Annotated in this window: 54 protein-coding genes (1 of these 54 running past the window's edge); 39 read left to right on the top strand and 15 right to left on the bottom strand. The window is 71.0% G+C overall.

What is annotated here, in order from left to right; translation table 11 throughout:
- The 7 genes from F6X51_RS12550 to F6X51_RS12520 all read left to right on the top strand — a co-directional run.
- Positions 1-267 carry the 3' portion of an FtsB family cell division protein gene (locus F6X51_RS12550; RefSeq protein WP_150964009.1) on the top strand. It extends 45 nt beyond the left edge of the window, so 267 of the gene's 312 nt are visible here — the last part of the coding sequence; its start codon lies off the left edge, out of view; its stop codon occupies positions 265-267.
- A gap of 240 nt (positions 268-507) precedes the next feature.
- Complete coding sequence (gene pdhA, locus F6X51_RS12545; protein WP_150964008.1) at positions 508-1,626, top strand: pyruvate dehydrogenase (acetyl-transferring) E1 component subunit alpha; 1,119 nt, start codon at positions 508-510, stop codon at positions 1,624-1,626.
- A 65-nt stretch (positions 1,627-1,691) separates the two neighbouring features.
- Positions 1,692-3,143, top strand: a complete 1,452-nt coding sequence (locus tag F6X51_RS12540) for a pyruvate dehydrogenase complex E1 component subunit beta (RefSeq protein WP_150964007.1) — start codon at positions 1,692-1,694, stop codon at positions 3,141-3,143.
- A gap of 1 nt (position 3,144) precedes the next feature.
- The gene (locus F6X51_RS12535) at positions 3,145-3,432 is read left to right on the top strand and encodes a DUF5076 domain-containing protein (protein ID WP_150964006.1); all 288 of its coding nucleotides are present in this window, start codon (positions 3,145-3,147) and stop codon (positions 3,430-3,432) included.
- Between the two features lie 49 nt (positions 3,433-3,481).
- Entirely contained in the window at positions 3,482-4,960 is a 1,479-nt protein-coding gene (locus F6X51_RS12530) for a pyruvate dehydrogenase complex dihydrolipoamide acetyltransferase (protein WP_150964005.1), read from the top strand.
- A 193-nt stretch (positions 4,961-5,153) separates the two neighbouring features.
- Positions 5,154-6,593: a dihydrolipoyl dehydrogenase gene (gene lpdA / locus F6X51_RS12525; protein WP_150964004.1), complete on the top strand. Its 1,440-nt coding sequence runs from the start codon at positions 5,154-5,156 to the stop codon at positions 6,591-6,593.
- 192 nt (positions 6,594-6,785) lie between these two features.
- Positions 6,786-7,019 carry a hypothetical protein gene (locus F6X51_RS12520; protein ID WP_150964003.1) on the top strand — a complete coding sequence of 78 codons (234 nt, stop codon included), beginning with the start codon at positions 6,786-6,788 and terminating at the stop codon, positions 7,017-7,019.
- Positions 7,020-7,162: 143 nt separating this feature from the next.
- Here the strand turns inward: F6X51_RS12520 and map are convergent, their stop codons facing one another.
- The gene (map, locus tag F6X51_RS12515) at positions 7,163-7,915 is read right to left on the bottom strand and encodes a type I methionyl aminopeptidase (protein WP_150964120.1); all 753 of its coding nucleotides are present in this window, start codon (positions 7,913-7,915) and stop codon (positions 7,163-7,165) included.
- Between the two features lie 147 nt (positions 7,916-8,062).
- Complete coding sequence (gene dinB / locus F6X51_RS12510; RefSeq protein WP_150964002.1) at positions 8,063-9,169, bottom strand: DNA polymerase IV; 1,107 nt, start codon at positions 9,167-9,169, stop codon at positions 8,063-8,065.
- 205 nt (positions 9,170-9,374) lie between these two features.
- Between dinB and F6X51_RS12505 the strand changes: the two genes are divergently transcribed.
- From F6X51_RS12505 to F6X51_RS12490, 4 genes are all read left to right on the top strand, one after another.
- A complete protein-coding gene (locus F6X51_RS12505; protein WP_150964001.1) occupies positions 9,375-10,538 on the top strand; it encodes a dimethylmenaquinone methyltransferase in 1,164 nt (387 codons plus the stop codon).
- 237 nt (positions 10,539-10,775) lie between these two features.
- Positions 10,776-11,033 carry a DUF6489 family protein gene (locus F6X51_RS12500; protein ID WP_150964000.1) on the top strand — a complete coding sequence of 86 codons (258 nt, stop codon included), beginning with the start codon at positions 10,776-10,778 and terminating at the stop codon, positions 11,031-11,033.
- A 334-nt stretch (positions 11,034-11,367) separates the two neighbouring features.
- A complete protein-coding gene (locus F6X51_RS12495; protein ID WP_150963999.1) occupies positions 11,368-11,622 on the top strand; it encodes a DUF6894 family protein in 255 nt (84 codons plus the stop codon).
- Between the two features lie 160 nt (positions 11,623-11,782).
- On the top strand, positions 11,783-12,121 hold the full coding sequence (locus F6X51_RS12490) for a hypothetical protein (RefSeq protein WP_150963998.1): 339 nt from the start codon (positions 11,783-11,785) through the stop codon (positions 12,119-12,121).
- A 28-nt stretch (positions 12,122-12,149) separates the two neighbouring features.
- On the opposite strand, the gene F6X51_RS12485 is transcribed toward F6X51_RS12490, so the two are convergent.
- Positions 12,150-12,824, bottom strand: coding sequence for a DJ-1/PfpI family protein (locus F6X51_RS12485; RefSeq protein ID WP_150963997.1), 675 nt, complete (start codon positions 12,822-12,824; stop codon positions 12,150-12,152).
- 67 nt (positions 12,825-12,891) lie between these two features.
- On the opposite strand from F6X51_RS12485, the gene F6X51_RS12480 reads away from it, so the two are divergent.
- Positions 12,892-13,911: a GlxA family transcriptional regulator gene (locus F6X51_RS12480; RefSeq protein ID WP_150963996.1), complete on the top strand. Its 1,020-nt coding sequence runs from the start codon at positions 12,892-12,894 to the stop codon at positions 13,909-13,911.
- Between the two features lie 126 nt (positions 13,912-14,037).
- The gene (locus F6X51_RS12475) at positions 14,038-14,892 is read left to right on the top strand and encodes a trypsin-like serine peptidase (RefSeq protein ID WP_150963995.1); all 855 of its coding nucleotides are present in this window, start codon (positions 14,038-14,040) and stop codon (positions 14,890-14,892) included.
- Positions 14,893-14,950: 58 nt separating this feature from the next.
- Here the strand turns inward: F6X51_RS12475 and F6X51_RS12470 are convergent, their stop codons facing one another.
- Positions 14,951-15,334 carry a hypothetical protein gene (locus F6X51_RS12470; RefSeq protein WP_150963994.1) on the bottom strand — a complete coding sequence of 128 codons (384 nt, stop codon included), beginning with the start codon at positions 15,332-15,334 and terminating at the stop codon, positions 14,951-14,953.
- A gap of 304 nt (positions 15,335-15,638) precedes the next feature.
- Here F6X51_RS12470 and F6X51_RS12465 point away from each other — a divergent pair, with 304 nt between their 5' ends.
- On the top strand, positions 15,639-16,310 hold the full coding sequence (locus F6X51_RS12465; RefSeq protein ID WP_150963993.1) for a cell wall hydrolase: 672 nt from the start codon (positions 15,639-15,641) through the stop codon (positions 16,308-16,310).
- Between the two features lie 54 nt (positions 16,311-16,364).
- Here F6X51_RS12465 and F6X51_RS12460 read toward each other — a convergent pair whose 3' ends face one another.
- Both F6X51_RS12460 and F6X51_RS12455 read right to left on the bottom strand, forming a co-directional pair.
- The gene (locus F6X51_RS12460) at positions 16,365-16,598 is read right to left on the bottom strand and encodes a hypothetical protein (protein WP_150963992.1); all 234 of its coding nucleotides are present in this window, start codon (positions 16,596-16,598) and stop codon (positions 16,365-16,367) included.
- Positions 16,599-16,836: 238 nt separating this feature from the next.
- A complete protein-coding gene (locus F6X51_RS12455) occupies positions 16,837-17,337 on the bottom strand; it encodes a PRC-barrel domain-containing protein (RefSeq protein WP_246696772.1) in 501 nt (166 codons plus the stop codon).
- Between the two features lie 233 nt (positions 17,338-17,570).
- Here F6X51_RS12455 and F6X51_RS12450 point away from each other — a divergent pair, with 233 nt between their 5' ends.
- The 3 genes from F6X51_RS12450 to F6X51_RS12440 all read left to right on the top strand — a co-directional run bounded on the left by F6X51_RS12450 (position 17,571) and on the right by F6X51_RS12440 (position 19,479).
- On the top strand, positions 17,571-17,861 hold the full coding sequence (locus F6X51_RS12450) for a GlsB/YeaQ/YmgE family stress response membrane protein (RefSeq protein ID WP_150963990.1): 291 nt from the start codon (positions 17,571-17,573) through the stop codon (positions 17,859-17,861).
- A 156-nt stretch (positions 17,862-18,017) separates the two neighbouring features.
- A complete protein-coding gene (gene lipA / locus F6X51_RS12445) occupies positions 18,018-19,007 on the top strand; it encodes a lipoyl synthase (RefSeq protein WP_150963989.1) in 990 nt (329 codons plus the stop codon).
- A gap of 13 nt (positions 19,008-19,020) precedes the next feature.
- Positions 19,021-19,479 carry a type II toxin-antitoxin system RatA family toxin gene (locus F6X51_RS12440; RefSeq protein WP_150963988.1) on the top strand — a complete coding sequence of 153 codons (459 nt, stop codon included), beginning with the start codon at positions 19,021-19,023 and terminating at the stop codon, positions 19,477-19,479.
- On the opposite strand, the gene F6X51_RS12435 is transcribed toward F6X51_RS12440, so the two are convergent.
- The 3 genes from F6X51_RS12435 to F6X51_RS12425 all read right to left on the bottom strand — a co-directional run bounded on the left by F6X51_RS12435 (position 19,464) and on the right by F6X51_RS12425 (position 22,618).
- Positions 19,464-20,699, bottom strand: coding sequence for an FAD-dependent oxidoreductase (locus F6X51_RS12435; RefSeq protein ID WP_150963987.1), 1,236 nt, complete (start codon positions 20,697-20,699; stop codon positions 19,464-19,466). The two genes, F6X51_RS12440 and F6X51_RS12435, sit on opposite strands and share 16 nt — an antisense overlap.
- A 119-nt stretch (positions 20,700-20,818) precedes the next feature.
- Entirely contained in the window at positions 20,819-21,319 is a 501-nt protein-coding gene (locus F6X51_RS12430) for a CinA family protein (RefSeq protein ID WP_150963986.1), read from the bottom strand.
- A gap of 9 nt (positions 21,320-21,328) precedes the next feature.
- Positions 21,329-22,618: a bifunctional 2-C-methyl-D-erythritol 4-phosphate cytidylyltransferase/2-C-methyl-D-erythritol 2,4-cyclodiphosphate synthase gene (locus F6X51_RS12425; protein ID WP_150963985.1), complete on the bottom strand. Its 1,290-nt coding sequence runs from the start codon at positions 22,616-22,618 to the stop codon at positions 21,329-21,331.
- Between the two features lie 221 nt (positions 22,619-22,839).
- Here F6X51_RS12425 and dusB point away from each other — a divergent pair, with 221 nt between their 5' ends.
- Genes dusB through ntrC form a run of 3 tightly spaced genes read left to right on the top strand, consistent with a single transcriptional unit; the run spans position 22,840 to position 26,518 of the window.
- On the top strand, positions 22,840-23,895 hold the full coding sequence (dusB, locus tag F6X51_RS12420) for a tRNA dihydrouridine synthase DusB (protein WP_150963984.1): 1,056 nt from the start codon (positions 22,840-22,842) through the stop codon (positions 23,893-23,895).
- Positions 23,892-25,046 (top strand): two-component system sensor histidine kinase NtrB, encoded by a 1,155-nt coding sequence (locus F6X51_RS12415; protein ID WP_150963983.1) that lies wholly within the window; start codon positions 23,892-23,894, stop codon positions 25,044-25,046. Before dusB ends, F6X51_RS12415 begins: the two co-directional genes overlap by 4 nt.
- 5 nt (positions 25,047-25,051) lie before the next feature.
- Positions 25,052-26,518: a nitrogen regulation protein NR(I) gene (gene ntrC / locus F6X51_RS12410; RefSeq protein ID WP_150963982.1), complete on the top strand. Its 1,467-nt coding sequence runs from the start codon at positions 25,052-25,054 to the stop codon at positions 26,516-26,518.
- A 12-nt stretch (positions 26,519-26,530) separates the two neighbouring features.
- On the opposite strand, the gene F6X51_RS12405 is transcribed toward ntrC, so the two are convergent.
- Entirely contained in the window at positions 26,531-27,109 is a 579-nt protein-coding gene (locus F6X51_RS12405; RefSeq protein ID WP_150963981.1) for a PAS domain-containing protein, read from the bottom strand.
- A 481-nt stretch (positions 27,110-27,590) separates the two neighbouring features.
- On the opposite strand from F6X51_RS12405, the gene F6X51_RS12400 reads away from it, so the two are divergent.
- The 14 genes from F6X51_RS12400 (at position 27,591) to F6X51_RS12335 (ending at position 44,300) form a co-directional block, all read left to right on the top strand.
- A complete protein-coding gene (locus F6X51_RS12400) occupies positions 27,591-28,229 on the top strand; it encodes a ParA family protein (RefSeq protein WP_150963980.1) in 639 nt (212 codons plus the stop codon).
- Positions 28,213-28,602, top strand: coding sequence for a ribbon-helix-helix domain-containing protein (locus tag F6X51_RS12395; protein ID WP_150963979.1), 390 nt, complete (start codon positions 28,213-28,215; stop codon positions 28,600-28,602). The genes F6X51_RS12400 and F6X51_RS12395 overlap by 17 nt, the downstream gene beginning before the upstream one ends.
- Positions 28,603-29,003: 401 nt before the next feature.
- A complete protein-coding gene (locus F6X51_RS12390) occupies positions 29,004-30,290 on the top strand; it encodes a septal ring lytic transglycosylase RlpA family protein (protein WP_150963978.1) in 1,287 nt (428 codons plus the stop codon).
- Between the two features lie 182 nt (positions 30,291-30,472).
- The gene (locus F6X51_RS28580) at positions 30,473-31,675 is read left to right on the top strand and encodes a D-alanyl-D-alanine carboxypeptidase family protein (protein ID WP_150963977.1); all 1,203 of its coding nucleotides are present in this window, start codon (positions 30,473-30,475) and stop codon (positions 31,673-31,675) included.
- Positions 31,672-32,361 carry a dTMP kinase gene (gene tmk, locus F6X51_RS28575; RefSeq protein WP_246696771.1) on the top strand — a complete coding sequence of 230 codons (690 nt, stop codon included), beginning with the start codon at positions 31,672-31,674 and terminating at the stop codon, positions 32,359-32,361. The genes F6X51_RS28580 and tmk overlap by 4 nt, the downstream gene beginning before the upstream one ends.
- On the top strand, positions 32,351-33,412 hold the full coding sequence (locus F6X51_RS12375; protein ID WP_150963975.1) for a DNA polymerase III subunit delta': 1,062 nt from the start codon (positions 32,351-32,353) through the stop codon (positions 33,410-33,412). Before tmk ends, F6X51_RS12375 begins: the two co-directional genes overlap by 11 nt.
- A gap of 169 nt (positions 33,413-33,581) precedes the next feature.
- Positions 33,582-35,147, top strand: coding sequence for a methionine--tRNA ligase (gene metG / locus F6X51_RS12370; protein WP_150963974.1), 1,566 nt, complete (start codon positions 33,582-33,584; stop codon positions 35,145-35,147).
- 145 nt (positions 35,148-35,292) lie between these two features.
- Positions 35,293-36,096 (top strand): TatD family hydrolase, encoded by an 804-nt coding sequence (locus F6X51_RS12365; protein WP_150963973.1) that lies wholly within the window; start codon positions 35,293-35,295, stop codon positions 36,094-36,096.
- 43 nt (positions 36,097-36,139) lie between these two features.
- Entirely contained in the window at positions 36,140-36,943 is an 804-nt protein-coding gene (locus F6X51_RS12360; RefSeq protein WP_150963972.1) for an MBL fold metallo-hydrolase, read from the top strand.
- 314 nt (positions 36,944-37,257) lie between these two features.
- Complete coding sequence (locus F6X51_RS12355; protein WP_150963971.1) at positions 37,258-39,648, top strand: sensor histidine kinase NtrY-like; 2,391 nt, start codon at positions 37,258-37,260, stop codon at positions 39,646-39,648.
- Positions 39,645-41,015: a nitrogen assimilation response regulator NtrX gene (gene ntrX, locus F6X51_RS12350; RefSeq protein ID WP_150963970.1), complete on the top strand. Its 1,371-nt coding sequence runs from the start codon at positions 39,645-39,647 to the stop codon at positions 41,013-41,015. The genes F6X51_RS12355 and ntrX overlap by 4 nt, the downstream gene beginning before the upstream one ends.
- Positions 41,016-41,215: 200 nt before the next feature.
- Complete coding sequence (gene hfq, locus F6X51_RS12345) at positions 41,216-41,470, top strand: RNA chaperone Hfq (protein WP_009866358.1); 255 nt, start codon at positions 41,216-41,218, stop codon at positions 41,468-41,470.
- 113 nt (positions 41,471-41,583) lie between these two features.
- Positions 41,584-43,008: a GTPase HflX gene (gene hflX / locus F6X51_RS12340; protein ID WP_150963969.1), complete on the top strand. Its 1,425-nt coding sequence runs from the start codon at positions 41,584-41,586 to the stop codon at positions 43,006-43,008.
- On the top strand, positions 43,005-44,300 hold the full coding sequence (locus tag F6X51_RS12335; protein ID WP_246696769.1) for an adenylate/guanylate cyclase domain-containing protein: 1,296 nt from the start codon (positions 43,005-43,007) through the stop codon (positions 44,298-44,300). Before hflX ends, F6X51_RS12335 begins: the two co-directional genes overlap by 4 nt.
- 75 nt (positions 44,301-44,375) lie before the next feature.
- Here F6X51_RS12335 and F6X51_RS12330 read toward each other — a convergent pair whose 3' ends face one another.
- The 3 genes from F6X51_RS12330 to F6X51_RS12320 form a co-directional block, all read right to left on the bottom strand.
- Positions 44,376-45,941, bottom strand: a complete 1,566-nt coding sequence (locus tag F6X51_RS12330; RefSeq protein WP_407658519.1) for a SulP family inorganic anion transporter — start codon at positions 45,939-45,941, stop codon at positions 44,376-44,378.
- Positions 45,942-45,949: 8 nt separating this feature from the next.
- Positions 45,950-46,660, bottom strand: coding sequence for a carbonic anhydrase (locus tag F6X51_RS12325; RefSeq protein WP_150963968.1), 711 nt, complete (start codon positions 46,658-46,660; stop codon positions 45,950-45,952).
- 226 nt (positions 46,661-46,886) lie between these two features.
- Positions 46,887-47,174 carry a hypothetical protein gene (locus F6X51_RS12320; RefSeq protein ID WP_150963967.1) on the bottom strand — a complete coding sequence of 96 codons (288 nt, stop codon included), beginning with the start codon at positions 47,172-47,174 and terminating at the stop codon, positions 46,887-46,889.
- Between the two features lie 372 nt (positions 47,175-47,546).
- Here F6X51_RS12320 and F6X51_RS12315 point away from each other — a divergent pair, with 372 nt between their 5' ends.
- From F6X51_RS12315 to F6X51_RS12295, 5 genes are all read left to right on the top strand, one after another.
- Complete coding sequence (locus tag F6X51_RS12315; RefSeq protein ID WP_150963966.1) at positions 47,547-48,707, top strand: sensor histidine kinase; 1,161 nt, start codon at positions 47,547-47,549, stop codon at positions 48,705-48,707.
- A 105-nt stretch (positions 48,708-48,812) separates the two neighbouring features.
- Positions 48,813-49,943 (top strand): efflux RND transporter periplasmic adaptor subunit, encoded by a 1,131-nt coding sequence (locus F6X51_RS12310; protein ID WP_150964117.1) that lies wholly within the window; start codon positions 48,813-48,815, stop codon positions 49,941-49,943.
- Position 49,944: 1 nt separating this feature from the next.
- Entirely contained in the window at positions 49,945-53,145 is a 3,201-nt protein-coding gene (locus F6X51_RS12305; RefSeq protein ID WP_150963965.1) for an efflux RND transporter permease subunit, read from the top strand.
- Positions 53,146-53,248: 103 nt separating this feature from the next.
- Entirely contained in the window at positions 53,249-53,701 is a 453-nt protein-coding gene (locus F6X51_RS12300) for a hypothetical protein (protein WP_150963964.1), read from the top strand.
- 300 nt (positions 53,702-54,001) lie between these two features.
- Positions 54,002-54,388, top strand: coding sequence for a group III truncated hemoglobin (locus F6X51_RS12295; protein WP_150963963.1), 387 nt, complete (start codon positions 54,002-54,004; stop codon positions 54,386-54,388).
- On the opposite strand, the gene F6X51_RS29025 is transcribed toward F6X51_RS12295, so the two are convergent.
- Positions 54,277-54,795: a DEAD/DEAH box helicase gene (locus F6X51_RS29025; protein WP_191970095.1), complete on the bottom strand. Its 519-nt coding sequence runs from the start codon at positions 54,793-54,795 to the stop codon at positions 54,277-54,279. The genes F6X51_RS12295 and F6X51_RS29025 overlap by 112 nt on opposite strands.
- 63 nt (positions 54,796-54,858) lie before the next feature.
- On the bottom strand, positions 54,859-55,617 hold the full coding sequence (cobF, locus tag F6X51_RS12285) for a precorrin-6A synthase (deacetylating) (RefSeq protein ID WP_150963962.1): 759 nt from the start codon (positions 55,615-55,617) through the stop codon (positions 54,859-54,861).
- Positions 55,618-55,757 lie beyond the last annotated feature (140 nt).

The raw sequence follows: 55,757 nt of genomic DNA, 5'->3' as shown, positions 1-55,757 counted from the left end.
CTGTGGACCGTGTCGGCCCTCGTGGTCGGGTACTTCGTGTACCAGGCCGAGAACGGCAATCGCGGCCTCGAGGCCAAGCGCGCCCTCAAGATCCAGGCCTACGGGCTGAGCCAGGAGCTCGCCACCGCCAAGGCGGAGCGGGCCACCTGGGAGCACCGCGTCGCGCTCCTGCGCAGCGAGCAGATCGACCGCGACCTCCTCGAGGAGCGCGCCCGCGTCGTGCTCGGGCGGGTGCACGCCAACGATGTGGTGATCATCGATCCGTGATCTGCGGGTTCTGGCGATCATCGGCTGCCGGGAAGCGGTCGCGGCCCCCGGCCGACGACCGGTTGTGACGGCCCGCTCCCCCCTCCGCGGCCGCCCGGCGCCCCAAGACCGCTCGGTTCGGCCGGACTTGGCGCCGGGCTGGGCTGACAATGCACTCCTCCTGTCAGAGAACCGGCGCTCGCCTTCCGCCGCGGCGTGCCCTAAACCGTAGCCAAGGGACAGGTTCACGGGAGGTCGCCGATGGATGCCGCGAACGAGGCGGGGCAGCCGAAGCTCGATGCAGCCAAAGCTGCCGCGGGCAAAACCGAGGCGGCCGCAGGCAAACCCGAGGCCGCCGCAGGCAAACCCGAGGCCGCCGCAGCCCACCAGCCCGCGCCGAACGCGCCGCAATTCACCCGCGACGAGGATCTCCACGCCTATCACGAGATGCTGCTGATCCGCCGCTTCGAGGAGAAGGCGGGCCAGCTCTACGGCATGGGCCTGATCGGGGGATTCTGCCACCTCTATATCGGCCAGGAGGCCGTGGTCGTCGGCATGCAGATGGCCTCGGTGGAGGGGGATCAGGTGATCACCGGATACCGGGATCACGGCCACATGCTCGCCTGCGGCATGGACCCGAAGGGCGTCATGGCCGAGCTGACCGGGCGCCGCGGCGGCTACTCGCGCGGCAAGGGCGGCTCGATGCACATGTTCTCCCGCGAGAAGCAGTTCTTCGGCGGCCACGGCATCGTCGGCGCCCAGGTCTCCCTCGGCACCGGCCTCGGCTTCGCCGACGCCTATCGGCGGAACGGCAAGGTCAGCCTCACCTATATGGGCGACGGCGCGGCCAACCAGGGCCAGGTCTACGAGAGCTTCAACATGGCGGCCCTGTGGAAGCTGCCGGTGATCTACGTCATCGAGAACAACCGCTACGCCATGGGCACCTCGGTGGCCCGCGCCTCGGCCCAGACGGACTTCTCGAGGCGCGGCCTCTCCTTCGGCATCCCGGGCGAGCAGGTCGACGGCATGGACGTGCGCACCGTGCGCGAGGCGGCGAGCCGCGCCATCGCGCATGCCCGCTCCGGCGAGGGCCCGTACATCCTCGAGATGCAGACCTACCGCTACCGCGGCCATTCGATGTCCGACCCGGCCAAGTACCGGACCAAGGACGAGGTCTCGAAGATGCGCGAGGAGCACGACCCGATCGAGATGGTGCGCAAGCGCCTGATCGAGCTGCACGGCGTGCCGGAGACCGAGCTCAAGGCCACCGACGCCAAGGTGCGCGAGACCGTCAACGATTCCGCGGAATTCGCCACCCACGATCCCGAGCCCGATCCGTCCGAGCTCTGGACCGACATCCTCCTGGAGGCCCGCGCCTGACGGCGCGACGCCCCGCGAGACGCCCTCCCGGGCCGCCCCCCAGACGCCCACCGACAGAGTAACCCATGGCGACCGACATCCTGATGCCCGCTCTCTCCCCGACCATGGAGGAGGGAAAGCTCGCCAAGTGGCTCAAGAAGGAGGGCGACACGGTCAAATCCGGCGACGTGCTGGCCGAGATCGAGACCGACAAGGCCACCATGGAGGTCGAGGCGATCGACGAGGGCGTGCTCGCCAAGATCCTGATCCAGGAGGGCACCGAGGGCGTCGCCGTCAACACGCCGATCGCCATCATCGCGGAGGAGGGCGAGGACGTCTCGGCCGCCTCCGCCGGCGGCCCCAAGGCCAGGGCGAACGGCGCCGATTCCGGCGGCCAGTCCGCCCCCGCCCCCGACATGCAGGCCGAGGGCCAGGCCGCGAAGCCCGCCCCCAGCGCCAAGACCGGCGACGACGCCCCCCGGGCGCCCGCCGCGCCCGCCACCATCACCAACAAGGCGCCCGCGCCCGTGATGGAGGAGTTCCCGGCCGGCACCGAGATGGTGACCATGACGGTGCGCGAGGCGCTCCGCGACGCCATGGCGGAGGAGATGCGCCGGGACGAGGACGTCTTCGTGATGGGCGAGGAGGTCGCCGAGTACCAGGGGGCCTACAAGATCACGCAGGGGCTGCTGCAGGAATTCGGGGCGCGCCGCGTCGTCGACACCCCCATCACCGAGCACGGCTTCGCCGGCATCGGCGTCGGCGCGGCCTATACGGGCCTGAAGCCGATCGTCGAGTTCATGACCTTCAACTTCGCCATGCAGGCGATCGACCACATCATCAACTCGGCCGCCAAGACCCTCTACATGTCGGGCGGCCAGCTCGGCTGCCCGATCGTGTTCCGGGGCCCGAACGGCGCCGCCGCCCGCGTCGGCGCCCAGCACAGCCACGACTACGCCGCCTGGTACGCGAACGTGCCCGGCCTCAAGGTCATCGCCCCCTACACGGCCTCCGACGCCAAGGGGCTGCTCAAGGCCGCGATCCGCGACCCCAACCCGGTGATCTTCCTCGAGAACGAGATCCTGTACGGCCAGTCCTTCCCGGTGCCGAAGCTCGACGACTTCGTGCTGCCGATCGGCAAGGCCCGCATCCACCGCCAGGGCTCGGACGTCACCATCGTGTCGTTCGCCATCGGCATGACCTACGCGCTCAAGGCCGCCCAGGCGCTCGCCGAGCAGGGCATCGAGGCCGAGGTGATCGACCTGCGCACGATCCGGCCGATGGACACCGACACGGTGGTCGAGTCGGTCAGGAAGACCGGCCGCTGCATCACCGTCGAGGAGGGCTTCCCGCAATCGGGGGTCGGCGCCGAGATCGTGGCGCGCCTGATGGTCGACGCCTTCGACTACCTCGATGCGCCGGTCCTGCGCATCACCGGCAAGGACGTGCCGATGCCCTACGCGGCCAACCTCGAGAAGCTCGCCCTGCCGAACGTCGCCGAGGTGGTCGAGGCGGCGAAAAGCGTCTGCTACCGTTAAGATGCCGAAGGCGTTCCAACCGCTCTCCGTTCCCCCGGACGCCCTCGAGAAGGGCGGCGTCGAGGTCCTGCGGGCGAGCGTCGTCGACGGGGCGGTGAGCGTCGCGCTCCGCCGCTCCTTCGACGACCCCTTCACCTGGGGTGTCCTCCTGATCGACCTCGCCCGCCACGCGGCCCGGGTCTACGCCCTGGAGACCGACCTCTCGGAGGAGGAGGCCTTCGCGCAGATCCGCGCCGGCCTCGAGGCCGAGACCGATCCCCCCGACGGGCCGGACAGCCTCCTCAACTGAACGCTCAAGATTCAACGCCAGGCCACTGGCCGATCAGGATAACCTTGCGATGCCCATCAACGTCCTGATGCCCGCTTTGTCGCCCACGATGGAGAAGGGCAACCTTGCCAAGTGGCTCAAGAAGGAGGGCGACGCGATCAAGTCCGGCGACGTGCTGGCCGAGATCGAGACCGACAAGGCCACCATGGAGGTCGAGGCGATCGACGAGGGCGTGCTCGCCAAGATCCTGGTGCCCGAGGGCACCGCCGACGTGCCGGTCAACGACCTGATCGCCCTCATCGCCGCCGAGGGCGAGGACCCGGGCAGCGTCCAGGCCCCCGCCGGCGGCGGTGCCCAGGCGCCCGCGCCGGCGGCCCAGGCCGAGCCCGCCCCGGCCGGCCAGAACACCACCCCCGGCGGCGGCCACATGAGCTACGAGCGGGTGAACGAGGCCCCGGACGGCGCGACGCCAGCGGCCAAGGCGAGCGGGGCCGAGGCGAACGGGGGCAAGGCGTCCGGGGTCAAGGCGAACGGCGCCGCCCCGGCGGAATCGGGCGGGCGCGTCTTCGCCTCCCCGCTCGCCCGCCGCATCGCCAAGCAGGAGGGCATCGACCTCTCGGCCGTGCCGGGCTCGGGCCCCCACGGCCGGGTGATCGAGCGCGACGTCCGCGCGGCGGTGGCGGGCGGCACCGCCAAGGCGGGTGCGAAGGCAGATGCGAAGGCGGGCGCGCCCGAGGCCGCGGCCCCCGCCGCGGCGCCGGCCCCGTCCGCCCCGGCCCCGAGGGCCGCCGCGGCGGCGCCCGCCGGCCTCAGCCTCGATCAGGTCCGGGGCTTCTACCAGAAGGGCGCCTACGAGGAGGTTCCCCTCGACGGCATGCGCAGGACCATCGCCAAGCGCCTCACCGAGGCGATGCAGGTGGCGCCGCACTTCTACCTCACGGTCGATTGCGAGATCGACGCGCTGATGAAGCTGCGCGAGCAGCTCAACGGCAGCGCCGGCAAGGACAAGGACGGCAAGCCGAGCTTCAAGCTCTCGGTCAACGACTTCATCATCAAGGCGATGGGCCTCGCGCTGATCCGGGTGCCGGCCGCCAACGCCGTCTGGGCCGAGGACCGGGTGCTGCGCTTCAAGCACGCCGAGGTCGGGGTCGCGGTGGCGATCGACGGGGGCCTGTTCACCCCGGTGATCCGCCGGGCCGACGAGAAGACCCTCTCGACCATCTCGAACGAGATGAAGGATTTCGCGGGCCGGGCGCGGGCCAAGAAGCTGAAGCCCGAGGAGTACCAGGGCGGCGTCACCTCGGTCTCGAACCTCGGCATGTTCGGCATCAAGCACTTCACCGCGGTGATCAACCCGCCGCAATCGACCATCCTGGCGGTGGGCGCGGGCGAGAAGCGGGTGGTGGTGAAGGAGAACGCGCCCGCCGTGGTGCAGATGATGACCGCCACCCTCTCCTGCGACCACCGCGTCCTCGACGGGGCGCTCGGCGCCGAGCTGATCGCGGCCTTCAAGAGCCTGATCGAGAACCCGATGGGCATGCTGGTGTGAGGGTGGCCGCGGCTGTCGCGGCACGCGTCGTGGCCGAGCCTCCATCGAGAGCCGTCAGTCTGGGGCGCGCGCGCCCCCGGAATCCAGAATCGCAGGCCGAGATCCAGCCGATGCCGCCGGCGCGTCTGGTGTCCGGGCTCTACTGCCCAGCCCCCCGGAATGACGATCCGGATCACACGCCGAGGATAGCACCATGGCCGACACCTACGACGTCCTCATCATCGGCGCCGGCCCCGGCGGCTACGTCACGGCGATCCGCGCGGCGCAGCTCGGGTTCAAGACCGCGGTGGTCGACCGGGAGCATCTCGGCGGCATCTGCCTGAACTGGGGCTGCATCCCCACCAAGGCCCTGCTGCGCTCGGCCGAGATCTACCACTACATGCAGCACGCGGGCGATTACGGCCTGAGCGCCGGGACGGTCGGCTTCGACACCGCCGCCATCGTCAAGCGCTCGCGCGGCGTCTCGGGCCGGCTCAACGGCGGCGTCGGCATGCTGCTCAAGAAGAACAAGGTCGACGTGATCTGGGGCGAGGCCGCGGTCGATTCCGTCGCCAAGGGCAACCAGCCGGGCCAGGTCACCGTCAAGGAGACCAAGCGCGCCGAGGCCCCGAAGGGCGCCAAGGGGGCGGGCACCTACGCGGCCAAGCACATCATCGTGGCGACCGGCGCCCGCCCCCGGGCGATCCCCGGCATCGAACCCGACAAGAAGCAGATCTGGACCTATTACGAGGCGATGGTGCCGGAGGCGATGCCCAAGAGCCTGCTGGTGATGGGCTCGGGCGCGATCGGGATCGAGTTCGCCTCCTTCTACCGCACCATGGGCGCCGAGGTGACGGTGGTGGAATTGCTGCCCCAGATCCTGCCGGTGGAGGATGCGGAGATCGCGGGCCTCGCCCGCAAGCGCTTCGAGAAGCAGGGGATCAAGATCCTCACCGGCGCCAAGGTGACCAAGGTCGAGAAGGCCGCCGACAGCGTGACCGCCACGATCGAGGGCCAGGACGGGAAGTCCCAGACGATCACCGCCGAGAAGCTGATCTCGGCGGTCGGCGTCGTCGGCAACATCGAGGGGATCGGGCTCGAGAGGCTCGGGGTCACGATCGACCGCGGCATCGTCGTCACCGACGGGCTCGGGCGCACCAACGTGCCGGGCCTCTACGCCATCGGGGACGTCGCCGGGCCGCCCATGCTCGCCCACAAGGCCGAGCACGAGGGCGTCATCTGCATCGAGACCATCAAGGGCCTGCACACCCACCCGATGGACAAGGGCAAGATCCCGGGCTGCACCTATTGCCAGCCGCAGATCGCCAGCGTCGGCCTCACCGAGGCCAAGGCCAAGGAGCAGGGCTTCGCCGTCAAGGTCGGCCGCTTCCCCTTCGCGGGCAACGGCAAGGCCATCGCCCTCGGCGAGCCGGACGGGATGGTCAAGACGATCTTCGACGCCAAGACCGGCCAGCTGCTCGGCGCCCACATGGTCGGGGCCGAGGTGACCGAGCTGATCCAGGGCTACGTCGTCGCCATGACGCTGGAGACCACCGAGGAAGAGCTGATGCACACGGTGTTCCCGCACCCGACGCTCTCCGAGATGATGCACGAGAGCGTGCTCGACGCCTACGGCAAGGTGATTCACAGCTGAGCCCGGACCCGGCCGAGCGCCGCGCCGCACCTCGCGGCCCCGGCGACCGGCGGGTGCGGCCGCACGACGGAAGCCTGGGCGGGCGTCCCGCGCCCGGGAGGGCCGCGCCTTGTCCACAACCCGCTGCATGTTCTTAACCGAACCTTAACCGTCCGGGCGTGTTCTGTGTCCGTTCTCGTTGGGAGCACCCCGATGGCTACGGCTGACACACAGGCCCGTCCGGTGACGGAGACGCCCCCCGGTCCGGTGGAGGAGATCGCCCAGGCGTATCTCAGGACCGCCTCCGGGGATCCGGGGCTCGCCCTGCGCCGGGCGATCGCCGACGCCCTGGCGGACCTGCGCGAGGCCGAGCGCCGGGAGCGCGCGCGGAGCCGCCTGATCTCGCGGGGCTACGTCCGGCGCGCCCTCGCGGGCGCCGAGGCCTGAGGGGCGGGCCTGCGCGCCGGCTCCGCCGGGCCGCGCCGGACGCGCCCGCTCCGGCGCGGCCCATGTCCGGTGATCCGGGGATCGGGGGACCTGCGCCCGGACGGGCTCCCGCGACCTCGCGGGGTCCCTTCCGGCCGGCGTCGCTACCGGCCCGGCATGGTGAGGATCAGGGGGCCGTTGCGCGCGGCGACGACGGTGTGCTCGTACTGCACCGTCGGGGCCCGCGGCTGGCTGTAGAGGGTCCAGGGGTCGTCGCCATCCGCCGCGAAGGTCGCGCCGAGGGACAGGAAGGGCTCGACGGTGAACACCAGCCCGTCCCCCATGATCCGGCGCTCGGAGGCGTCCGGCCAGGTCGCGATCTCGGTCGGCGCCTCGTGCAGCGACAGGCCCACGCCGTGGCTGGCGAGGTTGCGCACCAGCGTGTAGCCGTTCCGGCGCGCGAAGGCGCCGACCGCCTGCCCGATGCCCGCCAGCGGCCTGCCGCTGCCGACCTGGCGCAGGCCCGCCCACATCGCCCGGCGCCCGTCCGTGCAGAGCCGCTCCACCGCGCGCGTCACGGGGGGCACGGCGAACGACGCCCCGGTATCGGCGAAGTAGCCGTCCCGCTCCGCCGAGACGTCGATGTTGACGAGGTCGCCCGGCCGGATCCGGCGGTCGCCCGGGATGCCGTGGGCGATCGCCTCGTTGACGCTGATGCAGGTCGCCCCCGGAAAGCCGTAGGCCAGCTCCGGGGCCGGCCGGGCCCCGGCCGCCTCGAGGAAGGCCCGCCCGACCTGATCGAGCTCGCGCGTGGTCATGCCGGGCTCGACGGCCTTGCCCATCGCCTCCAGCGCGTTGGCGACGATGCGCCCGATCCGCCTCAGCCCCGCCAGGTCGTCCTCGCTCGACACCGTCATGCCGCGTCCCTTCGCCGAGCCGGAGGCGGCTCCCACCGGCCGCTTCTGCCATCTCGAGGGATTACCGGCAAAGCCGCCGCGACGCGGGGCGGGGCTGAGGCGGATCGGGCGCCCGCTGCGGATCGTCCCCCGGGCCGGCGCCGGTCCTCAGATCCCGAGGCCGAGCTGCCGGGGCTCCTCTGCCGGGCCGTGGTGCAGGGCCGAGAGCGAGACGCCGATGAGACGCACGCTCCGGCGCAGCGGGAAGGCGTCGCGCAGGATCGCGAGGCTGACCCGCTCCAGGCCGTCCCGGTCGGCCACGGGGGCGGGGAGGGAGCGGGCCCGGGTGATCTGCTCGAAATCCGAGAACTTCACCTTGAGGGTCACGGTGCGCCCGCGCAGGTCCCGGGCGAGGCAGCCCGCCCAGACCTTGTCGAGGATCGGCCCCAGGCGCTCGGCAAGGGTCTCGTAGGCGGTCGCGTCCTCCGCGAAGGTGGTCTCGGCCCCGATCGACTTGCGGATGCGGTGGGCCCGGACCGGGCGCTCGTCGATGCCCCGCGCCACCGCGTGGTAATAGGCCGCGGCGCTGCCGAAATGCCGGAGGAGCTCCTCCAGCGAACGCGCCTTGAGATCGCGCCCGGTCAGGATGCCGAGGCTCTTCATCTTCGCCTCCGTCACCGGCCCGACCCCGTGGAAGCGGCCGATCGCCAGGTCCTCCACGAAGGCCGGCCCCATCGCGGGGGTGATCACGAAGAGCGCGTCGGGCTTGCGGTAATCGGAGGCGACCTTGGCCAGGAACTTGTTGTAGGAGACCCCCGCCGAGGCCACGAGCCCGGTCCGGGCCCGGATCGCCGCCCGGATCGCCCCTGCCACCGCGGTGGCGCTCGGCAGGCCCTGGCGGTTCTTGGTCACGTCGAGATAGGCCTCGTCGAGGGCCACCGGCTCGATCACCGCGGTGTGCTCGGCCAACACCGCCCGGATCTCCTCCGAGATCGCCCGGTAGACGTCGAAGCGGGGCTTGACGAAGACGAGGTCCGGGCAGAGCCGGCGCGCCGTCACCGCGGGCATGGCCGAGCGCACCCCGAAGGCCCGCGCCTCGTAGCTCGCCGCCGCCACCACGCCCCGCTCCCGCGAGCCCCCGACCGCGATCGGCCGGCCCTGCAACCCAGGGTCGTCGCGCTGCTCGACCGACGCGTAGAACGCGTCCATGTCGATATGGATGACCTTGCGGAGGCCCCCGGCGGGGGCGAGGTCCGGCGACAGGTCCGGGCTCATGACGGGTTCACGGCTGGCGCGGGGTTTTCCAGGACACTTCGTTCATGACTTGTTCCAGATCGAATCTCCGCCCGCGCGGGTCAAGCCCGGGGCGGGCGCCGTCCACCGCCGTCGCGCCGTCCCCTCGTGCCGGGGGCTCGCCCCGCCCGCCCGCCTGCCCCATAAGACCGTCTCGCGCCAGCGCTCCGAGGACGGGATTCGCCCCTTGAACGTCACCCAGCTCACCCACCACGACCTCGACGGCTACGGCGCCTCGACCCTCGTCGGCGCCGTCCTCGACGTCGCGCGGATCGTGCACATCCCCCGCTACTCCGACGTCGGCCCCGTCGTCGAAGCCGAGCTGAAGCGCCTCGACAAGGCGCCCGCGCCCGAGCTCCTGATCATGACCGATCTCGGCCTCGAGGCCGTCGCGGTGAAGTTCATCCGCAGCTTCGCGGCCCTGAACCGCCGCCGCCAGGAGGACGCGCGCCACCGCCTCGTCGTCCTCGACCACCACGCCTCCTCGATCGACCAGCTGCGCGACCAGGGCCTTGAGCCCGTCGCCGATCCCGAGATTCCGACCCTCAGGCGCTTCGAACTCGGGGATCCGAACATCGCGATCCTGATCGACGAGGGCCGCTGCGCCACCCGCATGGCCTACGAGCACCGGAACCTCTACGCGACCCGCCCCGTCCCGGCCGAGGCCGACGCCGAGCTGCAGGCCCTCGTCGCGGCGGTCGACGCCCTCGACCTCTGGAAGAAGGAGCGGCCCGCCTTCGCGGGGGGCCTCGCCCTCGACGAGGTGTTCTGGGACAATGTCGGCACCCTCGTTCCCGTGGGCCATCCCTGGCACGACCGCTTCGTCGGGATGCTGCTGCGGGCCGTCGCGGGGCTCCTGCGCGAGGGGGCGACCCCTGCCCGCGTCGAGGCTCAGGTCGGCGCCATCCGGGTCGGCATCGTCGACACTTTCATGGCGGACGATCCCGCGGACGATCCGGCCCTGACGACCCGCATGCGGATCGCGCGGGCGCTCGCCCGCTCGGACGCGCTGTTCCACCGGCTCTCGGACGGAACGCTCCTGTCCTTCGGCCTCGATTCCGGCACCTTCCAACGGGTCTCGGACCTGATCATGGTGAGCGGCCGGGCGCGCCGCGTCGTCAACGTGCAGCGCGTCGGCACGCTCTCCTTCCGCTCGAACGACGAGACGGCGCTGGAGGGCGCGCGCCGGTTCCGTGGCGGCGGCCACAAGGACGCCGCGGGCGGAAAGCTTACCGGCGGCTCGGCCTTCTCCCTCGCCGACGCGGTCGCGCAGGTCGAGCCGATCCTGAACCCGCCGCCGCCCGATCCGGCCACGAGCCCCTTCGCGGCCCTGAAGAACTGGAAGGGGTAGGGCGCTCCCCGCCGGGGCGGGGGCGCTCCGGCGGCACCCGCGCGCCATCGGGGAGCCGCCCGCCCTTGCCGCGAGCCTTGACGGCCGCCCTTGCCGCGAGCCTTGACGGCCGCCCTTGCCGCGAGCCTTGACGGCCGCCCGAGCGTTCGCCAGCACGGATGCGTTGCGAAAAAAACGGCTCCGGCCCCGGGCGGCGGGCGCTCGCGGGGCCATCGCGGGCCGAGGAGGCTACGAGCCATGAAGGTCACGGTTGAGATCGATTGTACGCCGGTCGAGGCGCGCCAGTTCTTCGGGCTGCCGGACGTGCAGCCGATGCAGAGCGCCGTGATGGCGGAAGTCGAGCGGCGCATGCTGGCCGAGATGGACCGGTTCTCGCCAGAGACCCTGATGAAGAGCTGGCTCTCGTTCACGCCTCAGAGCGCCGAGCAGGCGTCGGAACTCTTCATGAATTTGTTCCGCCAGGGCTTCGGTGCGGCCAAACCGCCCTCGAAATGAGGGGCCGACGGCTCCGTCGCCCGATGGTGCCGGGGTGGATCGCGGTCCGAACCGGTGGAATTTTGTACTTTAGTACAAGCCGGGGCCGGGCGCGGCCGCCCGCGGCACGGAAGTGCTCACGCTAAACGGTTGCGGCCCATCCATAATCCCGCTGGAAGAATGTGTTGCAGCAAAATTCCAACATTTTTGGCTAGCTGGATCGGTACCTTCCCGTACGCGGCATAGTTGTTGATTTATGTTTCCTGCCTGACTACCTAGCCGTCTAGCTGCTTGATGCTGGGGCGATCGCAGCTGTTGTCTGTCTCCACTATGATTGGCCTCAGGATATTACGCGATGGCGCGATACTTCTTCGATGTTCATGACCCCCGACTGACGGTCTGCGATTCCGAGGGCGTCGAGTGCGCGGATCGGGCGGCAATCTCCGGCGAGGCGTTGCGGGCCCTGTGCGAGATCGCGGCCGATCAGCCTCAGCGCTACCTCGATCAGAAGCTCCGCGTCGTCGTGCGCGACAGCGCCGACCGCGTCGTCCTGACCGCGGCACTCGGGCTCTCGGCGGCCTGGCATGCCGAGGCGCAGGCCGCGGCCTGATCAGGGCCGGTCGGGGACGCCCGGTTTCGGCACGCCGGATCTTGGGCCCGGCCGTGGGCCTCGAAGCGCGAGCATCTTTTTCGCCGTTCCCATGTGACAGGCCGTGCGGGGGCGCTTAGATCGTCCGGATCGACGTTCTCACTCGCCGGAAGACCGACGCTTGGCCGAGCCCGTTCCGAACGATTGGGCCTCCGTGTTCCTGAGGCTCGTGGTCTCGCTGTTCCTGGGCCTGCCGCTCGGGGGCGTCCTGTTCGCCGCGACGGGCCTCGGCTTGGCCCTCTACGCGGGCGATCCCATCCTGCATGAGCCCGTCGCCCTCGCCCTGCGCACCGGTCTGGCGGTGTTCGCCTTCACGGTGCTCGGCGGCTTCGCCTGGACGCCGGAGACGGGCTATCACAGCCTGCATGGCTGGTACGCGGCCGGGGTGGTGCTCGCCTACGTGCTCCTGAGCAAGCCCTGGCGGCGGTCGCGCGCCGCCACCGCGCCGCGGGCCGGGTAGCGCTCCTCCGCATCCCTCGCGTGAGGCCTCACCCGGCGATCTCGGCCAGGATCGCCTCGCGCGCCCGGCGGCTCGGGGCGAGTCGCGCGCGGGCCGCCGCGAGCACCGCGGCGGAAGCCTGCTCCGGCCGGCCCGAGCCGAAGGGGGGAGCCGGCGCGTATTCGAGGGTCAGCCCGACCGTCTGGGCCTCGACCGGCCCGACGAGTTCCGCGGCCAGGGTCAGGGCGAAATCGATTCCCGCCGTCACCCCGCCGCCGGTGACGAGATTGCCGTCCCGGACCACGCGTTCCGCCACGGGGATCGCCCCGAAGGCGGCCAGCAGGTCGTGGGCCGCCCAATGCGTGGTGGCGCGGCGCCCCCGCAGAAGCCCGGCCGCCCCGAGCACCAGGGCCCCCGTGCAGACCGAGGTGACGAAGCGCGCGCCCGCGGCCTGATCGCGCAGGAAGGTGAGGGCGGGGGCATCGGTCAGAAGCGCGTTCACCCCGACGCCGCCGGGCACGCAGATCACGTCGAGCGCCGGGCAATCCCCGTAGGTGATCGTTGGCGTCAGGAGAAGGCCGGTCGAGGCGCGCACGGGGGCGAGGAGGCTCTCGGTCACGAGGTGCAGGCGGGTGCCCGGGAGCGACGCGAACACCTCGTAGGGGCCCGTCAGGTCGAGTTGCTGGACGTCGGGGAAGAGGAGGAAGCCGATCTCGAGGGTCATGAGGAATTGCCTCGCGTCTGCCGTGCACATCGACAACGGCACTCTACCCGTGCAGGATTCGGCCGACATGCCAGCAACCCCTCGCTTTCTGCCAAATGCGCCTCGCCGGATCGAGATCCTGATCTTTCCGGGCGTGCAACTCCTCGATGTCACGGGGCCTTTGCAGGTCTTCGCGACCGCCAACGACCTCTCGGGCCTCGCGGAGCCGATGAGGCCCTACGCCCCGCAGGTCGTCGCCTCGGGTGGCGGGAGCATCACGGCCTCGGCCGGACTGGGCCTCGTGGCCGCACCGCTGCCGCCGGCGGAAGCACCCCTCGATACCCTGCTGGTCCCCGGTGGCTCCGGCGTCTCCGCGGCCTGCGGCGAGGCGAGCCTGTGCGGTTGGGTGCGCGGGCGCGCGGGCGCGGCCCGGCGCGTCGTCTCGGTCTGCACCGGCGCCTTCCTGCTGGCGGAGGCCGGCCTCCTCGACGGGCGGCGGGCTGTGACGCACTGGACCCGCTGCGCGGCTCTGGCCGAGCGCTACCCCGCGGTTCGGGTCGAGCCCGACCCGATCTTCCTGCGGGACGGACCCATCTGGACGTCGGCCGGCGTGACCGCGGGCATCGATCTGGCGCTCGCCCTGGTCGAGGCGGATCTCGGGCGCCCCGCCGCGCTCGCCGTGGCGCGGCACCTCGTGGTGTTCCTGAAGCGACCCGGCGGGCAGGCACAATTCTCGGCGGCCCTGGCCCTGCAGGGGCTGGAGCACCGCGCCGAGGATCGCTTCGGCCGGCTTCATGCCTGGATCGCCGAGCATCTGACCGAGGATCTCTCCGTGCCCGCCCTCGCCCGGGAGGCCGGCATGAGCCTGCGCAGCTTCGCCCGGCATTACCGGATGGCGACCGGATTGACGCCCGGGGAGGCCGTCGAGCGCCTGCGGCTCGAGGCGGCCCGGCGCATCCTCTGCGAGACGGGGCTGCCGGTGAAGCGGGTCGCGATCCGCTGCGGGCTCGGTTCAGAGGAAACGCTGCGGCGCACCTTCCTGCGCCATCTCGGGGTCAATCCGCAGGATTACCGCAACCGGTTCTCGGCCGGCGCTGAGGATGCCTGACATGCGCTGGCGGCGACGTCCGGGAGCCCGGCGCGGCGGGCGATCAAACGCACCCACGGGCCGCGCCGAGCCTTGCATCGGGTCCCGTCCGCAGCACATGGTCCGGCAACGTTCAGGGAGACGGCCATGAGGCGAGGGGGCGAGGGGGCCGGAATCCGGATCCGCCGGAGGGCTGCGGGGCGCCTGCTCTCCACGATCCTGGCGCTCGCCGTGCCCGGAGCCGCGCCGCTGCGGGCGGAGGAGATGGCCTTCGACCCGGCCGAATGGCCGTTCACGGCCATCGGCAAGCTCAACGTGGTCACGGGTCCCGGCAGCCGCCAGTTCTGCACCGCGACCCTCATCGGGCCACGCCTCGTGCTGACGGCCGCGCATTGCCTCTGGGACAAGGCCCGCGGGCGCTGGGTCGAGCCGGCCTCGGTCCATTTCGTGGCCGGCTACGCGCAGGGAGCGTATCTCGCCCACGCCATCGGCAGTGCCGTCCGCAAGCCCGCAGACTACGCCTACGCCTACGGCACCAACCGTCCGAACATGTCGGGCGATTGGGCCCTGATCGAGCTCGCGAGCCCGATCTCCATCAAGCCCCTCGCGCTCGAGCACCTCGCCGCCCCCGACGACCCGCGCAAGCTGCGGCTCGACATTCAGCGTGCGGGCTACCGCCGGACCATGTCCCAGAGCATGAGCGCGCAGGACAAGTGCGCCGCGCGCCTCGCCCAGGAGCCGGCCCCTCTCCTGGTCCACGATTGCCGCGCCATCCCGGGCGAGTCCGGCTCGGCGCTGCTCCAGGTCGAGGGGGGCAGCCCGAAGGTCATCGGCGTCCTCGTCGCCGGACCGCGGCCCGGTGCGCCGCCCGGTCCGTCCTTCGCCGTGCCGACGCGCGCCTTCCTGACGGCGGCCGAGGAGATCCTGCGGCGACAGGGTGAGCCGGGCGGCGCCGGACGCGAGGCTGGAAAGGCCGGGGGGGCGCCGACGGCGATCCCCTGAACGCGGCGCCTCAGCCGCCCGCGGGCGCCGCGTTCAGGGGAATTCGGCTTGGCGCAGATCAGGACGCGGGAGAGCACGAAGTCGACGCCCCCGGGGTGGTCACGCTCCTCAGCATGACGCCGGTGCGTCGATTGAGGCGCAGGCTCCCGTCGGGGCGGGTGCAGGCGACGATGCCCGAGCGGCGATCGTCGTGCCGGCCGGTGAAGCGCGCGACCGCATTGTTCGGATCGTTGATCCGGACGAGGCTCCCGCCCCTGGCATCGAGGATGATCGAGACGGCCTTGCCCTCGACCGCATCGAACGCTTCCGGGCCGCCATCCTTGAGCACCGTCGTGGCGTCCGCGGTGATGCGGCGAACGCTCGCCGTCTCGGCCGCGGAGGCGGGCCCGGCGAGCGGCGCGGATGCCAGGAGGACCGCGACCGGAATGGCCCTGGGACGCACGCGCAAGCCCTCGCGATTCGTGAAGCCCGCCGATGCTAGATGGGACCGGGCGGGTAGGTATCATCCCGGTGAGACCCTGACGAACAGGACGGCAACACCTCGGCGCCGGGACGGCGCTGCCGATCCGGAGAAGGGCCGCGGCCTCAGGTGCTTAGGCCCGTCGAGAGGCGCGCGTTCACGATGGCGCCAGCGCCGCTGCGCCAGTCTTGTCTGCGGCTGTCAGGCTATAGCCAATTTGCCATCAAGCTTGGCTTGAGGCATCAAGGGCTCCAACGACGCGAAGCGCGGGAATGAGCGGGGCTGCATGCGGGGCATTACGGGCACCAACTCGATCGCTGTTCTGAGCCTGATCATGGCTCTGCCGAGCCTGGGCGCCTGCGGCCTCCATTCGAATACTGATCTGACGACCGGATCGATTGCGCGCGGCAAGCCCCTCGCCTCCGCCACGCCCGCCGATCGGGAATGCCTCGCCCGCGCCATGTACTTCGAGTCGAAGCGTTCGGACGAGGAGGGCCTGCTGGCGGTGGGCACCGTCGTGATGAACCGCCTGGAGGCGGCGGCCTATCCGGGCCGGATCTGCGAGGTGGTCGGGCAGCCTCGTCAGTTCGCCGCCGGCGTGCTGACGAAGCCGATGCGCGCGCAGGACCTGCCCCGGGTCGAGCAGGTTGCCGATGCGGTCATCGCGGGCGAGCGCCATCCGAAGGTCGGCAGCGCGATGTACTTCCACACCGCCGGCCGCCGCTATCCCTACGGCAACATGCACTACGTGGCGCTCGCGGGCGGCAATGCCTTCTACGAGAAGCGCGGGCGCGACGCCGCTCCGGTGCCGGCGGAGGCGCCGGCTCCGGCGGCCGTGAGCGTCGCCGCGGCGGCCCCGGCCGCGCCCGAGGTCACGGCCGCTCAGACGATCCTCAGCGAGCCCGCCCGCAACATCTGTCAGGTCGCTGCCCTGGGCTCCCCCAACCGCGGCGGCTGAAGGCTGCCGGGCCGTCCCGGTCGCCGGGGCGGCCCTGGCGTCGTGCCCGCGTCCTCACTCGGCGGCAAGGCCGTCCTGCCCGGGATCGGCCGCCTGGCGCTGGCTGTGGCGCCGGGCCGCCTGGGCCATCCGGATCAGTTCGCGCGCCGTGAGGCCGCGCCCCGGCCCCTGGCTCGGCCCGGCATGGTCCGCGATCGGCGCGCGGGCGCAGCCGCTCGTGCCGATGCGCAGGTCCCGGCCCCGCATCACCTGCCGCAGTCGAACCGCCCTCCGCAACGCCGTGACCATTCTCGCTCCCTTGGCAAACCGCCTCCCGGCAAATCACCGGGCGTCACGATTAACCAAGCGTGGCCGTAAAGAACATTCTTGAAGCGGCAGCGCCCCGCCCTAGCCCGGCTGGCAGGAGCCACCCTTCGCTGGGGGCCTGAAGGTTGGCCGGCCGATGGGAACGCCCGTGCGGGCAGGGGACCTGCGCGCACGGGCTGCCGAGCCGTGCCGGTCGGGCGCCGCGCGGGCGCCCGGCGGATCAGGACTTCTTCTTCGCGTACTCGAAGGCCGGCGCGTTCTTCAGCTCGTCCTTCGAGGTGTTGACGAGGGCGCGCAGCTTGTCGTCCTTCTTCGAGAGCGTGATGCTCGCGGGGCTGACGGCGACGTAGCGCTCGCCGATGCCCAGGAAGCCGCCGACGCCGATGATCACGGCGTGGATGGTCTTCCCGTCGAGGATCACGAAATCCTCGATCTCGCCCACCGTCTCGTTGTTGTTGTTCGCCACGTTGAGGCCGATCAGCTTCGAGGTCAGCGTGTCGGCGGGCTGGGTCGTGATGAACTGGACCTTGGCGGTGGCCGAGTCGGCCATCTTCATGCCGCTCTCGCTCACCGCGGCGGCCGACGAGGAGTTCGGGGTCGGGGATGCGGTCGCGGAGGGCGCGGCGGGGGGCGTCGCGGCGGGCTTGGCGCCTTCCTGGGCCTGGGCGAGGCCGGGGATTCCGGCGAGGAGCGCGACGGCGAGGAGCGAACGGATGGTCACGGGCAGTCTCTCTGAAAAGTCGGGAAGCGCCGGACTTCCGGCGCCCGATTGCCGCCTGTAACGGCAGCGGCTTGCGCAGAGTTCCGTCTTTTCTGCCTATTTCATGGGCAATTTTCAGAAGGGGGCTGGGGCGGCCGAGTGGCGGCGCGCGGGGCGGGTCTGGACTCGCGGCGCGGCTTCGGACCATCCTCCCGCTGTCGCGGGCACAGGGACCGCGTGGCAAGGAGCAGGGCATGGACGGTCAGGTCTACGGTGCGCTCGGGCAGCCCGGTGTCGGCCTGCTCATGGCGATCGTCATCGGGGCGCTGGCGGGCTGGCTCGCGGAGAAGTTCACCTCCTCGGATATGGGGCTCTTCTCCAACATCGTGATGGGCATCCTCGGCGGCCTGCTCGGCAATTTCCTGGCCGCCAAGCTCGACATCCCGGTCTTCGGCTTCTGGCGCAACCTCGTCTCGGCAACGGTCGGGGCCGTGATCATCATCACGGTCTATCGGGCGATCCGGGGGCGCAGCATGCGCTACTGACCGGATCTCTCCGCGGCCGGCACCCGTGCCGGGTGACGCGGGGCCGGCTCTGTGTCGCGACGCGCCGTCACGCCGGTTTGCGGCGGGCGGGCGGAGGGCTTAAGTCAGGCTCCTGATGTGGTCCGCCCCGCGCGGGCACTTTTTCCGCGGTGTGGCATGGCCGTCGTCCTCGACATCCTGAAGAACGATCCCCGAACGGCGCTCCCGGTCCGCCAGCGGCATCCCGAGAAGGCGCACCGGCCGGATCAGCCGGTCCAGGCGAAGAAGCCGGACTGGATCCGCGTCAAGGCGCCGGGCTCGCCGGCCTGGGCCGAGACCCGCGCGATCGTGCGCGAGCACGGCCTGGTCACGGTCTGCGAGGAGGCGGGCTGCCCCAATATCGGCGAGTGCTGGGAGAAGCGGCACGCCACCTTCATGATCATGGGCGACACCTGCACGCGGGCCTGCGCGTTCTGCAATGTGCGCACCGGCCTGCCGCTGGCCCTCGATGCGGACGAGCCCGAGAAGATCGCCGACTCGGTGGCCAAGCTCGGCCTGCACCACGTGGTCATCACCTCTGTCGACCGGGACGATCTCGCGGATGGCGGCGCGCGGCATTTCGCCCGCACCATCGCGGCGATCCGGCGGGCGAGCCCCGGCACCACGGTGGAGATCCTGACCCCGGACTTCCTGCGCAAGGAGGGGGCCCTCGAGGTCGTGGTCGCGGCCAAGCCCGACGTCTTCAACCACAATCTCGAGACGGTGGCGGGCAACTACCTCACGGTGCGCCCGGGCGCCCGCTACTTCCACTCGGTGCGCCTGCTCCAGCGGGTCAAGGAGCTCGACCCGACGATCTTCACCAAATCCGGCATCATGGTGGGGCTCGGCGAGGAGCGGAACGCGGTGGTGCAGCTCATGGACGACCTGCGCTCGGCCGATGTCGACTTCCTCACCATCGGCCAGTACCTGCAGCCGACGAAGAAGCACCACGAGGTGGTGCGCTTCATCCCCCCCGACGAGTTCAAGGGCTACGAGACCACCGCCTACGCGAAGGGGTTCCTCCTCGTCTCGGCCACGCCGCTCACCCGCTCCTCGCACCATGCGGGTGAGGATTTCGCCCGGCTGAAGGCGGCGCGCCTCGCCCGCCTCGACCCCGCTCACGCCTGAGACCGAAGCGCCGATGCCCTCATTCCGGATCACCCGCGCGGTGCGTCACAGCCCCGAGCAGATGTACGACCTCGTGGCCGACGTGGAGCGATATCCCGAATTCCTGCCGCTCTGCGAATCGCTCCGCGTGCTGCGTCGGCAGGAGGGTCCGGGGGAGAACACGCAGGTCCTCGTCGCCGAGATGGGCGTCGGCTACAAGGCGATCCGCGAACGCTTCACCACCCGCGTCAGCCTCGACCGGCCGGGCCTGCGCATCACCGCCGAGTATATCGACGGGCCCTTCCGCCACCTCGAGAACCGCTGGGCCTTCAAGCCGGGCCCGAATGGCGGCTGCAGCGTCGAGTTCTTCATCACCTACGAGTTCAAGAGCTTCGCCCTCGGTCTCCTGATGGGCAAGATGTTCGACCGCGCCTTCCGCAAGTTCACGGACGCGTTCGAGAGCCGCGCCGACCGGGTCTACGGCGTCGCCTGAGGGGCTTCGGCCACCCGCACGTGCTCGGGCCGGAAGCCGAGGCCGACGAGCCGGGCCGGCAGGCGCTGGAGGCGGGGGAAGCGATCGAGCAGGCGCAGGGCGAGCGGCGGTTTCAGGGGCGCCGTCGCGCTGGGATCGAGGACGCGGGCGATGACCCGGTTCTGCAGGAGGCGCTGCAGCCCCTGCGTCCGGCGGGTCGGCGGGAGGCGCCGGGCCTGAAGCCGGGCGAGGTCGGCCTCCACGAGGCGGCCCTCCCGCAGGGGGAGTGCCAGGAGGTTTGCGGTGGCCACCGCATCCTGGATCGCGAGGTTGATGCCGACGCCGCCGAGCGGCGACATGGCGTGGGCGGCGTCGCCGATGCAGAGCAGGCCCGGCGCGTGCCAGCGCTTCAGCCGGTCGACCCGCACGGTGAGGAGCTTCACCGCCTCCCAGTCCGCGATCTCGGCCACCCGGTCGCGCAGGAAGGGCGCGAGTTCCGCGACCGCCGCCCGGAAGGCCGGCAGGCCGCGGGCGCGCAGAGCCGCGTCCCCGTCCTTCGGCACCACGAAGGCGCATTGCCAATAATCGCCGCGATCGAGGGTGACGAGGATATGGCCTCGCCCGAAGCGGCCCCCGGTGGCGTCCAGGTCGCCCGGATGGCGGGACAGGCGGAACCAGAGCACGTCCATGGGTGCCCCGTAGGTCTCGCGCGCGAAGCCGGCACGCTCCCGCACCACGGAATGACGCCCGTCCGCACCGATGACGAGGTCGGCGCTGATCTCGAGGATCCCGCGCGGCGTGCGTGCCCGGACCCCGGTGATCCGCGGCGCCGCCTCGGTCAGCTCGGTCGCCTCCGTTTCCATGAGCAGGCGGAAGCCCGGATAGCGACGCCCCCGGTCGGCGAGAAAATCCAGGAAATCCCATTGCGGCATCAGGGCGATGAAGCGGTTCGGGCTTCGCAGGTGGCGGAAATCCGCGACCCGGAACCCCTGCGCGCCGACGAACGCGGTCAGGGTCGCGACCTTGCGGTGGGGCAGGGCCAGGAAAGCGCGGCGCAGGCCGAGTTCGCCCATCACGTCGAGGGTCGACGGATGGATCGTGTCGCCCCGGAAATCGCGCAGGAAATCCGGGTGCTTCTCCAGCACCGCGATCCTCAGGCCGGCCCGGGCGAGGAGCAGCCCCGCCATCATCCCGGCCGGCCCGCCGCCGACGATGCAGGCCTGAACGGACAGCCTCTCCATGGTCCGGCCTCCCGCGGTTCGGGCGACATCCTACACCCGCACGGCGGCGCGTCGGCCCCTTTCGGTGCAGGCGTAGGGCCGACGCGCCGCCGCCCGGCACGAATCGCCGCGCCCGAGGTCTAGCCGCCCGGGAGCGCGCCCTCGAGGAGCCCGAGCGCATCCGCGACCGCACGGGTCCGGATCTCGGCCCGGCCGAGGTCGCCGTAGCGGCGTGCGAGGTGCCGGGTCGGCGCGCCCGTCGCCGCGAGGCCGAAATGCACGAGGCCGACGGGCTTCTCGGCGCTTCCGCCGCCGGGGCCGGCAATGCCCGTGATGGCGATTGCGACGTCGCAGGGCGAGGCCGCGAGCGCCCCCTGCGCCATCGCGCGGGCGACGGGCTCGCTCACGGCGCCGTGGGTCGCGATGAGGTCGGCCGGGACGCCGATGGCCTCGCTCTTCGCCGCGTTCGAGTAGGTGACGAAGCCGCGCTCCAGAACCGAGGACGAGCCCGGCACCGCCGTGATGAGGCTCGCCACGAGGCCGCCGGTGCAGGACTCGGCCGTGGCGATCCTGAGCCCCGCCGCCGCGTAGGCCGCGACCAGGGCCTCGGCGCGGGCGAGGAGGCCGGAATCCGTGATCATGAGGCCGGATCAGCCCTGGCGCATGGCCGTCTCGGCCTGCGCATCGAGGGGCGTGGCGCTCTCTTCCTCGGGCAGCCGCACCGTGGCGGCGGCCTGGGCCGCGAGCCCCTCGGCACGGCCGACGAAGCCGAGCTTCTCCGTCGTCGTCGCCTTGATGGAGACCGACGAGAGCGGCACGCCGGCGATCTCGGCGATGCGTGCCCGGATCGCCTCGCGATGGGCACCGATGCGGGGCGCCTCGGCCAGGACCGTGATGTCGAGATGGTCGATGCGGCCGCCGCGCGCCCGGACCAGGGAGGCGGCATGGGCCAGGAACTGGTCGGAGGCGGCCCCGCGCCACCGCGCGTCGCTCGGCGGAAAATGGGTGCCGATATCGCCGTCCGCGATGGCGCCGAGGAGCGCGTCCGTGAGGGCGTGCAAGGCGACGTCGCCGTCCGAATGGGCCAGCACGCCCCGGTCGGCCGGGATGCGGACGCCGCCGAGCCAGACATGGTCGCCCTCCGTGAAGGCGTGCACGTCGAAGCCTGTGCCGAGGCGGGTCACGTATTGGGTCATGGCGGCGTTCCTGGGAGCGGCCCCCGCGAAGGCGCGGTCGGCCTCCATGAGGTCGGCGGGCTGGGTGATCTTGCGGTTGCGCAGGTCGCCCTCGAAGGTCACCACGGGCAGGCCGGCCCATTCGGCGAGGGCGCCATCATCGGTGAAGCCGTGAAGCTCGGCATCCGCCGCGGCGCGATGCGCCTCCAGCAGGGCCGGAAAGGCGAAGGATTGCGGTGTCTGGACGGCGCGCAGGGCTTCGCGGGCCGGGGTCTCGCGCACGCGGCCGATGCCGGGCGCGGCCTCCTCCACGATCTTGATCGTGTCGCTGACCGCGATGCCCGGCACGGCCGCCCGGTATTCGCGCCCGGCCGCGATGGCGCGGTCGATCAGGCCGAAATCCACGAAGGGCCGCGCCGCGTCGTGGACGAGGACGAGATCCGGGGCGCCCGCTCGCTCCAGGGCCTCGAGGCCGGCCCGCACGGATTGCTGGCGCGTCGCACCGCCCGCGACCGGCTCGGCGAGCTTCAGCCGCACATGGGGGTCGAGATCCTCCAAGCATTCGCGGTAGAAGGCGGCCGCGTCGGGGGCGATCACGGGCTGGATGCGGGCGATGTCGCGATGCGCTCCGAGCGCCGCGAGGGTGCGCGCGAGGACGGCCTGACCGCCGACGCGGCGATATTGCTTGGGCATGCCGCCGCCGATGCGGATGCCGCGACCCGCCGCGACGACCACCGCGGCAACGCTGAACGCGGTGCTGGACATGAGGCTTCTCGAACCCGTGCGCCTCCTGAAATGCCCACAGGGGAGGCGGATGCCGTTATGACGCCGGGCATCGATGCGACGGCGGGGACATCCGGCCGAACCGCTGCGGCACGCCGCCCCGATCCGTCCGGGATCGCCCGTCGTTTAAGCGGGGCACGACGCGAAATCAAATCGCCCGAGCCGCTTGCGTCTGTCCCGGTTTTGTCTATTCCTTGTGCAGAATGTTGAATGATCATTATTTGAGCGTTGTGAGTTCGGGGGCTGCAGGGGGCACCGCGGAGGCTGCGGCTCCGCCGGCGCTGCTCGCGCCGCTCTCCGGCGTCACGGACCTCCACATGCGCCGAATCGCCCGGCGCCTCGGCGCCAGCGCGGTCGTCTCCGAAATGGTGGCGGCGGCCGAGTTCGCCCGCGGTGCGAGCGAGGCGCGCCTGCGCGCCGAGGGATACGGAGTGAATCCGCACATTGTACAGCTCGCGGGCTGCGCCCCCGGGCCCATGGCCGAGGCCGCCCGCCTGTGCGAGGCGGCCGGGGCCGACGTGATCGACATCAACATGGGCTGCCCGGCCAAGACGGTGACCGGCGGAGAAGCGGGCTCGGCGCTGATGCGCGATCCCGATCAGGCCACCCGGATCCTCGCCGCCGTGCGCGGTGCGGTGTCGGTGCCCGTCACCCTGAAGATGCGTCTCGGCTGGGACCATGCCACCCTGAATGCCCCGGATCTGGCGCGCCGGGCGGAGGCCCTCGGGCTCTCGGCCGTGACGGTGCATGGCCGCACCCGGCAGCAATTCTACAAGGGCACGGCCGATTGGCCGGCGATCCGGGCCGTGGTCGCGTCCGTGGCGATCCCGGTGATCGCAAACGGCGATGTGACCGATCTCACGGGAGCGCGGGACTGCCTTGCCGCCTCGGGGGCGGCCGGCGTGATGGTCGGCCGCGCGGCAATCGGCCGGCCCTGGCTCGTCGGACAGATCGCCGATACGCTCGCCGGGCGCCCGCCGCGGGTCCTGAGCGCGGCGGAGAAGGCCGCTGCCGCGGCCGAGCACTACGAGGGGCTGCTCGATCTCTACGGCGTGCGCATGGGCGTGCGGCACGCCCGCAAGCACCTGGCGGCCTATGTCGAGGAGGCCGGGCCCGGCGCCCTGAGCGCGGCGGACCGCATGCGGCTTCTCACCACCGGCGATCCCGTCCTCGCCCTCGCGCTGCTGACGCGCGCCTTTCTCGAACCCGCCCGCGGCCCGGCGGACGGGTCCGCGGCATCGATCGGGGAGGCCGCATGAGCGGAGAGGGCAGCCTGGGCCGCGAGCCCACCGTGCGGGGGAAGGGTGTGCCGACATCCGAGGCCGTGATCAACGCGCTGCCCCTACCGGTACTCACCATCGGGTCGGACGAGCGCATCCTCCAATGCAACCATGCGGCCGAGAGCTTCTTCGACCACTCGGCACGCCTGATGCAGCGCCGCCGCCTGCGCGACATCATTCCGTTCTCCTCGCCGATCATCGCCCTGGTGGCCGAGGTGCGGCGCAGGCGCGCCAGCGTCAGCGAGTACCGGGTCGAGCTGGTCCAGCCCCGCTCCGGCCAGGAGCGCAGCGTCGACGTGTTCGCCACTCCCCTGGGCGATGAGGGCGAAGCGGTGGTGCTGATGCTCCAGGAGCGCACCATCGCCGACAAGATGAACCGCCAGCTCACCCATCGCGGCGCGGCGCGCTCGATGATCGCGCTGGGTGCCATGCTGGCGCACGAGATCAAGAACCCACTCGCGGGGATCCGCGGCGCGGCCCAGCTCCTGGAGCAGTCGGGGGCCGAGGAGGACCGGTTGCTGACGCGGCTGATCTGCGACGAATCCGACCGGATCGTGCGCATCGTCGAGCGCATGGAGCTGTTCGGCGATGAGCGCCCCGTCGAGCGCGGCCCCGTCAACGTCCACGGCGTGCTCGATCAGGTGAAGCGCTCGGCGCAGTCGGGCTTCGCCCGTCACATCCGCTTCGTGGAGAACTACGATCCTTCCCTGCCACCCGTGCTCGGCAACCGGGACCAGCTGATCCAGGTGATCCTCAATCTCGTGAAGAACGCCGCGGAGGCGATCGGGGCGGACACGGTCGACGGCGAGATCACCCTCTCGACCGCCTTCCGCACGGGCCTGCGGCTGCAGATCCCGGGCTCGCGCGAGCGGGTCAGCCTGCCCATCGAGGTGGCGGTGCGGGACAATGGCCCGGGCGTCACCGCCGAGCTCCTGCCCGACCTGTTCGATCCCTTCGTCACCACCAAGAGCCAGGGCTCCGGCCTCGGTCTTGCATTGGTGGCCAAGATCGTCGGCGATCACGGGGGTATCGTCGAGTGCGATCCCGTGCCCCGCCGGACCACCTTCCGCCTTCTCCTCCCCATGTCGAGCGCCCGGGATGGGCGCGAATCGGTCGTGGAGGCCGAGTAAGAGTCATGCCCAACGGCCACATCATCGTCGCGGACGACGACGCAGCGATCCGCACCGTCCTCAATCAGGCCCTCTCGCGGGCGGGCTACGAGGTCCGCTCCACGGGCAATTGCTCGACGCTCTGGCGCTGGGTCGCCCAGGGCGAGGGCGATCTCGTCATCACCGACGTGGTGATGCCCGACGAGAACGTCTTCGACCTCCTCCCCCGCATCAAGCGGGTGAGGCCCGAGCTGCCGATCATCGTGATGAGCGCGCAGAACACCTTCATGACGGCGATCCGCGCCTCCGAGCGCGGCGCCTACGAGTACCTGCCCAAGCCCTTCGACCTGAAGGAACTGATCGCGATCGTCGGCCGGGCGCTGTCGCGGCCCCGGGGCACGGCCCCGGCGGGCGCCGGCCCCGAGAACGAGGACATCCCGCTCGTCGGCCGCTCGCCCGCCATGCAGGAGATCTACCGGGCCCTGGCGCGCCTGATGCCGACCGACCTCACGGTGATGATCACGGGCGAGTCCGGCACCGGCAAGGAGCTGGTGGCGCGCGCGCTCCACGATTACGGGCGCCGGCGCACCGGGCCGTTCGTGCCCGTCAACATGGCGGCGATCCCGCGCGACCTGATCGAGTCCGAGCTCTTCGGCCACGAGAAGGGGGCCTTCACGGGGGCGCTCTCGCGCTCGGCCGGCCGCTTCGAGCAGGCGGAGGGCGGCACCCTCTTCCTCGACGAGATCGGCGACATGCCGATGGAGGCCCAGACCCGGCTCCTGCGCGTGCTGCAGCAGGGCGAGTACACCACCGTCGGCGGCCGCGTCCCGATCAAGACCAATGTCCGGATCATCGCGGCCACCAACAAGGACCTGCGCGTCTCGATCCAGCAGGGAATCTTTCGCGAGGACCTGTTCTTCCGCCTGAACGTGGTGCCCCTGCGCCTGCCCGCCCTGCGGGAGCGCTCCGAGGATGTGCCGGACCTGGTGCGGCACTTCTTCGTCCTCGTGGAGCGCGAGGGCCTCACCCGCAAGACCCTCGACGGCGACGCGATGGAGCGGCTCAAGCGCTATCGCTGGCCCGGGAACGTGCGCGAGCTCGAGAACCTCGTGCGCCGTCTCGCCGCCCTCTATCCGCAGGAGACCATCACCGGCCCGGTGATCGAGGCCGAGCTCGATACCCTGCCGCTCGCCCAATCCTCCGCTGCGCCGGGCTCGAACGGCACCCGGAAGGGCGGAGGCGAGAACGAGACCCTGTCGGGGGCCGTCGAGCGCCACCTCTCGGAGTACTTCTCGGGCTACCGCGACACCCTGCCGCCGCCGGGTCTCTATCACCGGATCCTGCGGGAGATCGAGGGGCCGTTGATCGGAGCGGCGCTCGCGGCCACCCGCGGCAACCAGATCCGCGCCGCCGAACTCCTCGGCGTCAACAGGAACACCCTGCGCAAGAAGGTGCGCGATCTCGACCTGCAGGTGTTCCGCACGGCGCGGTAGGTCGGCCCGGGGTCAGTGCGGGCGCAGGTCCTGCGCGCCGCGCAGGTGCCGCGCCAGCTCGAATCCGATCTCGATCATCAGGCCGTCGACGAGCTTGGACAGGGACGGCCGGTTCAGCCCGTCGACGAGGCTCCGCATCGCGATCGCGTGCTCGGCCATGCGGTTCACCAGGCGCTCGGCCTGCTGAAGGGTCGCGGCCCGGTCCTCCGTGAGATCGATGGCGATGCCGCAGCCGTGGACGGGCCGACCCGAGGTGTCCTGCTCGATGCGTCCGCGCATCATCAGGCTGCGCACGCCCTCCCGGCCGCTCAGCGTCCGGAACTCCGCCTCGAACGGACCGCCCGCATCGCTCGCCGCGTGGAGATGGTTCTCGATCCGGGTGCGGTCGTCGGGATGCATCCGGTCGAGGAAGGCCGCCATGGGCACCCCTTCGGCCGCCCGCTCCGGATCGATCCCGAGGAGTCGCGCGAAGGGAGCCGTCAGGGCGAGCCGCCCCTGCCAGAGGTCGTGCCGCCACGATCCCACGAAGCCTGAGGCTTCCAGGGCCGCCTCGAGGTCGGCGGGCGCGCGCGGGATCGGGGCATCAGCCATGGAAATCCTTCAACGACGCCGGAAGGGCCCTAACCCCCGAGACTGCGGATCGCCGCGGGAATTAATCTGAGGTTGCCTCGTCGCTTGCGGTCGGGGTCGAGATCCAGCACATCTAAGGCATGGGCGGCGCTATGGAAAGGGCATTACTGAGATTGCCCCTCCGGGTGGCAACCTAAGGTAATATTCTGATTCGAACACAAAAGTAGCATCGCCTCCCGCCGGTCGCTCTCAAGATCTTTCCGCAGTTCCGGTCCCGGGATCCGGGGATGCGTGGATCCCGGGCGGCCTTAACCCGGTGTTAACCATGATGGCCGAGACCAGGGATCAGCGCATCCTTGGGTCAAAGGACGACGGGACCGCCGTGTCTTCCCCCTTCGGCCCAGGTTCGCGCGGCGCTGTCGGATCTTCGGCGGCACCCTAACCCTAAGTTGTAATAACCTCACGCTGCGGTTGCAGGCAACGCGAGCCAAGGAAGGCCGGGATGAAAGCCATCACGTTCGTCACGCAGAAGGGGGGCAGCGGTAAGAGCACGCTCTGCATCTCGCTCGCGGTCGCTGCGCAGGAGGCGGGTCATTCCGTCTGCATCCTCGAGATGGACCGGCAGGCGACGATCAGCGATTGGCTCGACCATCGGACCGCGGCGGGCCCCGAGGTGGCGCAGATCGACGCCACGCAGATCGATGCGGTGATGGTCCAGCTGCGCGAGTCGTCCTACGATTACGTCTTCATCGATACGCCCGGCGTCGACTCCACCGGTACGCTCTCGGCAATCCGCGCGGCCGACCTCTGCATCATTCCATGCCGCCCCACGCCCGCGGATCTCCGCGCCTTCAAGCCGACGCTCGCCGCCGTGTACCGGCTGGAGAAGAAGTTCGCCTTCGTGCTGAACCAGACGCCCCCACGCTCCTATCGCATCCGCGATGCCGCCGACGGCCTCGCGGTGCTGGGCATCCTGCCCGACGTCAACATCGTGGCGCGCACGGACCACCAGGACGCCATCGGGGTCGGGCAGGGCGTCACCGAGTTCAACCCGAAGGGACAGGCGGCCACCGAGGTGCGCCGGCTGTGGAGCTGGATCGAGCGGCGGATGCAGGGGGCCAAGCATGTCAAAGCCGCCTAAGCTCAACCTGGCGTCGATCGTCGCGGCGGCGGCGCCCGCGCCCAAGCCCGCGGCGGCCAAGCCCGCGGCGCCCAAGGCCGCGATGCCCAAGGCCGCGGTGCCCAAGCCCGTCCCGGTGCAGGGATCGCCGACGGCCGAGATCGTCCAGCTCGACGTCGCCCCGGCGCCCGCGCCCCGGCCGAGCGCGACCCTGAAGGAGCGCGCCCGCCAGATGTCGGTCTACCTCGAGCCGCCCGTCTACGATCAGTTGCGCGACCTCGCCTACGCGGAGCGCACCAAGATGCACGCCATCATGCTCGAAGCCCTCGACCTGCTGTTCAAGCAGCGCGGCGCGAAGTCGATCGAGCAGCTGAACGAGACCACCTCCCGCTGACGCCGGGCTCACGTGTTGGATCCAAGAAAAATCCATCCGGAGCGGGACCTTGGCAGGAATAGCTCAAGTCTTGTCTCAGGTGTCCCCCTGAGCGGGGCCGAGGACTCTCCTGAGGCGCCCTCCTGCCTTGAAAGGGAATGTCTCGGAAGTAATTTTCTCTTCCGTGGCAATGTGATAGTGTAACAACTTCGGTCATCGACTTAACTGCCGCCTCGGCATTCGCGTCTCGAGAAGACCCGGCGCGCGCCTCCCGTTCAGCCTTCCTTTACGTCGTCCGGACAATTCTGCCGGCCTCCGGGCAGCGCCGCACTTCGCGGTGCCGACCGGCAGGGCGTGTCCGGCCGTGCTCACCGCGCCGGGTTGCGGCCAGTGGCGTATGCGGTGAGCCCCGAGTGGTTGGTATGGCGCGTTCGACGAAGGCCGGGATGCCGCATCTGTGCGCGCTCCCGCTCCGGCGCATCCTCGCGGTCTCGGCGATCGCGCTGGCCACCGCCAATTGCAGCACCAGCCCGCAGAAATTCGCCGCGTCCTCCTCCGGCAACGGCATCGACCCGAAATACGGTGTCAAGGCGAGCCCGCGCCTCTACAACGAGGGCGACGCGATCCCGAAGGGGGGCGGACGCCGCTTCTCGGGCAAGCCCTACGTCGTTGCGGGGCGCACCTACGTGCCCCGCGAGGATGCCCGGGGCTACGTCCGGGAAGGGCTCGCCTCTTGGTACGGCAGCGCCTTCCACGGTCGCCAGACGGCCAACGGCGAGGTCTTCGACCGCCACTCGATCGCCGCCGCCCACCCGACCCTGCCGCTGCCGAGCTACGCACGGGTCACCAACGTGGCCAACGGGCACTCGATGATCGTGCGCGTCAACGATCGCGGTCCCTACCACGCGGACCGGGTGATGGATGTCTCGGAAGCGGTGGCGGAGGCCCTCGAATTCCACCGTCGCGGCACCACCCGGGTGCGCGTCGAGTATGTCGGGAAGGCGTCGGTCGCGAGAAGCGACGACCGCAAGCTGATGGCGACGCTGCGCACCGACGGGCGCCCGGCCGCCGTCGGCGGACGCTCGCCGATCATGCTCGCCGATCTCGGCACCGACGCCGCGGAATCCGCCGAGCCCCTGGCCCGCACACGGGCGCCGCTCGCCTTCAAGCCCCGGGAGGAGACCACCGAGGAGGCACCGGCGGCCCGGCTGCGGCCGGCGCCCGTGCTCGTGGCGAGCGCCGCCGTCGCGGTGCCGCCCGCCCTGCAGCCGACAGCCCCGCGCGGGACGCCGTTCCGCCCCGCGCCGCCGCACGCCCAGGGGCGCATCCCGGCCCTAGCGGCCCAGCCCCTCGCGATCACCCCTGCCATGCCGGTGGCCGGGCTCAATCCGGGGCGTGCCAATCCGACGAAGCTCTCGGCCCCGGCCATGGCCGGCAAGCCGGTTCCGCCGCGGGCCGGACCCGTTCTCCTCGCCTCCCGCGTCCCGCCGGCCCCGGGCAAACCCGCGGGGGCTCCGGCCGCGCGGGCGGCCGAGCCGGTTCGGCTCGCCGGCGCGCGGGCGCCCGCCCCGATCCCGGTTTCCGCCAAGCTGACGATCGCCAAGCTCGCGGCGGCGCCGAATGCAGCCCCGCCCGGCAAGGCGACGAGCCCGGCCTCCCTGCCGGCGAAGTCCCAGCGTCCCCGCTCTCGGCTGGCCGAGATCTACTGATCGCATCGGTCGTCCCTCCCGCTGCCCCGGATCCCCGGAGCCGGCGTTCGGACGAGCCCGATCCCGACGGCGCCCGCGGCGAACTTGCGTTCGATTTGACGGGCAAACCGCTGTAGGGTCTCGCTTTGCGGGGCACAGGGAAGGGACGCCGTCTCGGCGGTCCGAAGGGGTTGAGGGTATCGATGCGTGTGAGATCCATCCGGACGGTCCTCGCGGCTCTGTCCTGTCTCGGCCTGCTCGCGCTCCCCGCCGCCCGGCCCGCCGCGGCTCAGAACTTCCAGACGGCGGCCCCGCACGCGATCCTGATCGATGCGGATTCGGGCTCCGTGCTGTTCGAGAAGGCCGCCGACGAGCTGTTCTCGCCGGCCAGCATGGCCAAGCTGATGACGACCGAGATCGTCTTCGACGCCCTGAAATCGGGCCGCCTCACCATGGAGACGGAGTTCACGGTGACGGAGGACGCCTGGCGCCGGGGCGGGGCGGGGGGCGGCGGCTCCTCGATGTTCGCCCAGGTGAACAGCCGCATCAAGATGTCGGACCTGCTGCGCGGCCTCATCGTGCAATCCGGCAACGACGCGGCCATCACCATCGCGGAGAACATGGCGGGCTCGGAGGAAGCCTTCGCCGGGATGATGAACGCCAAGGCCAAGGAACTCGGCCTGACGAAGTCGGTCTTCCGCAACGCCACGGGCTACTCGGCCCCGGACCAGAAGGTGACCGCCCGCGACCTCGCCAAGCTCGCGATGCACCTCATCGACACCTACCCGGACCTCTACAAGATCTTCGCGGAGCGCGAGTTCACCTGGAACAAGATCAAGCAGCAGAACCGCAATCCGCTGCTCGCCCTCGACATCGGGGCGGATGGCCTCAAGACCGGATACCTCGAGGAATCGGGTTACGGCCTGACCGGCTCGGCCGTCCAGAACGGCCAGCGCCTCGTCATGGTGGTGAGCGGCCTCAAGACCGCCCGCGACCGCGCCGCGGAATCCCGCAAGCTGATGGAATGGGGCTTCCGCGCCTTCGAGCCGCGCCAGGTCTTCAACGCCGGCGAGACCGTGGCGGAGGCCTCGGTCTTCGGCGGCGAGAAGGGCAGCGTGACCCTCGTGGCCAGGAAGCCGGTGCGCCTCCTGCTGCCGCGGGGCTCGGGCGAGCGGATCTCGGCGCGTGCCGTCTACCAGGGGCCGCTCACCGCACCGGTGGAGCAGGGCCGCGAGATCGGCCGCCTGCGCATCATGCGGGGCGACACCGTGGCCCTCGATCAGCCCCTCTACGCGGGCGAGACGGTGGCGGCGGGCACGATCCCGCAGCGCGCGCTCGATGCCGCGCTCGAGGTCGGCACCGGCCTGTTCCGGCGCGCCTTCGGCAAGGCCAGCAACCCCTCGTGAAGGCTGTCCCGCCGGCCGGCGTCTTCATCACGTTCGAGGGCGGGGAGGGGGCGGGCAAGTCGACCCAGGTGGCCCGCCTCGCCCGCCATCTGCGCGAGCGGAGCGGTCGCGAGGTCGTGAGCACCCGGGAACCCGGCGGCTCGGCGCGGGCTGAGGAGATCCGCGAGGCCCTGCTGGCCGGCCTCGCCAAGCCCTACGGCCCGTTCGCCGAGGCGCTGCTGTTCACCGCGGCCCGGATCGACCACCTCGACCGCCTGATCCGCCCGGCGCTGCGGCGCGGCGAGATCGTCCTCTGCGACCGGTTCGCCGACTCCACCCGCGCCTATCAGGGGGCGGCGGGCGGGCTCGATGCCCGGACGGTCCGGGCCCTGGAGCGCGTGGCGGTGGGCGAGACCCGGCCCGACCTCACGCTGATCCTCGATCTGCCCCCCGAGGCGGGCCTCGCCCGGGCGCGTGCGCGGGCGGGGGAGGGCGCCCCCGATCGCTTCGAGGCCGAGGCCCTCGGCTTCCACGCCCGCCTGCGCGCGGGCTTCCGCGCCATCGCGGAGGCCGAGCCAGACCGCTGCGCCCTGATCGACGCCGCCCACGAGCCCGATGCGGTCGAGGCCGAGATCCGCGCCGTCGTGGAGGCCCGTCTGCCGAGCCTGTTCCGGAACGCCACGGAGAGCCGACACGATGCCGCTTGAGCGGGCACCGGACGACGTCGAGCCGGGGGACCTCGCCGAGGTGCCGCGTCCCCGCGAGGAGACCCGGCTCGTCGGGCATGCGGCGGCCGAGGCGGCCTTCTCCGCCGCGATCGGCTCCGGGCGCCTGCACCATGCCTGGCTGATCGGCGGCCCGCAGGGCATCGGCAAGGCGACCCTGGCCTACCGGGTGGCGCGCTGGCTCCTGGCCCATCCCGACCGGCGGGAGGCGCCGGATCGGCTCCATGTCGCGGCGGATCATCCGGCCGCCCGGAAGGTCGCGGCGCTGTCGCATCCCAACCTCGTGGCGCTCCGGCGTCACCGGGTGCCCGGCGCCAAGACCCTGCCCACCAAGATCCCGGTCGATGCGGCCCGCAAGGCCCTCGACCTCTTCGGCTCGACGGCCGGCAATGCGGGCTACCGCATCTGCATCGTCGACAGCGCCGAGGACCTCAACCCGAACAGCGCCAACGCGCTCCTCAAGATGCTGGAGGAGCCCCCCCCGCGCTCGCTCTTCCTCATCGTCAGCCACGCCCCGGGCCGCCTCCTGCCCACGATCCGTTCGCGCTGCCGCGCCCTGACCCTCCGGCCCCTCGGCGACAATGAGGTCGCCGCCGTTGTGGCGGGCTTCCCCGCGCCCTTCGGGACGCCGGACGAAGCCGCGCTCGCGCGGGCGGCCGGCCTCGCGGAAGGCTCGGTGGCGCGAGCCGTGGCGATGCTCGATCCCGCCACCGCGAGCCTCGTCGCCGAGGTCGAGACGCTGCTCGCCCGGCTCGAGCACCCGGATTGGCGCCGGATCCTGACCCTCGCCGACATGCTCGCGGCGCGGGACGCCGATGCCCTGTTCGAGGCGAGCCTCGACACGGTGTTCCGCTTCGTCTCGGCCGAGATCGACCGACGCCGGAGCGAGCCCCCCGCTCGCCTTGCGGCCCTGGTCGAGGTGTGTGACAAGATCGCCCGCGCCGCCCGGGAGACCGCGACCTACAACCTCGACCGCCGGCCCCTCGTCCTGTCCCTGTTCGGGGACCTCGCGGGCGCCGTGCGGGCTGCCTAGCGCCGCCTCGGTCTGGGCGGCGGGGCGTTGGTGGGAAGCGGCATCCGCGTGCGGGCCCGAGCCGGCCGGCTCAGGAACGCTCCAGGGCTTGCGAAACCCTCTGATCCTGTGATCCTGCCCTGCCGGGATCACGGGAGCCCACGATCCGCGTATCCGGGGAACCTCTGACGTGACGGCCCAAAACCCGGCAAAGGGCAGATACAGCCTCACCACCGCGATCTCCTACCCGAACGGTGCCCCCCATATCGGGCATGCCTACGAGGTGATCGCGACCGATGCCATCGCCCGGTTCAAGCGCCTCGACGGCTACGACGTGCTCTTCACCACGGGCACCGACGAGCACGGCCTCAAGATCCAGCAGACGGCGGCGCGGCTCGGCACGACGCCGCGGGCACTGGTCGACGAGATGTCCCAGAAGTTCCGTCTCATGGCGGAGGCGCTGAACTGCAGCCACGACCGCTTCATCCGCACCACCGAGCCTGACCATTTCGCCGCCGCGCAGGCGATCTGGCAACGCATGCGCGACAACGGCGACATCTACCTGTCGAAATATATCGGCTGGTACTCGGTGCGCGACGAGGCCTGGTACGGCGAGGACGAGACCGAGATCGGGCCGGACGGGACGCGCCGCGCGAAGATGACCCAGACCCCGGTCGAGTGGACCGAGGAGGAGAACTACCTCTTCCGGCTCTCCGCCTACGGCGAGAAGCTGCTCGCGCTCTACGAGGCCGAGCCCGACTTCATCGGCCCGGAGACCCGCCGCAACGAGGTCGCGAGCTTCGTGCGCTCGGGGCTCAAGGATCTGTCCGTCAGCCGCACGACCTTCGATTGGGGCGTGCCGGTGCCGGATGCCCCCGGCCACGTGATGTATGTCTGGGTCGATGCCCTGACGAACTACCTCACCGTCTGCGGCTTTCCCGACGCTGGCGACCCGCGCTGGCATCACTGGCCGGTGGACCTCCACGTCATCGGCAAGGACATCGTGCGCTTCCACGCCGTCTACTGGCCGGCCTTCCTGATGTCGGCGGGGCTGCCGCTCCCCCGCCGGGTCTTCGGCCACGGCTTCCTGCTCTCCAAGGGCGAGAAGATGTCGAAGTCGCTCGGCAACGTGGTCGACCCGATGGACCTGATCACGACCTACGGCGTCGATCAGCTCCGCTACTTCGTGCTGCGCGAGGTGCCCTTCGGCGGCGACGGCAATTACAGCCACGAGGCCATCATCGGGCGCATCAACGCGGACCTCGCCAACGACCTCGGCAACCTCGCGCAGCGCTCGCTCTCGATGATCGCCAAGAATTGCGACGGCGCGGTGCCGGCACCTGGTCCGCTCACGGACGCCGACCGCGCCCTGCTGTCCGCCGCCGACGCGCTGCCCGGCAAGGCGCGGGCGGCGATCGACGATCTGGCGCTGCACACGGCGCTCGCCGAGATCTGGGCGGTGGTGAGCAGCGCCAACCGCTACTTCGCGGGCGAGGAGCCCTGGCGCCTGCGCAAGACCGACCCGGAGCGGATGAACACCGTCCTGTACGTGACGATCGAGACCCTGCGGGCGGTCGGCATCCTGGTCCAGCCCTTCGTGCCGACGGCGGGCGCGGCGCTCCTCGACCTCCTCGCCGTCTCGCCGGAGGCGCGGAGCCTCGATCATGTCGGCGAGGCGCATCGCCTCATGCCCGGCACCGCCCTTCCGGCTCCGGCGCCGATCTTCCCGCGCTTCATCGAGCCGGAGGCGGCGTGAGGGCGGCCCCGTCCTCTCCCCTTCGCGGGGGGAGGCCGCCGGGGCTCATCCGAGCCGCGTCCCACGCCGCATCCGTCCTCCACCCGGCCGCGTGTCCGCACCCATGCCGGGTGAGGACGATCCCACCCCTGCTCCCCTGAATTCCATGCTGATCGACAGCCACTGCCATCTCGACTTCCCGGATTTCGCCGCCGACCTGCCGGGCGTCATCGCGCGCGCCAGGGATGCGGGGGTAACCCGGATGCTCACGATCTCGACCCGCGTCGCGAAGGCCGACACCTACCGGGCCATCGCGGAGGCGCATCCCGAAGTCTGGTACACCGTGGGCACCCACCCGCACGGCGCCGCCGAGGAGCCGGAGATACCGGCCGAGGCCATCGCCGCTCTCACCGACCATCCGCGCTGCATCGGCATCGGCGAGGCGGGCCTCGACTATCACTACGACGACGCGGCTCCCGAGGCCGTGCAGGAGCGGGTGCTGCGCGCCCATATCGCGGCGGCGCGCATGACCGGCCTGCCGCTGGTGATCCATGCCCGCGACGCCGATGCCCACATGGAGGCGGTGCTCACCGACGAGATGGGGCGCGGCGCCTTCAAGGCCGTGCTGCACTGCTTCTCGTCGGGCCGGCGCCTGGCCGAAATCGGCGTCGAGCTTGGGCTGTCGGTCTCGTTCTCCGGCATCGTCACCTTCCGCCGCTCGCACGACCTGCGCGAGATCGCGCGCGCCGTGCCCCACGACCGGATCCTGGTCGAGACCGACGCGCCGTTCCTCGCGCCCGAGCCGCATCGCGGGCGCACCAACGAACCGGCCTACACGGCGGATACGGCCCGCGCGCTCGCCGCCACGCTCGGGCTGCCCTTCGGGGATTTCGCCGCCCTGACGAGCGCGAACTTCCACCGCCTCTTCGCCAAGGCGGGCGGGGGGCCTGTGGCGGGAATGGGGGCATGACAGGACGGGGTGCGCTCAGGTACCAACCGGGCGGGAGGTCCGGATGGCGACGCTGACCCTGCATATTCTCGGTTGCGGCTCATCCGGCGGCGTGCCCCGCGTCGCCTACGGCTGGGGCGCCTGCGACCCGAACGAGCCGCGCAACCGCCGGCGCCGCTGCTCGATCCTCGCCGAGCGCCGGGACGGGGAGGGCGCGACCACGCTCCTCGTCGACACCTCGCCGGACCTGCGCGAGCAGCTCATCGATGCGGGCGTCAGCCGCCTCGATGCCGTGCTGTTCACCCACGCGCATGCGGACCACACCCACGGCATCGACGATGTCCGCCCCCTGGTGATCCACATGCGGCGGCGCATCCCGGTCTTTGCCGACGCGCTCACCCGGACGCTCCTCGAGACGCGCTTCGGCTACTGCTTCGTGACGCCGCCGGGGAGCGCCTACCCGCCGATCCTCGACATGCACGACCTCGTGGAGGGCGAACCGGTCGCGATCGAGGGGCCGGGCGGCACGCTGACGGCGCGGCCCTTCGGCATGGAGCACGGCAACGAGGCCGCCCTCGGCTTCCGCTTCGGTCCGACCGCCTACGCGCCCGATGTCAGCCTGATGCCGGAGGCGAGCAAGTCGGCGTTGCGCGGCCTCGATCTCCTGATCATCGACGCCCTGCGCGAGACGCCGCACCCGACCCATTACTCCGTCTCGGACGCCCTCGCGCTGATCGAAGAGGTCGCACCGCAGCGCGCCATCCTGACGAACCTCCACACCGACCTCGACTACGCGACGCTCGCCCGCAAGCTGCCCCCGCACGTGACCCCGGCCTATGACGGCCTGAGCGTGACGACGGATCTCTGAACGGCGCTCCGGTCGACGGCCTCGATCGCGCCGGGCCTGCCGATTCGCGAACCGAGGATCGGGGGGCGCCCGTTCCGGCCTTCCCCTCGGGTCGACGCGCCCCGGACCGCGGGATCGAGGCGCAAGCCGACGCCGTCGCACGGCGAGCCTGTTCAAGCGCACGACGGTGGAGTAGGAGCCGCCAGCACAGGGCCGATTCACGCAATCGATCCGGAGCTTGACCGTATCCGAGCTGACGATTTGCGGTTGTAGATTCCGCCGCTCCAGCCCGATTCGTATTAATTTCGCCACACTGTTGTGGCCCTGCATCAGGGATGCCGTTTCTGCGACGTTCCAGGAAATCGGGCGGCTCTCCGGAAGGCGCCGGCGCTGCCGACGCTCCCTCCGCCGAATCCGGCGGCGGGCCCGATCCGTTCGCGTCGGAGGGGGGCGTCGCCGAGGCGATGAAGCCCGGCCCGCGCGGCCCCGGCTGGATCGGGGCCGCCGTCGTCGCCACGGCGCTGGTCTCGGCGATCGCCACCTTCCTGATCCTGGCCGGCGTGATCCGCGTCACGCCGACGCCGACGATCGGCGTGACGCTGCTCGCCATCAACGTCTTCCTCGTTCTCAGCCTCGTGGTGGTGATCGCCTGGGAGGCGCGGGTCTTCCTGCACGCGCGCCGGGCCAATGCTGCGGTGGCGCGGCTGCACACCCGCATCGTCGGCCTGTTCAGCCTGATCGCGATCCTGCCCACCATCCTGCTCGCCGTGGTGGCCTCGGTGACGATCGACCGCGGCCTCTCCCTCGGCTTCACGGACCGGGTCCGCGACGTGGTGCTGAAATCCGTCGAGGTGGCGGATGCCTACCAGGAGAACCAGTGCCAGAGCCTCGCCCGCGAGATCCGCATCCTCAACGACGATCTCACCCGCGCGCGCCCGAACTTCGATGTGAACCGTGAATGGTTCGAGAACTTCCTCACCACCCGCGCGACGAATCTCGGGCTGCCCGTCGCCCAGATCATGCGGGGGCCGACCGACGTGGTGGCGCGCGCCAAGATCGATATCCTGAAGCAGACGCGCCTGCCCTCGGCCGCGGCGTTCGAGGATGCGGCGAAATCGAACGACCCCATCTGCCTGCTGCCGACGGAGGGCCGGGTCTTCGCCGCCCTCCTGCGCATGCCGGCCTACGACGACGCGGTGCTCCTCGTGCAGCGGGAGGTCAGCCAGCTCGCCATCGAGTTCCCCGGCGTCTCGCGCGCGGCCGCCGCCGAGTACCTGACCTACGATTCCCTGAAGCGCTCGATCCAGGTCACCTTCGCGTCGGTCTTCGTGCTGATCGCCCTCATCGCGCTCCTGTCGGCGGTCTGGTTCGGGCTGAACTTCGCCAACCGCTTCGTCGCCCCGATCCGGCGCCTCATCAACGCGGCCGATCAGGTCGCCTCGGGCAATTTCTACGCGCAGGTGCCCGCCCGGAAGGCCGACGGGGACCTCGCGCATCTCGGCGAGAGCTTCAACAAGATGACGCAGGAGCTCCGCCGCCAGCACGCGGGGCTGACGGCCGCGAGCGACCTGATCGACCGCCGCCGCCGCTTCACCGAGGCCGTGCTGTCCGGCGTCTCGCCGGGGGTCATCGGCGTCGATGCGGGCGGCCTCGTCACCATCGCCAATCCGGGGGCCGAGCGCATGCTGGGCCTCACGGGGGAGGATCTCATCGGCATGCCGCTGACCCAAACGGTCCCCGAGCTGGCGCCGCTCTTCCCCGAGGCCGAGGGACGCCAGCGGGCGCTGCAGCAGCAGATCCAGCTCACCCGTGACGGGCGCGAGCGCACGGTGACGGTGCGGGTCACGAGCGAGCAGACGCAGGGCGCCGCCCGCGGATTCGTCGTCACCCTCGACGACATCACCGACCTCGTCTCGGCCCAGCGCACCTCGGCCTGGGCCGACGTGGCGCGCCGCATCGCCCACGAGATCAAGAACCCGCTGACCCCGATCCAGCTCTCGGCCGAGCGCATCCGGCGCAAGTACGGCAAGGTCATCACCACCGACCGCGACGTGTTCGACCAGTGCACTGCGACGATCGTGCGCCAGGTCGACGAGATCAAGCGCATGGTGGACGAGTTCTCCTCCTTCGCCCGCATGCCCAAGCCCGCCATCGCCGAGCACGACCTGACCGAGATCGCCAAGCAGAACCTCTTCATGATGCGGGTGGCGCATCCCGACCTCGATTTCGCCTTCTCGGCCAGGGGCGTGGAGGGCGGCGAGCGGGTCACCGCCGCCTTCGACATCCGCCTCCTGTCGCAGGTTCTGACGAACATCCTCAAGAATGCCGTCGAGGCGGTCGCCGCGGTGCCGGAGGCGGAGCTCGGCAAGGGTCGCGTCGAGCTGTCCCTGAGCCTCGAGGAGGCCTTCGCGGTCATCGAGGTCACCGATAACGGGAAGGGATTCCCGGCCGAAGGGCGCCAGCGCCTGCTCGAGCCCTATATGACGACCCGCGAGGGCGGCACCGGGCTCGGCCTCGCCATCGTCAGCAAGGTGCTCGAGGAGCATGGCGGCGGGATCGAGCTGAACGACAACCCGGCCGGTCGCGGCGGGCGCGTGCGGATGCGGGTGCCGCGCGTGCTGGCCGGCGACGGGCCGGCGGACCAGACCCCGGGTGGACGCCCTGGCGGACACGAAGAGAAGGGCACCGCGCGGACGGGCCCCCAGATCGCGGAGATGCTGCAATGAGCGCCGATATCCTGATCGTCGACGACGAGGCCGACATCCGCGACCTCGTGGCCGGCATCCTCGACGACGAGGGCCACCGCACCCGCACGGCGGGCAGCTCCGACGACGCGCTGGCGGCGATCGAGGCGCGCCGCCCCCACCTCGTCTTCCTCGACATCTGGCTGCAGGGCTCGCGCCTCGACGGGCTGCAGGTGCTCGACCTCGTCAAGGCGGGCCATCCCGACCTGCCGGTCGTGATGATCTCGGGCCACGGCAACATCGAGACCGCGGTCTCGGCCATCAAGGCGGGGGCCTACGACTTCATCGAGAAGCCCTTCAAGGCCGACCGCCTGATCCTGGTGGCCGAGAGGGCGCTCGAGGCGTCGCGTCTGAAGCGCGAGGTCAAGGACCTCAAGGCGCGCTCGGGGCAGGCGAGCCGCCTCGTGGGCGGATCCGTCGCCGTCAACCAGCTGCGCCAGACGGTGGAGCGCGTGGCGCCCACCAATGCCCGGGTCATGATCTCGGGGGCGCCGGGCTCCGGCAAGGAGCTCTCCGCGCGCACGCTGCACGGCGCCTCGGGACGGGCCAACGGCCCCTTCGTGGTCATCAACGCGGCGACGATCACGCCGGAGAACATGGAAGCCGAGCTCTTCGGGGTCGAGGCGGGGGAGGGGCGGGTCCGCCGCGTCGGCGCGCTGGAGGAGGCGCATGGCGGCTCCCTCTACATCGACGAGGTCGCGGACATGCCGCGCGAGACCCAGAACCGCATCCTGCGGGTTCTGGTCGATCAGAACTTCCAGAGGGTCGGGGGCACCACCCGCGTCCACGTGGACGTGCGCATCATCTCCTCCTCCTCGCGCGACCTCGCCGAGGAGATCGCGGGCGGGCGCTTCCGGGAGGACCTGTTCCACCGCCTCTCGGTGGTGCCGATCCGCGTGCCCTCCCTCTCCGAGCGGCGCGAGGACGTGCCGGAGCTGATCTCGTTCTTCATGGACCAGATCTCGGCCGCCACCGGCTTGCCGCGCCGGCGCATCGCCGAGGATGCGATGGCCGTGCTGCAATCGCACGACTGGCCCGGCAACGTCCGCCAGCTCCGCAACAACGTCGAGCGGCTGATGATCCTGACCCACACCGACCCGGAGCAGGAGGTCACCTCCGAGATGCTGCCCTCCGAGATCGGGGCGCTGGTGCCCACCACCCCGAACGGGGCGGGCGGCGAGAAGCTGATGAGCCTGGCCCTGCGCGAAGCCCGGGAGATCTTCGAGCGGGAGTACCTCGTCGCGCAGATCGCGCGCTTCTCGGGCAACATCTCGCGCACGGCCGAATTCATCGGCATGGAGCGCTCGGCGCTGCACCGCAAGCTGAAGTCCCTCGGCATCGGCCCCTGATACGGCCGCATCGGCTGGGGTAATCCCGGCCGGACGGCGCGTCCCTCTTGCATCGGGACGCGAATTGAACCTGTAATATGTCCGGCCGAGGTTCCGGGCTTCCCGTCCCGGCGCAAGCGGTGGCGCGGGGCAATCGAGGACCGAGCGGTCGGATGTCGCCTCTCCGGGGCGGGCGCCAGGACAACATAAGGATAAGAAGAATGGCGGGCGAGCGCGCACAGAACCTGCAGGACACGTTTCTCAACCATGTCCGCAAGAACAAGATTCCGCTGACGATCTTCCTCGTCAATGGGGTCAAGCTGCAGGGTGTCGTGACTTGGTTCGACAATTTCTGCGTGCTTTTGCGCCGGGACGGGCACTCCCAGCTCGTCTACAAGCACGCGATCTCGACGATCATGCCCGGCCATCCGGTCCAGCTCTTCGAGCCGGACGAGACCGCGCCCGACAAGGCCTGATTCCCTTAACGCCCTCGCGGGGGAATTCCACGGCCGGCAGGGGCCTGCGCCCTTGTCTGTTGCCGACGAAGACCCATTGTCCTGACGATGCAGGACACGGGCGGCACGGCTTCATGAGCGAGACTCTCACCCCGGGCGAAGCCCGGCTCCAGGCGATGGCCGCCCCCGAGGGGGAGATCGCGGCCGCGACCCGGACCCTCGTCGTCGGCCCCTACCTGACCCGCGCCGCCGCGGCCCAGGCGTCCGGGGCGGCCGACCGCCAGACGCCGCGCTCCAGCCCGGCCCGCCTCGACGAGGCGGTCGGCCTCGCCGCGGCGATCGACCTCGACGTGGTCGAAGCCTCAGCCCTGAGCTTGGCCAAGATCCGCCCCTCGACCTATCTCGGCAAGGGGCGCGTCGAGGAGCTCGCCGGTCTGATCAAGGCCGACGAGATCGGCCTCGTGGTGATGGATTGCGCCCTCTCTCCGGTCCAGCAGCGCAATCTCGAGAAGGCGTGGGGCGCCAAGGTCATCGACCGCACCGGCCTGATCCTCGAGATCTTCGGGCGCCGCGCCTCGACGCGCGAGGGCCGGCTTCAGGTCGAGCACGCGCATCTCGCCTATCAGCGCAGCCGCCTCGTCCGGTCCTGGACCCACCTGGAGCGCCAGCGCGGCGGCTTCGGCTTCCTCGGCGGCCCGGGCGAGACCCAGATCGAGGCGGACCGGCGCATGATCCAGGAGCGCATGACCCGGATCGAGCGTGATCTCGACTCCGTGACCCGCACCCGCGGCCTCCACCGGCAGAGCCGCGCGCGCGTGCCGTACCCGATCGTGGCGCTCGTCGGCTACACCAATGCCGGCAAGTCGACCCTGTTCAACGCCCTCACCAAGGCCGAGGTGATGGCGCAGGACATGCTGTTCGCCACCCTCGACCCGACGGCACGCGCCACCAAGCTGCCCCACGGCGAGACCGTGATCCTGTCGGACACGGTCGGCTTCATCTCCGAACTGCCGACGCCCCTGATCGCCGCCTTCCGGGCGACGCTCGAGGACGTGATCGAGGCCGATATCCTGCTGCACGTGCGCGACGTCTCCCACGTCGATACCGAGGCCCAGGCCGAGGATGTGGGCCAGGTCCTCGACGAGCTCGGCATCGAGACGAGCGCCGACCGGATCATCGAGGTCTGGAACAAGGCCGACCTCCTCGACGCGGACGAGCGCACCCGGCTCCTGAACCTCAGCGCCATGGGGCGCGAGGCCGACCGCAACGACCGGGACAGCGCCGCACCGGTCCTGGTCTCGGCGCTGACGGGGGAGGGGCTCGCCGCCCTCATCAGCCGGATCGAGGCGCGCATCGCCCGCAGCCGGTCGACCTTCGCGGTCATCCTGCCGCCGGAGGACGGGGCTTCCCTGAACTGGCTCTACGAGAATGCCGAGGTGCTCGACCGGCGCATGGAGGAGGGCGGCGCGCTCCACCTCGCGATCCGGATCGCGCCCGAGAAGGAGCCGCGCTTCCTCAATCGCTTCGGCGCCGCACGCCGCCTGAGCCGCGTCGGGTGAGGGGGCGCCAGGTCCTCGGGGAGCGGGAGGGCGCGGCGCCGCCGCGCGAGGAGGCCGGCGGCGAGCCTGCGGCGTTGCGCCTGCTCCAGGCGACCTCCAGCGGCCGCATGGTCGCGCTCCAGGTCGTCATCGTCCTCGTCCTGTTCATGACGGCGCAGGTCTACGACGGATCGCTCCACGCGCTCAGCCACTGGTTCATCCTCGCGAGCTACGCCGCGGGGGTGGTCTCCGTCGCCCTGGCCGAGCGCGAGCCCGGGCGGCGCTCGGTGGCCCTCGCCTGGGGCGAGACCGGGCTCAATGCGGGACTCGCCGTCTACGTCATCGTCGAGCACATGCTGGCGGGGGCAGGGGCCGTGGACGACGCCTCGGATGCGGTGAGCCAGCTTCCAGCCTTCCTGCTGCTGCTCCAGACGGGCCTGCGCATGCGGGTGCTCCATACGATGCTGTTTGCCGGGGTCGTGACCGTCGCCTGGGGCGGGGCGATCCTCATCGGCCTCGTGCATCCGGAGGGCTTCCTCGGCCCGCAGATCACCCTGTCCGATCAGGTGCCGGGCCTGCTCACCTTCGCGGCAGCGAGCCTCGTCGTGATCGACGGGGTGCGGCGGCTGCGCAGCGCCGTCACGGCGGCCCTGAGGCTGGAGCACGAGCGGACCCTCCTCGCCCGGTTCGTCCCCGGCAGCGTCGCGGTGGATCTGGCCCGGGAGGGCGGCATCGGCGCGGTGCGCCACCGCCATGCCTGCCTCATGGCCGTCGACATTCGCGGCTTCTCCGCCCTCACCCGTGAGCGGCCGCAGGAGGAGGTGGTGCGCGCGCTCCTCGACGTGCGGGCCCTCGTCCACGCGGCGGTGACCGGCCATGGCGGCATCGTCGACAAGTACGTCGGCGACGGGGTGCTGGCGCAGTTCGTGGTCGGCACCCCGGCCGGGCAGGCCCGGGCCGCCCTCGCCTGCGCCGGCACGATCCACGACCGGCTCGCCGACCTGAACCGGGAGAGGCGCGGATCGCGCCTGCCCGTCCTGCGGGTGATGGTGGCGCTGCATGCGGGCGAAGTCCTCGTCGGCGTCTTCGACGATGGGCTTCGGGCCGAGTTCACGGTGCTCGGACCGGCCATGAACACCCTCGCGCGGATCGAGTCGCGCACGAAGGCCGCGGACCTCGCCCTGGCGGCCTCCGGCGATTTCGTGCGCCTGCTGACGGCCGATCCCCAGATCCGGTTCGCCCCCGTCGAAAGCGGTGAGGCGGCGCCCGGCGTCCCGTCCCTGTTCTCGATCGAGGCCGGGGCGTCGATCTGAGGCCTTGCGGTTCAGCCATAACGAGGGCTGGTGCCGCTCGTGACGGCACCGGCTCCCAGGTCCGCCCGGCCGACGTCAGTGCGCCGGGGCAGGGCTCGCCGGCTTGATGGCCGCGGCCAGGGTCTCGCGCAGCCGCCCCGATCCGCCCACGACCTCGACCCGCGTGCCGGACGCCCTCCGGCGCGCCGCCCAATCCGCGATCATCTCGAGGCAGGTATGGTCGACGTGGTGGAGCCGGTCGACGCCGAGGCGGACCGCCTTCCCCTGCGAGGCCTCCTCCAGCGCCTCGTTGAGGTGGGGCAGCTGCAGGAAGGTGGCCGAGCCCGCCAGCCGGAGCTCCGGCACGCCGGCCGCGGGCGCTGCGTCGCGCTCGATCCGGAGCGGGCCCTTGCGGAGCGCCGGAAGCGCCTGGAGCAGGCTCAGGCCGAGGCCGACCAGCACGCCGGTGAGGAGGTCGGTCACCACCACCATCACCAGGGTCGCGAGCCAGATCGCCGCCGTGACGAGGCCGTACCGCGCCAAGAGATGCCGCGCATGGGCGGGGCTCGCCAGGCGCCAGCCCGTCACCACCAGGATGCCGGCGAGCGAAGCCGTCGGCACCACCACGAGCACCCAGGGCAGCACGAGGAGGAAGACCAGGATCCAGGTGCCGTGCATCACCGCCGAGGCCCGCGTCATGGCGCCCGCCTGGACGTTGGCGGAGGAGCGCACGATGACGCCGGTCATGGGCAGGCCGCCCGCGAGGCCGCAGAGCACGTTGCCGATGCCCTGCGCCCCGAGCTCGCGATTGTACTGCGTGCGCGGGCCATCGTGCATCCGGTCGACCGCGGAGGCCGAGAGCAGGCTCTCGGCGCTGGCGATGACCGCAAGGCTCAGCGCCATCACGATCATGGCCGGTTCGCTGAGCCGCGCCCATTCCGCAGCCCCCGGCAGGGACAGGCTCGACAGGATCGCCTCCGGGACTTCGACCCGCTTGACGCCCAATCCCCCGGCCACGGCCAGGATCGTGCCGGCGAGCACACCGATCAGGGCGCCGGGCACGAGGCGCAGGCGCGCCGGCCGGAACCGCTCCCAGCCGATCATCGCCGCGATCGTGACGAGGCCGACCACGATCGCCCCGGTCCGATCGCCCGACCCCGACACGAAGTTGAAGAAGGCTGCCGGGATCGCCACGAGGTTGTCGAAGCCACCCGCCTGCGGCGCCCCGTCGGCCAGGACATGGATCTGCGCCAGCACGATCAGGACGCCGATGCCGGCCAGCATGCCGTGAACCACCGCGGGCGAGATCGCCCGGAACCATCCCCCGACCCGCAGCGCCCCGGCGGCGAGCTGGAAGACACCCGCGAGCACGAGGACGGGGCCGAGCATGCCGAGCCCGTGCGTCCGCACGAACTCGAACACGATGACCGCGAGGCCCGCGGCCGGGCCGCTCACCTGCAGCGGCGAGCCGGCCAGCATCCCCACCACGATGCCGCCGATGATGCCGGTGATCAGGCCGCGCTCCGGCGGCACGCCGGACGCGATGGCGATGCCCATGCAGAGGGGCAGCGCCACGAGGAAGACCACGAAGGAGGCGGGCAGATCGCGCGCGAGGGACGGGGCCAGGGATGCCGGCAGGGGGAGGGCGGGGAATCGGCGCATGCCCGCGCTCACTCGGCGGCGGCCGGGAACGAGCCCGCGATCTCGGGGGCCGCGACCCGCACGGCGGGGGCCTGGGCGACCGGCATCTCGCCATCGGCCTCCGCGAAGGGCACGAAGCGGCTCCGGGTGCCGCAATAGGCCAGGAGGTTCCCAGTCTCGAGCTCGAAGAACCAGCCGTGCAGGCGCAACTGGCCCTTGGCGAGGCCCGCCGCGACGCTCGGGTGGGTGCGCAGGTGGTTGAGCTGCACCACCACGTTCTCGAGGGCCAGCGCCCGGTGGCGGTCCTTGGGATCCATGCCCTCCGGATAGGCCTCGCAGACGATCTGGTTCGCCGCGTGGCTGTGGCGCAGCCAGGCCGCGACGTTGGGCATGTTCTCCAGGGCCTCGGGGTGCATCAGCCCCTTCATCGCGCCGCAATCGGAATGGCCGCAGACGACGACGTCCCGCACGCCGAGGGCGACGACCGCGTACTCGATGGCCGAGGAGACGCCGCCGTTCTGCTGGGCGAAGGGAGGAACGATGTTGCCGGCGTTGCGGCAGACGAAGAGCTCGCCGGGGCCCATCTGGGTGATGTGCTCCGGCGAGACGCGGGAATCCGCGCAGGCGATGATCAGCGCCTTCGGCTGCTGGCCATCCCGGACGAGCCGCCGGTACATGTCCTGTTGACCCGGGAAGACGTTTCCGCGGAAGTTCGAGATGCCCTGGATGATGTTGTCCACGTCGATCCTCATGTCGTGACGAAGGTCTGCGGCGTGCGGAAGCGTGGCCGGCGGCGCGCGCCGGGCCCGGGCGGTCTGTCCCGCTCGGTTGCTCCCGCAACGATGATGGTGATGGACTGGTCGGTGCCCGACCGGGCGCCCTGTGCACCGCAAAGACGACGTCGGCCTCGCCCGGTCGCGACGGCGCGGGCTCGAATTTCCAGCGGGACGGCCTAGGATTAAACGGTCAGCGGCCCCGTGGCGCGGAGCTGCCGACGGCCCAGTGCGGCTCGACGATCATGCGCGGCGACGCGCGCAAGCCCGCGCCTTCCGACACCATCGGCTGTCCCAGGATCTGGCCGGTGCCGCGGAGCTGCGAGAAGGACGAGCGCGGATCGTGGTAGGGGTCGCTGATGTAGGAACTCATGAACCCGCCGCCCGCGGCCTGCCGGTCGCCGCCGTTGCCGCCCGCCTGCGCGGCGAGCGGCATGCCCGCGAGGGTGGTCATGAGAGTCGCCGCAACGAAGAGTCTCATCGATTATTCCTTTCTCATGGAATGATGATTCGCCGCAGAGCCTCGCTCTGCTTTCACCAGACGGAATATAAATCGAAGATGACCTGCGCGGCGTGCGCTGAGTTACGAGTAAAGCGGGCTCATTTTAATCCGGTTTATCGCCTTGCTACGTGACGCTGCGCACGGGATTGATCGGCGCGACATCCTCGCTTCGGATGAATCGCTCGCTTTGTCGCGGTTCGTCTTCGTCGAGGTCCCTGGGGCGGGTGCTGCGGGGCCGATCCGGACGGCACGGCGGATCCGGAATCGCCGCGCTGCCCTCATCCTGCCGCTCGGATCGCTACACGCTTCGGGCGGCCGTGCCCCGTGGCCGCATCGAGACAAGCCCGACCCATGAACGAGAGCGGCCCCGCCGATCTGACGACGCGCCTGCGCCAGCAGGCCATCCTCTCCGAGTTCGGGGTCGAGGCCCTGCGCGGCGACGAGATCGACCGGTTGCTGCAGCGGGCCACGGAACTCTGCGCAGAGGGCATGAGCGCCGAGTTCTGCAAGGCACTCGAGTACCGGCGCGGAGAGGACAGCCTCCTCGTGCGGGCCGGCATCGGCTGGGGGCCGGATGTCATCGGCAAGGCCCGCATCGGGGCGGATCTCGCCTCGCCGGCGGGTTTCGCCCTGAAGACGGGCCGCCCCGTGATCTCGAACCATCTCGAGAACGAGACCCGCTTCCGCACGCCCCAGCTCATGGCCGAGCACGGGATCCGCCGTGCCATCAACGTGCTGATCGAGAACCGCGACGGCGCCTTCGGGGTGCTGGAGGTGGACGACACGCGTGAGGGCATGTTCGAGGAGGCGGACATCGCCTTCATGCAGGGCTTCGCCAACCTGCTCGGCGGCGCGATCGAGCGCCTGCGCACCGAGGGGCTGCTGAGGGCGGCACTCGTGCGCCAGGACCTGTTCGCCCGGGAGATGAGCCACCGGGTGAAGAACAGCCTGACCATCGTGGCGAGCCTGCTCGCGCTCCAGGCCAAGGCCTCGGAGAGCGAGGACGTGCGCAATGCCCTGATCGACGCGCGGAGCCGCGTGGAGGCCATCGCCGGCGTCCACGACCAGCTCTGGCGCCACGCGGAGCCTGGGGTGATCGATCTCGCGCTCTTCCTCGAGACCCTGACGGCGAATCTGCAGAGCGGCGCGCCGCATCACCGGCTCCTCTGCAAGGCGGATCCGGTGCAGGTCACGGCCGATCAGGCCGTGCCCTTGGGCCTTCTCGTCAACGAACTCGTCACCAACGCCATCAAGTACGCCTATCCGCAGGCCGGCGGCGAGATCCGGATCCGCGCCGAGCACGCGGGCGAGCGCCTCGTCCTCGACGTCGCTGATGACGGGATCGGCCTGCCCTCCGAGTTCGATATCACCAGAGCCTCGCGCAGCCTCGGCATGCGGGTGATCGCGAACCTGACCCGCCAGCTCGGCGGCAGCCTGACCGTCCCGCGGGCGGGGCAGGGGGCTCGGTTCCACGTCGACATGCCGATGGTCGGATCGGACGCACCGCCATAGCGGCGGGGAGGGACGCGGAATAAGTCCCGGACTGGGTAGATTCGGCACCGATTTCCGGGCAAAAATGGCAAAATGCGAAGCCGAGCGGGAATGCCGGCCGGCTGCATGCGGGGAGGGGAGGCGGTCTTGTTTCAGCGGCGGCGCCCCATCCTCATCGTCCTGCTCATCCTCGCCGCCGCGGCCCTGGGTGTTCTCGCCGTCACGGAGGCCGGCGCGCCGTATCTCGCGGGGCTGCATACGCGCGCGATGCCCCTGCTCTCGGCTTGGCGCGAGCGCGTGAACCCCGCGCCGGCCGAGCGCCCCCACCTGCCCGCCGCGCGCACCGCGGTCGAGGATGGCCGCACGGTGGTCCGCCTGAAGCCCGAGGAGCGGGCACGCCTCGGGCTCGAGACGGCGCGCGTCGAGGCGAAGGTCCACCGGGAGGAACTGCAGGCCTATGGCAGCGTCCTCGATCTCGCCCGGGTGACCGAGCTGACGAATTCCTACGCCAGCGCCAGGGCGCAGCTCCAGACGGCCCAGGCCCGGGCCGAGGTCTCGCGCAGCGCCTCCCTACGCGCGAAGAATCTCGGCCAATACGCCACCACCGTGCAGGTCGAGACGACGGAGGGGACCTACCAGACCGATCAGGCGGCGCTGATGGCGGCGGATTCCCAGCTGCGCACCCTCGCGGCGACGGCGCAGCAGGAATGGGGTCCGGTGATCGGCAAGGCGATCGTCGAGCGCTCGCCCGTCATCGGTCGCCTGATCGAGCGGACGGAGTTCCTGATGCAGGTCACGCTGCCGCCGGGCGAGACCCTCAAGGGCGGCCCCGGCGTCGCCTTCGCGGAGGTGCCGCCGCAATCGAGCCGCGTCGTCCTGCGCTTCGTCTCGCCCGCGACCCGCACCGACCCGCGCATCCAGGGACAGAGCTTCTTCTACATCGTGGCCGGCGACAGCGGCCTGATGCCGGGCATGAGCACCCTGGCCTTTCTCCCGGCCGATCGCGCCGTGACGGGCATCCTCGTGCCGGAGGATGCGGTGGTGCACTGGCAGGGCGGGACCTGGGTCTATCGCGGCCTGTCGGAGAACGCCTTCGTGCGCCATCCCCTCAAGGCGAACACGCCGATGTCCGACGACGCCTACGTGGTCGGGGATCTCCCCGGCGAGACCGAGATCGTCCTGAAGGGTGCGCAGGCGCTCCTGTCCGAGGAGATGAAGAGCCTGCTTCAGGTCTCCGGCGGCGCGGACGACGATTGACGTGACGACATCCCCGTCCGGGCCGCAGGCGGCCCTCGTCGCCTTCGCGGTCCGCTTCCGCGGCGTCGTGCTGGCCTTGGCCTTCGCGGTGCTCGCCTTCGGGCTGATGACCCTCGGCGACGCCAAGTACGACGTCTTCCCCGAATTCGCGCCGCCCTCGGTGGTGATCCAGACCGAGGCGCCCGGCCTCAACCCGGAGCAGGTCGAGGTACTGGTGACGCAGCCGATCGAGGTCGCGGTGAACGGTCTGCCGGGCATCGAGTCGCTGCGCTCGTCCTCGATCCAGGGATTGTCGGTCATCACGGCGGTGTTCGGCACCGGCAACGATATCTACCGCGTGCGCCAGCTCGTCACCGAGCGCCTGACGGCCCTGGCCGGCCGCCTGCCCCAGGGCGTGATGCCGCCCGCCATGACGGCGCTGACCTCCTCGACCAGCACGGTGCTGCTCGTCGGGCTGACGTCGGAGACGCGCTCCAGCCTCGACCTGCGCACCCTCGCCGACTGGACCGTGAGGCTGCGTCTCCTCGCGGTGCCTGGCATCGCGCAGGTCTCGGTCTATGGCGGGGGCATCCGCTCGCTGCAGGTGCAGGTGCGTCCGAGCGATCTGATCCGCTTCCGGGTCGCGATCAACGACGTGCTCGCGGCGGCGCGCAAGGCCACCGGCGTGCGGGGCGCGGGCTTCGTCGACACCGCCAACCAGCGCATCGTCCTGCAGACCGAGGGGCAGGCGCTCACGCCCGCCGAGGTCGCCCGCACGGTCCTGATCAACGAGGGCGGGGCGAGCGTGGTGCTGGGCGACGTCGCGAATGTCGTGGCGGCACCCGAGCCCCCGATCAGCGCCGCCCTCGTCGACGGCAAGCCCGGGGTGCTGCTGATGGTCGGTGCGCAGTACGGGGCGAACACCCGCGAGGTCACGGCTCGCGTCGAGGCCGCCCTCGAGGACCTGCGGCCGGCTCTGGAGCGCGAGGGCGTGGTCCTGCGCCCCGACCTGTTCCGGCCCGAGAACTTCATCCGGGTAGCCAACGGCAATGTCCTGCAGGCCCTGGCGCTCGGCGGCATCCTCGTCATCGTGGTGCTGTTCGCCTTCCTGTACGACTGGCGCACCTGCGTCATCAGCGCCGTCGCCATCCCGCTCTCGCTGATCACGGCGGTGCTGGCGCTGCAGGCGCTCGGCGAGAGCCTCAACACCATGACGCTAGGCGGCCTCGCGATCGCCATCGGCGAGGTCGTGGACGACGCGGTGATCGGCGTCGAGAACGTGGTGCGCCGCCTGCGCGAGAACCGCCGCCTGAGCCGGCCGCTGCCGGAGGGGAGGGTGGTCCTCGACGCGATCCTCGAGGTCCGTACGGCGGTGGCCTACGCGACCTTCGCGGTGCTCCTCGTGTTCCTGCCGGTGCTCGCCCTCTCGGGCGTCGCCGGCCGCCTGTTCGGGCCGTTGAGCCTCGCCTACATCCTCGCCGTCGTCGCGTCCCTCGGCGTGGCGCTCACCGTCACGCCGGCCCTCGCCATGCTGCTGCTCACCGGCCGGCGCGAGGGCGAGATCCGGGACCCGCCCGTGATGCGATGGTCGCGGGGCGTCTACGTCCGGCTGCTGGGCCGGATCAACCGCCACCCCCGCACGGTCATCACGGCCGGCATCGTGCTGACGCTGATGGGGGCGGGGATCGCACCGTTTTTCGGCGGCACCTTCCTGCCCGACCTCAAGGAGGGCCACCTGATCCTCCACATGGCCGCGGCACCCGGCACCTCGCTGCAGGAATCGCAGCGCCTCGGCGCCCGGATCACGGACGAGCTGCTGCGCATCCCCGGCATCCGCTCGGTGGCCTCCCAGATCGGGCGGGCCGAGGCGGGGCAGGACACGGCCGGCACGCATTACAGCGAGATCCACATCGACCTCGAGCTCGACCTCGACGGTGCCGGCCAGAAGGCCGTCGAGACGCGGATCCGCGGCCTGATGGCGGGATTTCCCGGCGCCGCCTTCTCGCTCAAGACCTTCCTCACCGAGCGCATCGAGGAGACGGTCTCGGGCTTCACCGCCCCGGTGGTGATCAACCTGATCGGCAATGATCTCGACCGGATCGAGGCCGCCGCCCGGGAGGTCGCCAAGGAGCTCGCGGAGGTGCGCGGCGCGAGCGACATCCAGCAGGCCTCGCCCGCAGGCCTGCCGCAGATCAACGTGGGGCTCCGCCCCAACGACCTGCGCCACTGGGGGCTCGACGCCATCGAGGTGCTGGAATCCGTGCGGACCGCCTATCAGGGCGACATCGTCGGCCAATCCTACGAGGGAAACGCCGTCTTCAACGTCATCGTCATCCTGGATGCCGGAATGCGGGCGCGGCTGACCGCGGTGGGGGACCTGCCCCTGCGCACCCCGAGCGGCACCTATATCCACCTCTCGCAGGTCGCGGACATCTACGAGACCTCGGGCCGCTATCAGGTCCAGCACCAGGGGGCTCAGCGCGTCCAGGCGGTGACCGCCAACGTCGTCGGACGGGACATCGACTCGTTCGTCGCCGCCGCCAAGCGCAAGATCGCCCGCGAGGTGCGTCTGCCGCAGGGCGTCTACGTGTCCTTCTCGGGCTCGGCGGAGGCGCAGGGGCGGGCGCGCCGCGATCTCCTCACCTACTCGGCATTGGCCGGGCTCGGCATCGTGCTGCTGCTCGCGGTGGTCACGGGCTCCCTGCGCAACCTCCTGCTGGTGCTCGTCAATCTCCCCTTCGCCTTCGTCGGCGGGGTATTCGCTGTCTTCGCGACCGGTGCGGTGCTGTCGCTCGGCTCCATCGTCGGCTTCGTGACCCTGTTCGGCATCAGCCTGCGCAACACCATCATGATGGTCTCGCATTACGAGCATCTCGTGAGCGTCGAGGGGCGGGCCTGGATCGCGGACAGCGCCATCGAGGGCGCGGCCGACCGCCTCGTGCCGATCCTGATGACCTCCCTCGTCACGGGCCTCGGCCTTCTGCCGCTGGCGCTCGGCGCCGGCGAGCCCGGACGCGAGATCGAGGGCCCCATGGCCATCGTGATTCTCGGCGGACTCGTGACCTCGACATTCCTCAATCTCCTGATTCTGCCGACGCTCGCGCTCCGCTTCGCCCGATTTCAGCCTGTGAAGGGCAGGGGGGATGATAAGGCGCCTGCCGAGGGGCGCCACCCTGCGCCCGAATGGCGGCGGAGGGGCGAAGGCAGCCGCATCGGCGAGTGAGCGGACCGGCCGGGGATCGAGCCGCCCTGCCCCGAGGAACGCGGCTCGCCACCAGGTCTGCAATCTCGGGTATCAAGGCGTGACGCCTTCGGCAGGATGATCCATGCGCCTGACGATTCTGACCCTGACCTCGACGCTGCTCCTGTGTGGACCCGCGCCTGCCGGAACCGCCGAGGGCACGGCAGCCCCCGCCGCGGCTCCCGCCCCCGAACCCGTCCCGCCGGTTTTCCCGATGACGCGCGTCGTTCCGAAAGGCGAAGCCCGCATGATCGGATTCTTCGCCTCGCTCTTTCCCGATTGCAGCACGCAGGGACCGACCGTGGTTCGGGTGCTCGCCGCACCGAAGCATGGCAGGGTCGACTTCGCCGCAGCCGATTCCTTTCCGCGCTACGGCGCCGGCTCGCCGCTCGTGGCTTGCAACACCAAGCGGGTTCCGGGTCTGAAGATGGTCTATGAGGCGGAGGAGGGCTTCGAGGGGATCGACACCTACCGGATCTTCGTCATCAACCCGGACGGCACGGGCTTCGAGTCGGAGGTGAAGGTCTCGGTTCGCTGACAGCCTGGGGCGGGGAGAACCACTCCCGAACCTCGGCAATTCCATTCGCATAAGATATATTATGGAACCAGAAGATGTCGAAGGGGGTGAATGAGGGCGTGCTCTGGCTTCGGATCGGATCGGATCGGGACGGCGCCGGTCGCGCGAATTGGGAGTCGCCCTCAGCTGGGGCCGTCCACCCGCTCGCGCGCCATTGGGGTGAGGGGACGTCGGTGCCCTGCCCCCGGGCTGCACGTGCAATGCCCCTCCCCGACCTGATAGGAGCTTTCGCGTGAATGGGAGATCAGGACCCGGACCGCGATGCCCGACGCGACCCTGACCGAGACGAGCCTCGCGGCGTTCCTGGCCGCCTTCTACGCGAAGGTGCGCCAGGACGATATGATCGGCCCGGTCTTCGCCCGCGCCATTCCGGATTCCGACTGGCCGCGCCATCTCGCGGTGATCCAGGATTTCTGGTCGTCGGTGCTGCTGAAATCCGGCCGGTACAAGGGCAATCCCTTCGGCAAGCATCAGGCCCTCGGCGGGCTCGAGCCCGCGCATTTCGCGCGCTGGCTAGGCCTGTTCGAGGACACGGCTCACGCGGTCTTCGAGCCCGCCGTCGCCGGCACGATGATCGAGCGGGCGCACCGCATCGGGGACAGCCTCAAGGCCGGGCTCTTCTTCCGGCCGGACAGCCAGGTGCCCTGAGGGGCGAGGGGGCTCCGAGCCCCCTGCCCTGCATCAGGCCGCAGGGTCGTGGAGACGCCGGAGATCCGAGAAGCTGCGGCCGTCCGCGAACCGGATTGAATGCCGCAGAACAGGATCTGGGCCCCGGCCTCCCGCCGGCCGAGACCGGCCGAGTACAATCCCGCCGGAGCGTCGGGCCAGTAGGCCAGGAGCTCGGAGTGGTTCTGGTCGATGAGTTCGCGGGTGTGGGTGACGAAGACCACGCGGTGGTCCGGGTGACGGGCCAGCGTCTCGCGCACGAGGGCGGCGATGACGAGCGCCTTGCCGGCGCCCGTCGGCAGCACGATGAGGCCGTTCCGCCCTCCCCGCTTCCAGGAATCAGTGAGCGCGTCGAGGCTTGCGCGCTGGTAGGGACGAAGCACCGGCATGCGGACGCCTCTAGCGCGCAAGGGCAGAGCCTGTCCGTGGCCGAATGGCCGCGCCGGCGCGATTCAGCGGCCGTCCGGCTTCCGGAGCAGATAGGTATCCATGATCCAGCCGTGGCGGCTGCGGGCCTCGGCGCGGACATGCCGGATCTCGCTCGCGATGCTGCCGAGGCGCCCGGACAGAACGATCTCGTTCGGTGTGCCGAGATAGGCACCCCAGTAGATGGTCAGTTCAGGGTCGAGATGGTCGAAGCGCGGATCGCCGTCGAGCATCACCACAATACTCTCGGCATCCGGCGGCAAGCCGTCCGCGATGGCGCGTCCCGTCGTGATATGGACCGGACCGCCGATCCGGTTCAGGGCGATGCGATGGCTCGCGGCCAGGGCCTGCACGCTGCTGATGCCCGGGATCACGTCGTAATCGAGGGCGAGACGGCCGCGGGCGACGATGCGATCGACGATGCGCAGCGTGCTGTCGTAGAGCGCCGGGTCGCCCCAGACCAGGATGGCACCGCAGCCACCCTCCCCGAGTTCCCGGTCGATCAGTGTCTCGTAGAGGATCGCGCGCGCCGTGTGCCAGGCCTCGACGGCGGCGGCGTAGTCTTGCGGGTTCCGGTCGCGTTCGGGATCCTGCGCCTCGACGAAGTGGAACGGACGGGTGATGAAGCGCTCGCAGATCTCCCGGCGCAGGCGCAGGAGGTCTGCCTTGACCTCTCCCTTGTCGAGGACGAACACGGCCTCGACCTGCTCGAGGGCCCGGACGGCCTGAAGCGTGAGGTGCTCGGGATTGCCGGCGCCGATGCCGATGATGCGAAGCTTGCGCACGCTGAGGCCTGATTCCGGACATGCCGAACCCCGCCGAGCTGGAGCCCGGCGGGGTTGAGCGTTGCTGCCTTCGTGTTTGGTTGCGGGGACAGGATTTGAACCTGTGACCTTCAGGTTATGAGCCTGACGAGCTACCGGGC

It is taken from the genome of Methylobacterium planeticum (assembly GCF_008806345.1).
Lineage (GTDB): Bacteria > Pseudomonadota > Alphaproteobacteria > Rhizobiales > Beijerinckiaceae > Methylobacterium > Methylobacterium planeticum.
The sequence above is the reverse complement of the archived record's forward strand: the minus strand, read 5'-3'. Positions and strand labels throughout refer to the sequence as shown.

Coding starts and splice junctions, on each gene's coding strand:
- pdhA (WP_150964008.1), top strand. CDS start 508: ATGGATGCCGCGAACGAGGCGGGGCAGCCGAAGCTCGATGCAGCCAAA.
- F6X51_RS12540 (WP_150964007.1), top strand. CDS start 1,692: ATGGCGACCGACATCCTGATGCCCGCTCTCTCCCCGACCATGGAGGAG.
- F6X51_RS12535 (WP_150964006.1), top strand. CDS start 3,145: ATGCCGAAGGCGTTCCAACCGCTCTCCGTTCCCCCGGACGCCCTCGAG.
- F6X51_RS12530 (WP_150964005.1), top strand. CDS start 3,482: ATGCCCATCAACGTCCTGATGCCCGCTTTGTCGCCCACGATGGAGAAG.
- lpdA (WP_150964004.1), top strand. CDS start 5,154: ATGGCCGACACCTACGACGTCCTCATCATCGGCGCCGGCCCCGGCGGC.
- F6X51_RS12520 (WP_150964003.1), top strand. CDS start 6,786: ATGGCTACGGCTGACACACAGGCCCGTCCGGTGACGGAGACGCCCCCC.
- map (WP_150964120.1), bottom strand. CDS start 7,915: ATGACGGTGTCGAGCGAGGACGACCTGGCGGGGCTGAGGCGGATCGGG.
- dinB (WP_150964002.1), bottom strand. CDS start 9,169: ATGAGCCCGGACCTGTCGCCGGACCTCGCCCCCGCCGGGGGCCTCCGC.
- F6X51_RS12500 (WP_150964000.1), top strand. CDS start 10,776: ATGAAGGTCACGGTTGAGATCGATTGTACGCCGGTCGAGGCGCGCCAG.
- F6X51_RS12495 (WP_150963999.1), top strand. CDS start 11,368: ATGGCGCGATACTTCTTCGATGTTCATGACCCCCGACTGACGGTCTGC.
- F6X51_RS12485 (WP_150963997.1), bottom strand. CDS start 12,824: ATGACCCTCGAGATCGGCTTCCTCCTCTTCCCCGACGTCCAGCAACTC.
- F6X51_RS12480 (WP_150963996.1), top strand. CDS start 12,892: ATGCCAGCAACCCCTCGCTTTCTGCCAAATGCGCCTCGCCGGATCGAG.
- F6X51_RS12475 (WP_150963995.1), top strand. CDS start 14,038: ATGAGGCGAGGGGGCGAGGGGGCCGGAATCCGGATCCGCCGGAGGGCT.
- F6X51_RS12465 (WP_150963993.1), top strand. CDS start 15,639: ATGCGGGGCATTACGGGCACCAACTCGATCGCTGTTCTGAGCCTGATC.
- F6X51_RS12460 (WP_150963992.1), bottom strand. CDS start 16,598: ATGGTCACGGCGTTGCGGAGGGCGGTTCGACTGCGGCAGGTGATGCGG.
- F6X51_RS12450 (WP_150963990.1), top strand. CDS start 17,571: ATGGACGGTCAGGTCTACGGTGCGCTCGGGCAGCCCGGTGTCGGCCTG.
- lipA (WP_150963989.1), top strand. CDS start 18,018: ATGGCCGTCGTCCTCGACATCCTGAAGAACGATCCCCGAACGGCGCTC.
- F6X51_RS12440 (WP_150963988.1), top strand. CDS start 19,021: ATGCCCTCATTCCGGATCACCCGCGCGGTGCGTCACAGCCCCGAGCAG.
- F6X51_RS12435 (WP_150963987.1), bottom strand. CDS start 20,699: ATGGAGAGGCTGTCCGTTCAGGCCTGCATCGTCGGCGGCGGGCCGGCC.
- F6X51_RS12430 (WP_150963986.1), bottom strand. CDS start 21,319: ATGATCACGGATTCCGGCCTCCTCGCCCGCGCCGAGGCCCTGGTCGCG.
- F6X51_RS12425 (WP_150963985.1), bottom strand. CDS start 22,618: ATGTCCAGCACCGCGTTCAGCGTTGCCGCGGTGGTCGTCGCGGCGGGT.
- dusB (WP_150963984.1), top strand. CDS start 22,840: ATGTTGAATGATCATTATTTGAGCGTTGTGAGTTCGGGGGCTGCAGGG.
- F6X51_RS12415 (WP_150963983.1), top strand. CDS start 23,892: ATGAGCGGAGAGGGCAGCCTGGGCCGCGAGCCCACCGTGCGGGGGAAG.
- ntrC (WP_150963982.1), top strand. CDS start 25,052: ATGCCCAACGGCCACATCATCGTCGCGGACGACGACGCAGCGATCCGC.
- F6X51_RS12405 (WP_150963981.1), bottom strand. CDS start 27,109: ATGGCTGATGCCCCGATCCCGCGCGCGCCCGCCGACCTCGAGGCGGCC.
- F6X51_RS12400 (WP_150963980.1), top strand. CDS start 27,591: ATGAAAGCCATCACGTTCGTCACGCAGAAGGGGGGCAGCGGTAAGAGC.
- F6X51_RS12395 (WP_150963979.1), top strand. CDS start 28,213: ATGTCAAAGCCGCCTAAGCTCAACCTGGCGTCGATCGTCGCGGCGGCG.
- F6X51_RS12390 (WP_150963978.1), top strand. CDS start 29,004: ATGGCGCGTTCGACGAAGGCCGGGATGCCGCATCTGTGCGCGCTCCCG.
- F6X51_RS28580 (WP_150963977.1), top strand. CDS start 30,473: ATGCGTGTGAGATCCATCCGGACGGTCCTCGCGGCTCTGTCCTGTCTC.
- F6X51_RS12375 (WP_150963975.1), top strand. CDS start 32,351: ATGCCGCTTGAGCGGGCACCGGACGACGTCGAGCCGGGGGACCTCGCC.
- F6X51_RS12365 (WP_150963973.1), top strand. CDS start 35,293: ATGCTGATCGACAGCCACTGCCATCTCGACTTCCCGGATTTCGCCGCC.
- F6X51_RS12360 (WP_150963972.1), top strand. CDS start 36,140: ATGGCGACGCTGACCCTGCATATTCTCGGTTGCGGCTCATCCGGCGGC.
- F6X51_RS12355 (WP_150963971.1), top strand. CDS start 37,258: ATGCCGTTTCTGCGACGTTCCAGGAAATCGGGCGGCTCTCCGGAAGGC.
- ntrX (WP_150963970.1), top strand. CDS start 39,645: ATGAGCGCCGATATCCTGATCGTCGACGACGAGGCCGACATCCGCGAC.
- hfq (WP_009866358.1), top strand. CDS start 41,216: ATGGCGGGCGAGCGCGCACAGAACCTGCAGGACACGTTTCTCAACCAT.
- hflX (WP_150963969.1), top strand. CDS start 41,584: ATGAGCGAGACTCTCACCCCGGGCGAAGCCCGGCTCCAGGCGATGGCC.
- F6X51_RS12330 (WP_407658519.1), bottom strand. CDS start 45,941: ATGCGCCGATTCCCCGCCCTCCCCCTGCCGGCATCCCTGGCCCCGTCC.
- F6X51_RS12320 (WP_150963967.1), bottom strand. CDS start 47,174: ATGAGACTCTTCGTTGCGGCGACTCTCATGACCACCCTCGCGGGCATG.
- F6X51_RS12315 (WP_150963966.1), top strand. CDS start 47,547: ATGAACGAGAGCGGCCCCGCCGATCTGACGACGCGCCTGCGCCAGCAG.
- F6X51_RS12310 (WP_150964117.1), top strand. CDS start 48,813: ATGCGGGGAGGGGAGGCGGTCTTGTTTCAGCGGCGGCGCCCCATCCTC.
- F6X51_RS12300 (WP_150963964.1), top strand. CDS start 53,249: ATGCGCCTGACGATTCTGACCCTGACCTCGACGCTGCTCCTGTGTGGA.
- F6X51_RS12295 (WP_150963963.1), top strand. CDS start 54,002: ATGCCCGACGCGACCCTGACCGAGACGAGCCTCGCGGCGTTCCTGGCC.
- F6X51_RS29025 (WP_191970095.1), bottom strand. CDS start 54,795: ATGCCGGTGCTTCGTCCCTACCAGCGCGCAAGCCTCGACGCGCTCACT.